The 41,695-nt window shown below is 66.3% G+C and carries 37 protein-coding genes and 1 pseudogene; 9 read left to right on the forward strand and 29 right to left on the reverse strand.

The genetic code is table 11. From position 1 onward, the window contains the following. Window positions 1-566, forward strand: a 566-nt coding sequence (locus VD964_RS08565; protein WP_324867554.1) for a transposase, incomplete at its 5' end; no start/stop codon positions are given. On the opposite strand, the gene VD964_RS08570 is transcribed toward VD964_RS08565, so the two are convergent. From VD964_RS08570 to VD964_RS08625, 12 genes are all read right to left on the reverse strand, one after another. Beyond that, a complete protein-coding gene (locus VD964_RS08570) occupies window positions 556-777 on the reverse strand; it encodes a hypothetical protein (RefSeq protein ID WP_324867556.1) in 222 nt (73 codons plus the stop codon). The genes VD964_RS08565 and VD964_RS08570 overlap by 11 nt on opposite strands. Next, on the reverse strand, window positions 768-2,750 hold the full coding sequence (locus tag VD964_RS08575) for a CHAT domain-containing protein (protein ID WP_324867558.1): 1,983 nt from the start codon (window positions 2,748-2,750) through the stop codon (window positions 768-770). The genes VD964_RS08570 and VD964_RS08575 overlap by 10 nt, the downstream gene beginning before the upstream one ends. A 15-nt stretch (window positions 2,751-2,765) precedes the next feature. Continuing rightward, on the reverse strand, window positions 2,766-4,259 hold the full coding sequence (locus VD964_RS08580; protein WP_324867560.1) for a metallophosphoesterase: 1,494 nt from the start codon (window positions 4,257-4,259) through the stop codon (window positions 2,766-2,768). 108 nt (window positions 4,260-4,367) lie between these two features. Further along, complete coding sequence (locus VD964_RS08585; protein ID WP_324867562.1) at window positions 4,368-6,254, reverse strand: hypothetical protein; 1,887 nt, start codon at window positions 6,252-6,254, stop codon at window positions 4,368-4,370. 99 nt (window positions 6,255-6,353) lie between these two features. Beyond that, window positions 6,354-8,510: a D-Ala-D-Ala carboxypeptidase family metallohydrolase gene (locus tag VD964_RS08590; RefSeq protein ID WP_324867564.1), complete on the reverse strand. Its 2,157-nt coding sequence runs from the start codon at window positions 8,508-8,510 to the stop codon at window positions 6,354-6,356. A 210-nt stretch (window positions 8,511-8,720) separates the two neighbouring features. Next, on the reverse strand, window positions 8,721-10,589 hold the full coding sequence (locus VD964_RS08595; RefSeq protein WP_324867566.1) for a hypothetical protein: 1,869 nt from the start codon (window positions 10,587-10,589) through the stop codon (window positions 8,721-8,723). Window positions 10,590-11,187: 598 nt separating this feature from the next. Next, window positions 11,188-11,568 carry a hypothetical protein gene (locus VD964_RS08600; RefSeq protein ID WP_324867568.1) on the reverse strand — a complete coding sequence of 127 codons (381 nt, stop codon included), beginning with the start codon at window positions 11,566-11,568 and terminating at the stop codon, window positions 11,188-11,190. A gap of 172 nt (window positions 11,569-11,740) precedes the next feature. Continuing rightward, on the reverse strand, window positions 11,741-13,147 hold the full coding sequence (locus tag VD964_RS08605; RefSeq protein ID WP_324867570.1) for a TRAP transporter large permease: 1,407 nt from the start codon (window positions 13,145-13,147) through the stop codon (window positions 11,741-11,743). Between the two features lie 4 nt (window positions 13,148-13,151). Continuing rightward, window positions 13,152-13,778 carry a TRAP transporter small permease gene (locus VD964_RS08610; RefSeq protein WP_324867572.1) on the reverse strand — a complete coding sequence of 209 codons (627 nt, stop codon included), beginning with the start codon at window positions 13,776-13,778 and terminating at the stop codon, window positions 13,152-13,154. A gap of 44 nt (window positions 13,779-13,822) precedes the next feature. Further along, a complete protein-coding gene (locus tag VD964_RS08615) occupies window positions 13,823-14,809 on the reverse strand; it encodes a sialic acid TRAP transporter substrate-binding protein SiaP (RefSeq protein WP_324867573.1) in 987 nt (328 codons plus the stop codon). Between the two features lie 373 nt (window positions 14,810-15,182). Continuing rightward, complete coding sequence (locus VD964_RS08620) at window positions 15,183-15,872, reverse strand: GntR family transcriptional regulator (RefSeq protein WP_324867575.1); 690 nt, start codon at window positions 15,870-15,872, stop codon at window positions 15,183-15,185. Between the two features lie 29 nt (window positions 15,873-15,901). Next, window positions 15,902-16,801, reverse strand: a complete 900-nt coding sequence (locus VD964_RS08625) for a dihydrodipicolinate synthase family protein (RefSeq protein WP_324867577.1) — start codon at window positions 16,799-16,801, stop codon at window positions 15,902-15,904. Between the two features lie 247 nt (window positions 16,802-17,048). Here VD964_RS08625 and VD964_RS08630 point away from each other — a divergent pair, with 247 nt between their 5' ends. Genes VD964_RS08630 through VD964_RS08660 form a run of 7 tightly spaced genes read left to right on the forward strand, consistent with a single transcriptional unit; the run spans window position 17,049 to window position 24,006 of the window. Beyond that, window positions 17,049-18,395: a sugar ABC transporter substrate-binding protein gene (locus VD964_RS08630; protein WP_324867579.1), complete on the forward strand. Its 1,347-nt coding sequence runs from the start codon at window positions 17,049-17,051 to the stop codon at window positions 18,393-18,395. Beyond that, a complete protein-coding gene (locus VD964_RS08635; RefSeq protein ID WP_324867581.1) occupies window positions 18,392-19,324 on the forward strand; it encodes a sugar ABC transporter permease in 933 nt (310 codons plus the stop codon). The genes VD964_RS08630 and VD964_RS08635 overlap by 4 nt, the downstream gene beginning before the upstream one ends. Further along, complete coding sequence (locus VD964_RS08640; protein WP_324867583.1) at window positions 19,321-20,151, forward strand: carbohydrate ABC transporter permease; 831 nt, start codon at window positions 19,321-19,323, stop codon at window positions 20,149-20,151. Before VD964_RS08635 ends, VD964_RS08640 begins: the two co-directional genes overlap by 4 nt. A gap of 25 nt (window positions 20,152-20,176) precedes the next feature. Then, entirely contained in the window at window positions 20,177-21,304 is a 1,128-nt protein-coding gene (locus VD964_RS08645) for a sn-glycerol-3-phosphate ABC transporter ATP-binding protein UgpC (protein WP_324867585.1), read from the forward strand. Beyond that, a complete protein-coding gene (locus tag VD964_RS08650) occupies window positions 21,304-22,317 on the forward strand; it encodes an aldo/keto reductase (protein ID WP_324867587.1) in 1,014 nt (337 codons plus the stop codon). The genes VD964_RS08645 and VD964_RS08650 overlap by 1 nt, the downstream gene beginning before the upstream one ends. Window positions 22,318-22,337: 20 nt before the next feature. Then, window positions 22,338-22,793, forward strand: a complete 456-nt coding sequence (locus VD964_RS08655; protein ID WP_324867589.1) for an RbsD/FucU family protein — start codon at window positions 22,338-22,340, stop codon at window positions 22,791-22,793. A gap of 31 nt (window positions 22,794-22,824) precedes the next feature. Next, window positions 22,825-24,006: a fumarylacetoacetate hydrolase family protein gene (locus VD964_RS08660; protein ID WP_324867591.1), complete on the forward strand. Its 1,182-nt coding sequence runs from the start codon at window positions 22,825-22,827 to the stop codon at window positions 24,004-24,006. A 143-nt stretch (window positions 24,007-24,149) separates the two neighbouring features. On the opposite strand, the gene VD964_RS08665 is transcribed toward VD964_RS08660, so the two are convergent. From VD964_RS08665 to pstS, 15 genes are all read right to left on the reverse strand, one after another. Further along, window positions 24,150-25,676 carry an altronate dehydratase family protein gene (locus tag VD964_RS08665; RefSeq protein WP_324867593.1) on the reverse strand — a complete coding sequence of 509 codons (1,527 nt, stop codon included), beginning with the start codon at window positions 25,674-25,676 and terminating at the stop codon, window positions 24,150-24,152. 43 nt (window positions 25,677-25,719) lie between these two features. After that, a complete protein-coding gene (locus VD964_RS08670) occupies window positions 25,720-26,535 on the reverse strand; it encodes an amidohydrolase family protein (protein WP_324867595.1) in 816 nt (271 codons plus the stop codon). A gap of 3 nt (window positions 26,536-26,538) precedes the next feature. Beyond that, window positions 26,539-27,564 (reverse strand): aldo/keto reductase, encoded by a 1,026-nt coding sequence (locus tag VD964_RS08675; RefSeq protein ID WP_324867597.1) that lies wholly within the window; start codon window positions 27,562-27,564, stop codon window positions 26,539-26,541. Between the two features lie 105 nt (window positions 27,565-27,669). Further along, window positions 27,670-28,614: an ABC transporter substrate-binding protein gene (locus VD964_RS08680; protein WP_324867599.1), complete on the reverse strand. Its 945-nt coding sequence runs from the start codon at window positions 28,612-28,614 to the stop codon at window positions 27,670-27,672. Window positions 28,615-28,656: 42 nt separating this feature from the next. Next, window positions 28,657-29,730, reverse strand: coding sequence for an ABC transporter permease (locus tag VD964_RS08685; RefSeq protein WP_324867601.1), 1,074 nt, complete (start codon window positions 29,728-29,730; stop codon window positions 28,657-28,659). Beyond that, window positions 29,727-31,313: a sugar ABC transporter ATP-binding protein gene (locus VD964_RS08690; RefSeq protein WP_324867603.1), complete on the reverse strand. Its 1,587-nt coding sequence runs from the start codon at window positions 31,311-31,313 to the stop codon at window positions 29,727-29,729. The genes VD964_RS08685 and VD964_RS08690 overlap by 4 nt, the downstream gene beginning before the upstream one ends. A gap of 117 nt (window positions 31,314-31,430) precedes the next feature. After that, window positions 31,431-32,276 (reverse strand): fumarylacetoacetate hydrolase family protein, encoded by an 846-nt coding sequence (locus VD964_RS08695; protein ID WP_324867604.1) that lies wholly within the window; start codon window positions 32,274-32,276, stop codon window positions 31,431-31,433. A 59-nt stretch (window positions 32,277-32,335) separates the two neighbouring features. Next, entirely contained in the window at window positions 32,336-33,079 is a 744-nt protein-coding gene (locus tag VD964_RS08700) for an SDR family oxidoreductase (RefSeq protein ID WP_324867606.1), read from the reverse strand. A gap of 129 nt (window positions 33,080-33,208) precedes the next feature. Continuing rightward, window positions 33,209-34,024, reverse strand: coding sequence for an IclR family transcriptional regulator (locus VD964_RS08705; RefSeq protein ID WP_324867608.1), 816 nt, complete (start codon window positions 34,022-34,024; stop codon window positions 33,209-33,211). A 473-nt stretch (window positions 34,025-34,497) separates the two neighbouring features. Then, window positions 34,498-34,638, reverse strand: coding sequence for a hypothetical protein (locus VD964_RS08710; protein ID WP_324867610.1), 141 nt, complete (start codon window positions 34,636-34,638; stop codon window positions 34,498-34,500). 54 nt (window positions 34,639-34,692) lie between these two features. Continuing rightward, on the reverse strand, window positions 34,693-35,127 hold the full coding sequence (locus tag VD964_RS08715; protein ID WP_324867613.1) for a DUF983 domain-containing protein: 435 nt from the start codon (window positions 35,125-35,127) through the stop codon (window positions 34,693-34,695). Window positions 35,128-35,239: 112 nt separating this feature from the next. Next, window positions 35,240-36,646 carry a PLP-dependent aminotransferase family protein gene (locus tag VD964_RS08720; RefSeq protein ID WP_324867615.1) on the reverse strand — a complete coding sequence of 469 codons (1,407 nt, stop codon included), beginning with the start codon at window positions 36,644-36,646 and terminating at the stop codon, window positions 35,240-35,242. 237 nt (window positions 36,647-36,883) lie between these two features. Continuing rightward, window positions 36,884-37,168 carry a hypothetical protein gene (locus VD964_RS08725; protein WP_324867617.1) on the reverse strand — a complete coding sequence of 95 codons (285 nt, stop codon included), beginning with the start codon at window positions 37,166-37,168 and terminating at the stop codon, window positions 36,884-36,886. A gap of 81 nt (window positions 37,169-37,249) precedes the next feature. Further along, complete coding sequence (locus VD964_RS08730) at window positions 37,250-38,947, reverse strand: Na/Pi symporter (RefSeq protein WP_324867619.1); 1,698 nt, start codon at window positions 38,945-38,947, stop codon at window positions 37,250-37,252. Between the two features lie 69 nt (window positions 38,948-39,016). Beyond that, window positions 39,017-40,030 carry a phosphate ABC transporter substrate-binding protein PstS gene (gene pstS, locus VD964_RS08735; RefSeq protein WP_324867623.1) on the reverse strand — a complete coding sequence of 338 codons (1,014 nt, stop codon included), beginning with the start codon at window positions 40,028-40,030 and terminating at the stop codon, window positions 39,017-39,019. A 196-nt stretch (window positions 40,031-40,226) separates the two neighbouring features. Here pstS and VD964_RS08740 point away from each other — a divergent pair, with 196 nt between their 5' ends. Further along, entirely contained in the window at window positions 40,227-41,267 is a 1,041-nt protein-coding gene (locus tag VD964_RS08740) for a CHAD domain-containing protein (RefSeq protein ID WP_324867621.1), read from the forward strand. A gap of 67 nt (window positions 41,268-41,334) precedes the next feature. Here the strand turns inward: VD964_RS08740 and VD964_RS29885 are convergent. Next, window positions 41,335-41,409: pseudogene (locus tag VD964_RS29885) on the reverse strand (hypothetical protein); the annotation flags it as partial. Window positions 41,410-41,520: 111 nt separating this feature from the next. Next, on the reverse strand, window positions 41,521-41,694 hold the full coding sequence (locus tag VD964_RS29890; RefSeq protein ID WP_414637112.1) for a hypothetical protein: 174 nt from the start codon (window positions 41,692-41,694) through the stop codon (window positions 41,521-41,523). Window position 41,695 lies beyond the last annotated feature (1 nt).

The raw sequence follows: 41,695 nt of genomic DNA on the forward strand, positions 1-41,695 counted from the left end.
GGCGGCGCTTACTCGACCGGCTGTGCCGCACGTGGCGCATGGCATGCGGCGACACGGCCGAGCCGAGCACGGTGGTGATCGACAGCCGCACCTGCCCCTCGGCCCCGAGTTGTTTCGCGCGGGGCGTGGATGGCGGCAAGAAGATCCGCGGCGTGAAGGTCAGCATCGCCGTGGAGAAGTACGGCCTCCCGCTGGCGATCGACGCCATGCCGGCCAACGTGCACGACACCAAGGGCATCGTACCGGTACTGCGCCAACTCGCTGGACGTGGGTTCCAAGGCCCCGCTATCGGCGATGTCGGCTATCGGGGTGAACGCTTGGCCAAAGCCGCGGATGCGCTCGGCATCATCGTCCGGCCGATCGCCCGCGGCCGTGACGGCGTGTTCATCCCTACCGAGATCGCCTGGGTCGTGGAGCGCTCCTTCAGCTGGATCAGCCGCTACCGACGATTGAACACCATCGTCGAGCGGACAAAGGAGCATCTCGTCGCGTTCGTCGAAATCGCCTTCATCTCCATCCTCTCCAGGCGCCTGAAGCGGCTCACGCCCCAGGAGGTCAGCGCATGACGTCTACGAACAGGTTCTGAGCGGCGCCCTCGCAGACCGCCAGCACGCCCGCCAACTCGCCGTGCAGGTCGGCGTCCAACCCCGCTCCGGCAGGGGAGGGCGTCAGGACGACGCGGTCGATCATGACGCGCACCATCTCCATCGCCTCAGCTGAGCGGCCGGTTCGTTTGAGCGCCGCCAGCCGCTTGGGTACGCGGCGGCTTATGGCCACCGCGTACCCAGGCTCGCAGGAAAAAGCTGCAGGATCGTTTGGGCGAGTGCATGAACCTCGGGGGGCAGCGTGGCAATGGCATGGTACCACCCGGTGTACCGGCGCAACTGCCGCAGTGTGGTATAGGCTTCAAACGCGCTGACCCCGGTGTTGGTGATGTTAAGGAGCTCGCCTGCGTACATCATGGCGCGATCACGCACCTCCTGCGCCTGCCCGCGCCCCTCTTCGGTAAAGAGGGTCAGGAGTTCAAGCTCGACCAAGTTGCCGTAGGACCAGAGTCTCTGCTCGGCGCTGCTGTCGGAGGCGTAGATGTCCTCTTTCGACAAGAGCTGGGCCGCCGCCATGAGCTTAGCAGCCTCCGCCTCGTCGACTAGGGCGGCGGCGTCACTACCCTTGAGGCAGGCGAGCACGCGCGTCAGCGACAGGTGCTGGACCAGCGCCCAGCCGCTCGACCGGTTCCGCCGGAAAGCGTCGCGGTAATGATCACGGGCCTGCTGCAGCCGCTCGACCACGGTGCTATCGCAGTGGTCCGCCATCAGATAGAGGATTTCGGCCTGGCGCTTCTTGGTGCTGCCGAGGAGGCCGGAGATCCGGGCACCGTCGATCGGCAACTGATAGAGCAGCGCCGAAAGTGCCTTCGTCGCCTCTTCAATTCGAACGCATGCGCTGGCGAGCGAAGCCTCGCGCGCCTTCGGGTCCAGACCAGCGTGCAGCCGGATCGACTCGTCGGCGACGTTCATGGCGGCGTCGATGCTCATCACCGTGCGGCGGATACGCAGATCGCACAGATGTCGATGGAACTCGGGCGGGAGTGAGGCGTAGGCGGTCAGGCTCGCCCAATCGTGTGTGTCTGAAAAATCCGAATGCATATCGCAGCGGAGCTTTTGCAGAAGTTGGCGCGGATCCTCTGCCCAGAGCAGGCCCTGGTATAGGGTTTCCACGAGTTGCACGGACCCTTTGAACGACAGGGGAAACTGACCGGCCACCACCATGGGGATGCCAGACTCGTGGAGTGCGTGGGCAATGCTGGCGCCGGCGCCGGCCACCGATCCGATGCTGCCGCTGTTGCAGCTGGCGAGCGACACGAGGTGGGGCTGGGTGGAGGTTCGGTCTTTTGCGCCGTACCCCTGCAACGGAGGCGCGGGGTCGCGGCTGGCGGTCAGCGCTGAGGCCAGCCTGGGGCCGTCCACATAGTCGACCTGCGAGAGGTCCCTCGCGTCGTGCAGGGCAAGGCAGAAGCTCCAATCATCACCGATCTGATGCTTAACCCCGTGCGCCAGGATGTGGACGTGTGTGAAGCCACCGTCCGCGCAGGCTTCGCGGATGGCCTCGATCGACGCGTTGGGGAGCACAACCAGATGTTCGGCGACGCGTTGGCGGCGCTCCCGGTCGTCTTTCGGATCGTAGTATTGTATCCACGGGGATACGGCTTTGCGCAACGCCAACAGATGCGATTGCAGGGGCACCGAGCCGACGCCGTCAGGGCTGGCGGCAGCGAAGAGGATCCTGAATTTGTCGGGCGGCGGCAGCATTTCATTGGTCGCGCGCCGAACCTCGCGGGTAAGGCATACCGGCGACTGCGTTTGCAGCAGCAGATGCTGTCCCGCACCCGGGCAGCCGTTTGGCGACAGCGCGAGTTCGAACGGCAGCAGCGCGAGTTCCGACGCCGAGATGATCAGCCGCAGGTGCGTCAGCCCGCCGGATTGGTGATTGACCGCGGCCTTCAGGCCAGGAACTTGGTCGAGGATGTCACCCATCACCCGTGCTGTGTCGCGTAGCTGGAAATGCCGTGATTCGGGTGATTCCTGGTATTCAAGTGCGCTCAACCGGCGCAGCACCTGATTGTGCTCGAAGGGAAGGTGCACGGTGACGGCGCTGTGGTTCTCGCACAGCGCCAGATATGGGGTAAGCGGCGAGACGAGCTGGTTATGGGACGGCCCGTGGCGGAGCAGTTCCAGGGTGATGGTGCGCATCGCGTTCTCCTGCCCTCAATCCTTGGGATACCGGCTATCATTCACCCTGCAGAAGACATCCTTCGTGCCGTCGCCGGAGACGAGCCGCAGTTCGCCGACGGCCCGCCCGTTCTCCACGCCGATCCACACCACGGTTGGCAGGCGGAGCACGAAGCCCTCAATCTTTTCAAGTTCGTCCATGCTCCCGGCCTCAAAGGCGCCGAACGCCTTTGCGAACAGGCCGGCGTCATCCAAGATATCCTTGGTCAGCTGGATCAGCCGCGCCCAGGAGCCGCTGTTGAAGTACCAGCCGCTGGTGAACTTCCGCGGGATTGACCGTTGCAGGTGCGTGTGTCCGGCGATGATGATGTCGACCGTGTCACCGACTTCCTTGTCCAGGTAGTCGAAGGTCTCGTCCGGTCCACGCAGGTCGAAAGACAGATCCTTCTTCAGGTTTTCCAAGACCTCCCGCAACACCTCCGAGGTCGGTCGCCGCCGGATGAGGTTGTAGATCGCCCCGGAGACGCCGAGCTGCCCGTTCAACTCGTCGTCCGCCACCAAATCGATCGGGGCGATGTCTGACCGCAGGCGGGCTTCCGCTTCGTCGAGCATGCTTTCCGCCAGCGCCGCGCTATCGACCGGCGACACCGGCCGATGCCTCGGCGGCTCCTGTGCGGCGGGCCGCTCCTCGGTCGACAGGAAGCCCATGGCGCGTCGGACCTGGTCGCGCTTCATGCGGACATAGGCCGCCGCGACGCCGTCCAGCTTGCCGACCAGCGCCGGATCGAGCGCGGCTAGAGTATGCAGAACCGCCTGCTTTTCTGGTTTGAGGAGATCGACGAACGGATATTTCTTCTTCACGTCGTTCATCACGTCGATGACGAGCTTGGTGCCGGCGTTCGGGACCCAGTCTTCCGTGGGTCGGCCGTGCAGGATATCGCGTCCCTGCCGGCGGACCGTCTCGTGGTCGATGACGTTCCAATCGTCGCCATCGTTCCCGTGGATGCACAGCACCCGCGCATTGCCGACCCGGCAGAGGAACCCGGCTCCGTCGAACGCCAGATGGATTCGGCCGCGCGCGGCGTCGTCGCCGGGCGTCGTGCCGTCTCCGCCCGCCAGCCGTTCGAGCAGATGAGCACGAACCCACGGAAGCGCCAATTCCACATCGTGATTGCCGAGCGTGATGATCAGGCGCCGTCCGGGCGTCGCCACGAAGGCCCGCAGGGCATTCCAGGCTCCCTCGAACGCCGGATCCGCCATGATACGGTCGAGCTTCGCAATCGCGCCCTGCGGATCGAAGTGGCTGGAGCCATCCTCCGCGAGGAAATCGACGAAGTCGCCGTTGATCACGAACGCAATGAGGCCGTTCGCTTCCCTTGCCGTCAGCTCCTTGACCAGCCTCTCCAGTTCCTTGCCCGATGCGAAGATCTGGAAGCCGGTCTTGCCTCCAAGATGCAGGTCGGAAATGGAGAACAGCTCAGCGAACTCCGGAATACAGGAATCCAGAAGGGAAATCCTACGTTGCGCCATCTCAGGAGCCCTCTTTTTGAAGAAACCGCCGCGCCACGCCATTCAACGCAGCAACAACATACGATCCGCCACGCACGCCATCCCAATCAGGCATTGGGGAAAGCATGGTTAGCTGGTAAGGCCCATTTCCTTAACCGCAGACGCCAGGGATGTGGTAAGTCCGGGAATTCGGGCTTCAAGGTCCTTCTGCTCGGCGTTGAGGCGGTTGATTTCCGCCTGTTTACTGGCGATAAGTGCCGGCAGGTCAGCGAGCTGTTGGGCCTTACTTGCGTCGAACGTCGCTCCCGGCGGGAGCGCCGCCTTCTCAGCTCTGAGCGCCTTTTCCTTGTCCTGCAGCGACTTCAGCGCAGCCTCGCCCTCCGCCTTGTCTTTCAGCAGAGTGTCCAGCCGTCCCTTTGCTTTGTCCAACTCGTCCTTCAAGGCCTGCGAACGGGCCAGGGCGCTGGAACCGGTCAGTTTGCTGCCAATGTAGACGCTCTGACTAATGCCGAGCAAAAGCAATGTGTTGGCATCGAGTTGCGGGAAAGCCGCGGTGTCGGCGATCCTCCAAACGACATAGCCACCGATCAGCAGCGTGAAGACGAAAAGTTGAAGCTTGAGCATGTCGAACCGTTTGCCGGAACTCAGGATTTGCCAGAAGCGCAGATCTTCGGTCGGCGCCGGCCCCACTCCGGGCACCGTGGTCTGTGTGGAGCCGCGCGTCGCGGCAATCCAGCGCGCAAGAACGCTGCCTGCGCCGGCGATGCCCAGCAGGCCCATCATCTCCGTGGTCAGGCTAAGCAGACTGCCGGTAACGGCGAAGACGTAAAGGAACCCCCACACGGTGATGACGGTCCAGACGAAGATCTGGAACAGCGATAGACTGGGTTCGCCATCATTCCCAATGAACAACCCGGCGAGCCACCGTGCCCAGTCGTCCTTCGACGCACCGAGGTCGTCATGCCGAATGTTGAACAACCACCAGAACAGACAGATGGTGATCACACCTGCGGCAATGGCGGCCGCCCATTGCGCGATGGCGGTAAAGCCGCCATAAGCGGCGTATCCGCCGCTCGAACTCGCGACGGCGAGTTCGATGGAATTGAACATGTTGCCGGACGCATTCAGAACGCTGCCTGGAACGCTCAGCAGCACCGATGCCCCGCCGCTTTCCGTGGGCCTGATCTCGGTAACGCCGACACGCTGTGGTTCCGCCTGGCCGATGGTCCGTGCGCAGGCGCTTACGCCGACGCCGCGGTCGAAGCGCAGGCCTGGCCGGTATGCCTCAATGGCGAGATCGGCCAGCCCCTTCTTGCCCGATGCCCGCTCCGGCTGCAGCGTCGCGCTGGTTCCCAGGAGCCATTGGGACGCAATGATAGGCTGCAAGACCACCACCGACGCGGCTTGGCCGTTGCCGAGGGGCAGCGTGCCTTTGGTTCCGACGGACAGCGTCAGCCGCATCGGGGCCGTCTCGATCTTGATCGCTTCCGCCTTCACCTCGGCATCGAGCTTCACCGCGTAGCTTCCGGAGGGGGCCGGACCGAAGCGCAGCCGTCCGGAGGGGCCGAGCAGGTACGCGCTGCCGGAATGGTGCATTTCCAGGGTCCTGCCATCGAGGACGAACTCGCCCTTGGAGACGCGTACGATGGTGTCGGCGGGCAGCGTGACGGTGACGGCCTTCGGCGATGCCGCCAGGGCGGCCGCCTCGATGTCCGCGGCCAACTTTGCATCCTCCAGATTGGCCGTCACGGGTTCCGTCGTGATGAAACCGAGGGCTTCACCCACTGGCGGTCTGATGATGTCGAAGTGCCCGGCAGACTCCTGGGCCGAATCCTTCAGGCTGTGCAACGTCACCGAGGTGGTGCTCGGGATCTCGACCGGGGCAAGGCACTCTGCCCAGGTGACGGCGCGCTCCAGGGAGACCGGCTCGAGTGCCGGAGAGCCGATCACCAGGCGGATTCCGCCCAATGACAGGGCCAGGAGGATGGTGATCAGCATACTAAGACGGATCTTCATGGAACCCCCTCCCGCATTCGTGTTTCTGTCGCTCGCGTCCCCGTGGCTTCAGGCGATTTGGTGGAATGCGGGAGCCGCGCCCCGCCTGAAGGCGCGAGGTCAGCCGGTCCAGTCCCGATTATCGCTCTGGGTGTCGAGGTGAACGAAGCCGCTGTACACGCCGATGCCGCCCTGGAAAAGGCCCCGCGCGCGATAGTCCTTCAGCATCCTGGCCCAGTCACCCGGCCTGCCGATCTCGCAAACGAAGTCGATGGCCTTGAAGCTGAGGTGTTGGCTCTGCGGTGCACCTTTGATCGCTTGATTGTACTGTGGCGAGCGGTAGGCGCTGCGGATCCGGACACGTGCCCCGAGTTCGCTGCGCAGCCGCTGCAAGATGGTCATCGTCGGACCGATGTTCTTCCACAGGTGTCGTGGCGGGTGGGTGTTGAGTTTGGCGAAGGGACCCGCCTCGTTCTGGCTGCCCAGGTACAGGACTTCGTTGGCATTGAAGTTCTCGAGTCCTAACGTTCCGAACCACGCGACGAAATCCACATAGTCGGACCAACCCGCATGGGGGCTGCTGCTGCCGGGCGTCGCCAGCGCCACCGCCGGCAACTCCTCGAGACTAGCCTCGGTCGCCTCGGCGATCGGCTCCAGAGTGCTGTCACGCGGATCCGATGCCCCCAAGGCGACCAACTCTGCGATGGTCGAGCCCGCCTCAAGCTCGATCCTCGACACCGGCCGGTCGATGAGACCCCACTTGTCGAGCGCGTACCCGCTCCGATGCACGGTTGCGACGCCACGCTCGAAAGCCAGCTTCCGGTTCAGCACGTCGGCGCGCCACTTTTCCTTGCTGTGCGATGCGATGACCTCGGCGAACGCCGCGCGGAGTTCCGCGCCGCTCCTGCCGGACGCGGCGACGTCCTGGAGGTCTTTCCGTTCGTCAGCCTCCAAGCTGTTCTGGACGGCGACGTCGAACCAGAAGCCGGCATCCAATACGGAGAGCTCGCGGCCTCCCATGAAGGTGTCGATGTGCCGGAGCGCCCCTCCGGTCCAATACCGGTCGAAGGCGGCTTCCATCTGCACCTGCCGCGCTTCGGGAAAGCTGCCCAGGCGGCGGAACGCATCCCGCCAGGGCAACTCGACCTCGTATTTTTTGGCGCCCCTCGACAGGCGGTCTCCCCATTCAACCCGGTCCGTCGGCGACGACATCGCCAGCACCTCGTCCAGTTCTTCCAGCAGCGCCCCGAACGCCTGCCGGAGCGCTCCGGTCCGCCGGCGCTCGATCGCCTTGAGCAGCCTGCCCAGCTCGCCCCCCTTCAGGGTGAAGCCGATGAGCCCGAAGGTCAGGCCCTGCTTGTCGAAATTGCCGACGATGCGGTCGAACCAAGTGCCTTCGAAGGCGGCCGTCAGATTGAGACAGAGATCGAAGACGGACGGCGCCTGCCGCCCGGTCAGCCGGCGCCACAGGTCGGCGTCGATGGCGTCGCTGGCCGGCAGGTTGTTGGCCGCCTGCCAGCGGCGAAGCGCCCCGGCGGTGATCTTGCCGAAGACCCCGTCCGGCTCGACGGACTGTCCGGCACGGCCCAGCGCGACTTGCAGCGCCGTTACCACGGGTCCCTGCACATACGCGAAGTGGGCGCGATCGGTGACCAGGGCGGCGACGGGATAGTTCAGCCCTCCGGGCACTGGTGCGGGCGGAGCGGGCGGCGTCGCGATCGGCGCGGGGCTGGGCGGCACCGGCACCAGCGGCGTCTGGCTGGCCAGCGCGGCCAGATCCACCGCGCGCGCTTCCACGACCGGCTGCGGGCGGAAGCCCAGGGGCGCCGCGAGGCTGTCGAGAACGTTGTCGATGGGGAGATAGGCGCAAACCGCGCCATCGCCCGCGACCAGGAGCCCAACGACATACCCCTCCTGGTCGAGAACGACCGAGCCGCTGAGCCCCGGCTCGACGTCCGGCGAGCACAAGACCGGCTCATCCAGCCGCCAGAAAACCTCCCCCTGACGGCCGTTGTAACGGACAAACTTCGGATCCTTCGCCTTGCCCAGCACTTTCAGCTTCTGCCACCGGCCGTCGGCTCGATGGATCCAGACGGCCGAGGGGGGCGGATCCTGTTGGTTGACGCCGGTCGGCGGGCCGAAATCGCCCAGGGACGCCGCTTCGGGCGGCACCACCCCAACGAGGCGCGCCACCGCGACGTCGAGCCCGGAATCCTCGGTCGAGACGGCCAGCACCTCGCCCAACAGCGTTCCGTCGCCGGCAATCTCGACCAGCATCGGCTGGTGGTCCCATCCGATCAGGCATTCGCCGAGGCCGGGGGACGTCGGGGCCGGTGGTCCCGGCCGTTTGAGGACGTGACCCGCCGTGAGCAGGTAGCGCCGGCCGTCATCCTGATCGGGTTTGCGAAGAAGGCATCCAGCTGTACCGGCCCCTCCCCCGTCGAGGGGGCGTCTCCGGATCGGTACGGTCGCGCATCGGAACATACGTCAGCCCCCCTGGTTGCGGCACCCGGTCTTCAGTATCCGTTCGTTCGTGGCGCGATCGAGATAGCCGTCGAGCGGCAGCCCCCTTTCCCGTTCCTGGAACCTGAAGATCACTTCACGGAGCCTGCTGTCGAAGATCTCTGCCGGGCGCGGGTCGCCTTCCTTGTTCACCCGGCACAGGATCCGGATCTTCAAACGCCAGACATCGTCGGACGCCAGTTGATCCGCGACCCGTTCGCCGGCCGGCAGCTTGCGGATGGCCTCCTCGCGTATCCGGACATAAAGGTCGCGGTTGAGTGCCGTCGGATTGTCCATCGGTGCGAAGGCCTTGAGCGCCTGATCGTCGGCCGTCGTCCACTGTGGGGTCGAGCTGTCGCCCGCGTTGATCGTCTGGCGCACCATCTTCCGTTGTTCGTTGGTCAGCAATTCCCAGAAGCTCATGGGCGGGCGTGACCAATCGGTAGAACCGGAAGCTCCGGAGCGCGCGTCCGGACCGCCCGAAGCGCGGTTGGAGCCGGCGCCCGCCTGTCCGTCGGTGCCCGCCTGCACCTGGATTCTGATCTCCCGCGTCGTGCGGCCGGCGGCATCGCTGATGAACAGGATCGGTTGGTGCGCGCTGTTGGCGTTGCGGGTGGTGAGCACCACGGTGACGACACCGTTTTGCAAAGTCGTGTCAGCCGCGGTGGTCCCGGCGTCGTAGGTGCCGATGATGCTCGCCTGCGGCAGGCCGGTGCCGCCGGACACGGTATACACGCGCCGGTCGGTGGGCTTCATCACAACGGTTGCTTCGTTCGGCACGATCCGCAACTCACCCTCGGCCCTGGGCGGTTGGCAGGCCTTCATCTCCTTCACGATGGCCGCCGCCGCGGACGCGCGCTCGACATGAACGCCTAGTCTCGACGCGGCCTGGGCAACCCTCCGGAGACTGTCCGGCAATCCCGGCGTATTGGCAGAGGACCGCCCTGTGAACCCTCCGCGAAAGACGTCGAAAGCAGTGCCCGGGAATGTTGCTCCGGCCCCCGGAACCAAGCCGGATAGGACGGTCGTTACCGCCGCCGGGTTGGGATCGGTCTTCGCGATCTCCCGGTCGGCGGCCCCGACCACGTCGAGCACGTGCGAGCGCAGCACCACGCCTGCGGTGTCGAGTGCCACTCGCAGTTTGACCGCCTTTTCGAGATTCGCCACCGCCCCTCCGCGAATGCGCTCGATATGCTGGGATGAGGGGTCGTCCTGACCGTAGAGGGGCGTGATGGAGTCGAGTTCGGCAAGGGCAGCGCGCAGGTTCTCGATGCCGTTGTCCAAATCCGCCTTGTCGCTCTGGGTCATCAGCAGGGGGCGTTGCGCCAGAATGAGGCAGCCGATGGCCTCCGCGGCGCTGATGTAGACCATCTGGCGCGGATGGTTGTCGTAATAGGCGGCGCCGGAGAGTGTCGCGACGCTGCCCAGCCCCAAGCCTTGGGCCAGCGTCTTCGAGCCCGTATCGGTCACGCCAAGGAAAAGCGCCGTGGCCCCCAACGCGCCGGCCAGCAACGGAGTGGTATTGCGTAACGCGCTGTACTGCGCCGCGGCGTTGAGGTAGGCGAGTCGCTGCGCATCGGCGGCTTCGATCGCGGCCGGAAGCGTGCCCGTCAGCCTGATCTCCGGATGTGATCCCTGTGCCGCACCCCCATTTTGGTCAGTCGTTTGTCCTTCGAACGTGCTGCCGAACAAGCGACTGTCATGGACCATAGGCTGAAGCGGCGCGCAGGCCACCATAATGCACGTACCGACGGTCGCAGCGATGGGACCGCGGCCGAGCCCTCTCGACACCCGCCCACATATCGGCTTTTGCCGCCCCTCTTCCTGCGAGCGTTCATTGCCTTTCTTATTCATGGGCGATCCACACATAAAGAAATGCGCGTCATGGTAGGCAATGACATTTGGCGCGGCCTGTCAACTGTACATTTGTGCGTCTAGCTAATATGACGGTTGTGTAACGTTGAGCTTAACCCGACGGTGCTGGCAAGCGCGACCGGATTGCGGGAGTAATTGCTGCAGTGTTTGTCACTGGGTAGATGTATGGAAGAACATAGATCCCTTGGGCATTGGCGCGAAGTTGTGATGCGCGGTAGCAATAACCAAGGATCGTTATTTCACGACCAGAATTGATCCTGCGGGTGGTGCGCTGGTGCCCGCAGTTGCGGATAAGCTACCTTGACCTGGAACACATGCTGGTCGGCGGCGACATCGTCGAGGACCACATTAACTTCTGCCACGGGATCTAAGCTGGACTTTGGCCAATTTCCCGGGTTCGGATCAGCCGTGAATCCAGAAGCTCGGCTCGTTGGCGACGTAGTCGAGGGCGTGGTCGAGCGCCATGGTCGCGATCCCGAAAGGGTCTGAGGCTCCCCACCGTTCGCCATTCCACCAGAGCACCTGGACCGTGTCGCCGTCGCCGGTCGGCCGGAACCGTGCGACGGGGGCACCGGGATCATGCGAGGACACCGACGACGGCCGCCGCCAGGGCCGGGTCGACCGGCCCTTCCAGACGCAGGCGTGCCCCGCTGGGCAGGATGATCTCGAGGATCGCCGGGCTCGTGGTCGGACCCGTCGGAGGCGGCAATGGCCCACGGGGCTCCGTGACCGGCGGTTCCGTGACGCTCGGCTCCGGCGTGACGGTCACCGCGACGAAGCTGGGCGGTTCGGCCACGGCGCTCCCGCTGGCCTGCATCAGCCCTCGCCAACGGTACGGCAGGCTTTCGTGCACGCCCGGCCGGCGGAACGCCTCCTCGACCATCCGCACCTTCTCCGCCGACGTGTAGGTCCGCCGTCGCTCCGTCCCTGTCAGAACCTCGAACCGCTGATAAGCCATGATGTTTGCAACTCGTTTGCGTCCGCGCGATGAAGCGCCACGCAAAACTCAGATGCCGGCCCCCACTTTGCCAAAGCGGTTTTCACCGGAGGCGTACCATGTTGTTCCGTCGCCGCGCGTTGTTCCGCAGCCTCTCGAGCCTTGCTCATTGAATCGGCCCGCCTGCCGGCTCCTACTTGCCGAGCCCCATCGCCCTCGGCAGCCACAGCGTTATTTCCGGTACATAGGTGATGGCGATCAAGGCGGCGAAAAGGGGGACCAGCCAGGGCAGGATCGCCATGGTTGTCCGCTCCACCGATAGCTTCGCCACGCGCGCCAGCACGAAAAGCACCATCCCCAGCGGCGGATGCAAGAGCCCGATCATCAGGTTCAGCACCATCACAAGACCGAAATGCAGCGGGTCGATCCCCAGCTTCAACACGATGGGCAGCAGGATCGGCACCAGGATGGTGATCGCCGCGATGGTGTCGATGAAGCAGCCGACAAACAGGATCAGCAGATTCGCCAGCAGCAGGAACACCCACTTGTTGTCGGTGAAGCCGAGGATGGCGTCCGTCATGATCTGCGCTGCCTGACTGGCCGTCAGCAGCCAGGCGAAGATCGAAGCCGCGGTTACGATGAACAGGACCGAGGCCGTCGTCTCCACCGTGTCCAGCGTCGCCTTGGCAAGGGAGCGCAGCCGCATGGTGCGGTAGCGGACGAGCCCGAGGAACAGCGACCACAGCACCGCCGCGACCGCCGCCTCGGTCGGGGTGAACCAGCCCAGCGTCATGCCGCCGATCAGGATCACCGGCGTCATCAGCGCCATGACGGCGGAGAAGTCGAAGTACCAGTCCGCCGCCAGCAGTGCGGCCAGGGCGATGGAGATCGCCCAGTTGACCGAGACGCCGGCCAGCGTCATCAGCCACACCGCCAGCGGGAAGCTCAGCACGACGACGATCTCGACCGACGCGGCGCCCAGCCGGTGCCAGTCGAAGACCATGTCGCCGCCCCACTGGTGCCGCCGCGCATGGATGGCCACGGTCGCCATCATGAAGATCGTCATCAGCACGCCCGGAATGACACCCGCCAGGAACAGCGCGCCGATCGAGACGTTCGCCATCATCCCGTAGATCACGAAGGGCAGCGACGGCGGAATGATCGGCCCCAGCGTGGCCGAGGCGGCCGTCACCCCGACCGCGAACTCCGTCGAATAGCCATGGTCCTTCATGGCCTTGATCTCGATCGTGCCGAGGCCGGCGGCATCGGCGATGGCGGTGCCGGACATGCCCGAGAAGATCACCGAACCGACGATGTTCACCTGCCCCAGACCGCCGCGCATCCAGCCGACCAGGGCGATGGCGAAGTTGTAGATGCGGCCCGTCACCCCGGCGATGTTCATCAGGTTGCCGGCGAGGATGAAGAAGGGAACGGCCAGCAGCGGGAAGCTCTCGGCACCCGCGATCATCCGTTGGGCGAGCACGAGGTCGGGTACCGACCCGCTGACCAGAATGTAGACCAGCGAGGCCGCCGCCATGGCGACCGCAACCGGCAACCCCAGGAGCATCAGGCCGAGGAAGGAACCGATGAGGATCCACATCCGCTTACACTCCCGTTCCGTCGAAGGCTTCCGGTTTCTCCAGCACCGAATAGCCGCGGCGCCAGTTCACGATCGTCACCTGCAGCGACCGCAGGGCCATCAGCGCGCAGCCGGCGAGCACGGCATAATAGAGGAAGCCCTTGGACAGCTGGACGGTGACCATCGTCTCGTCGCCGACCACCTCGATCAGCCGCCATATCAGTTGGGTCAGATAGACGAAGAAGGCGGTGCGGATCACGTCCACCAGGGTAGAGAGGAGTCGCCCCGGCGCGTCCGGCAGGAAACGGTAGAGGATGTCCACTTGGATGTGGCGCGACAGCCGTACGCACATGGCCGAACCGATGAACACCAGCGCCACCAGGCAATAGGAGGCGATCTCCTCGGTCCAATTCAGCGAGTCGTTCAGGACGTAGCGGGTGAAGAACTGAAGGAACACCGCCCCCGCCATCAGCCAGAACAGCGCGACGGTGGCCCAATCCTCGACCGCATAGGGCGACAGGTCGGCCGGGGGAGCCTCGTCCACGAAGGAATGGGCAAGTTCCTCCGGCGTGATCTGGATGTGATGTTCCTCGCCGGGCGGCTGTTGCAAGCCGGCCCCATGCGGAACCGACTGGTTAACGTAGCTCGTCATGCGGACCCCTCTGGCTTGCGGGATGGCAGGCGGCAGGCGGCGCGTCACTGCAGCGCCTGGATCGCCTCCCAGTCGGCCTTGCGATAGCCGGCGCTCTCAGGCGTCACCGCCTTCATCACCACATCCTTGAACTCCGCCTTGTTGACCTCGGTGACGGTCAGGCCCTTCTGGCGGAAGGCCTCCACCAGCTCCTTCTCCTTCGCCTGGATTTCCGCGGTGGAACGGGCCGCCGCCTCCTGCGTCACCTCGGTGAAGGCCTGGCGGTCCTCCGGCGACAGCTTGGCCCACAGGCTCTTGGAAATGATGGTATTCAGGCTGTCGATGATGTGACCGGTGAGGATGATCTGCTTTTGCACCTCGAAGAACTTCTTGGCCTCTATGGTGGTCAGCGGGTTCTCCTGAGCATCCACCGTGCCGTTCTGCAGGGCGAGATAGACCTCGGCGAAGGCGATCGGCGTCGGGTTGGCGCCGCAGGCCTTGGGCATCGCCAGATAAGCCGGCGCATCGGGCACGCGGATCTTCAATCCCTTCATGTCCGCGCAGCTCTGGATCGGCTTGTTGGAGGTGGTATGGCGCATGCCGTAATAGGACAGGGCGACGATGTGGTGGCCGGTCTTCTCCTCGTACCCCTTGGCGAGGGTCTTGAAGACGTCGCTCTTCGCATAGCTCAGCAGATGCTGCGGATCGCGGAAGATGTAGGGGTAGTAGGTGACGCCGATCGGGGGATAGCTGCGCGCGGCGAAGCTGGATCCCGAGATGATCATGTCAACGGTGCCGAGCGACAGGCCCTGGTTGATGTCGGCTTCCTTGCCAAGCTGCGAGGCGGGGAACACGTCGATCTGATAACGGCCGTTGGTACGCTTCGCGATCTCCTGCGCCGCCCAGACCGACTGGGTGTGGAAGGGCTCCGACGTCTCGTAGACATGCGCCCATTTCAGCTTGGTCTGGGCCTGGGCCGCGGACAGGACGGTGAAGGGCAGGGCCATCAGCACGGCGAAGCTCAACGCCGCGCGACGAGTGCGAGTTTCCATTGGCATTCCTTCCGATTGTGAGGCGTCCCCCGGCTGGCTGGGGAACCTGGGAGGGGCGCGCCGCGCGGCGGTCGACCGCCTCGGCTAATATATCAACAGCCGATTGTTCGTGACGCAAGCTATTTTGTCGCGGGTAGGAGCTTATTTTATTGCGGTACCGGGTTAACCCAGTCGTACGGCGCCAAACATCCACACATGCTGCAGGCGCGAAGAGTATTCATAGGAAATACTGCGGAGAAACCGGCCGCCTCGACTTTATTCGGGCGGAGATGAATTTGCCTGGATCGGAACGGGCGCTGTGCCGTCATATGAGCGGACTGCCAAGGACAACCGGAATGCCTGCCGCGTCACCGCAGCCCGTCACCGCAGCCCGTCACCGCAGCCCGATGGCCCGGTCGCGGGCGCTGAGGATATGCACGCTGATCGCGGCCTTGGCCTGCTCGGCGTCCCGCGCAAGGGTCGCCTGGATGATGGCCAGATGCTCGCGCATCGTCGGCAGCAGAACGGTGGTGTTCAGTTTGGTCTTCGACTGCTTGATCAGCCGGATCTTGATCTGGTTGACCCGGTAGGCGTCGGAAATGATGGTGTTGCCGAGCGCGTCGATGATCGTCAGATGAAGCGCCCAATCGATGTCCTGGGCTTCCTTCAGCAAGGCGGGCTGGATCCCGCCGGAGGATTCCGCTTCGGCGCAGGCGGCGATGATGCGTTCGTGGTCATCGAGCAGCGCGCGGATCGTCGCCTCCGGCGCCTCCTCGGCGAAGACCGCCACCGCTTCCCGCTCCAGGAACAGGCGGAACTGGAAGGCATCGCGGATGAGGTTGAGGTCGACATGCGCGACCTGCATGCCGCGCTGCGGGACCGTCTTCACCAGCCCCTCGGCCTCCAGGCGGGGGATCAGCTCGCGGATCGCTCCCAGCGGCAGTTCCGTCAGCTCGACCAGCTCACGCTGCGAGATGAACTGACCGGGGCGGATCTCGTCCGCCAGCAGCCGGCGGGTGAAGCTCTCGTAAGCCCGGCTGCGCAGGTTGACCGTTTCCCGGTCGCGTTTGGCGGAGGTCTTCATCCGTATGCTGTCCTGTCAGGCGGCTCCGTTCAGGCGGCCTTTTCCGCGAAGACCCGGTCGTAGAGGTGGCCGAGAGTCGCGGCGTCCGCCAGCGACATAGGCAGCAAAGGCGCTCTCACCGTCAACCATGCACTCTCGCCGGTGGTGTGCGACACCAGCGCTTTCACCGCCGGGGTGACCGGGTAGCGCAGCACCGCGTCCACCAGCTCGACCAGCGCCGTGTCGTCGCGGCCCTGGTGGACCACGGCCCGCAGCCGGTGCGGCACCAGATTGGCCATGCCGGAGATGGCGCCCTGGCCGCCATCCCGCACCGCCTGGGCCAGCACCCGCTCGTCGCCGATCAGCACGGCGAGGTCGTGACGGTGGGCGGCGAGCAGCTCCTGGCTGTAGCTCCAGTCGCCGGCGGAATCCTTGACCCCGGTGATCGCCTGCGGGAAGGCGGCCTTCAGCCGGCCGATCAGCGCGATGGACAGCGGAACCGCGGTGACAGAGGGGATGTGGTACAGGATGATGTCGCGCGCCCGGTCGCCCAGATCGGTGATGAGGCCGGAGAACCATGCGAACAGCCCGTCATCCGATACGCCCTTGAAGTAGAAGGGCGGGGCGACCAGCAGCGCCCGCACCCCGGCGTCGAGCAGCTGGTTGGCCTGGGTGAGCGCATCGTGCAGCGACGCGGCGATGACCCCGCCGACCACATGGCTGCGGAAATCGATGCCGGCACCCTTCAGCGCGCCGATCATCTGGTCGCGCGCCACCTGACCGAGCAGCGGCCCCTCCCCCGTGGTGCCGAACAGGGTGACCGAGTCGCAGCCGTTGGCGAGGCACCAAGTGGCATGGCGGGTCAGGCGGGCCAGATCCACGCTTCCGTCGGCCAGGAATGGTGTGGTCAGCGCGCAGGACAGGCCGAAGCGGCCAGTGGATTGATTCACTTTGCATTTCTCCAAGAGGCGGCTGAAGGTTCGGCCGGAAGACCGGCGCGCTACCACTAACATGTTACTATGATGTTTTTCGTTTGCAAGGGGTGCACGCAAGAATTATACGTTGACCAAGCAATCAAATCGGTGGCGGTGCGGATTCGTGTCGCTCAAACTATCCGCCATGTGCCGGTCCAATCCGGGTGTCCGCACCGATCGGGGCCCGACGACAAGAGGCTCAGGCGATAACGGGGAGGAGTGCATGTTGACGTCGAACGGAATGTGTTTGTCGCGCCGCCGGCTTTTGGCGTCGGGTGCAGCGGCCGGGGCACTGGGTCTGAGTGGTCTCGGCCTGCCGGCTTTCGCCCAGACCGGCGGGATCAACTGGCGCAAATATGCCGGCAGCAGGATCGAGGTGAACCTGATCAAGAGCCCTCGCGGCGAAACATTGAGCAAGTACCAGAAGGAGTTCGAGGAACTGACCGGCATCACCGTGGTGTCGGAACAGACCCCGGAACAGCAGCAGCGCCAGAAGGCGGTGATCGAGCTGACCTCCGGCCGGCCGAGCTTCGACGTCGTACACATCAGCTATCACGTCCAGAAGCGTCAGTTCGAAAAGGGCAAATGGCTGGCCGACCTGACGCCCTTCATCAAGGATCCGTCGCTGACCGACGCCGGCTTCCTCGATGATTTCTCCGAAGCCGGGATCACCTTCGCCCGCAGCCCGGAGGGCGGGATCGGCGCGCTGCCCTTCTCGGTCGATTACTGGATCGTCTATTGGAACAAGGATCTGTTCGCGAAGAAGAACCTGTCCTTCCCCAAGACCTTCGACGAGATGGTTGCCGCCGCCGCTGCGCTGACCGATCCGGCGAGCCAGACCTACGGCTTCGTCGCCCGCGGCATGAAAAACGCCAACACGCCGGTGTGGACCAGCCTGCTGCTGGGCTATGACCAGTACAGCGTCGATGCCAACCGCAACCTGCTGACCGACACGCCCGAGGCCATCGAGGCGGCCAAGCTCTACCAGACGCTGATGACCAAGTCGGCGCCGCCGGGCGTGACCGGCTTCAACTGGGCGGAATGCCAGTCGGCCTTCCTCCAGGGCCGCATCGGCATGTGGTTCGATGGCGTCGGCTTCGCCCCGCCGCTGGAGGATCCGGAAAAGTCGCGCGTCGTCGGCAAGGTCGGCTACGGCCTGATGCCCAAGGGGCCGAAGGCGCACGCCGCCGCCACCACCGGCGACGGCATCGGCGTTACCGCGGCGTCGAAGAACAAGGAAGCCGCCTACCTCTATTGCCAATGGGCGACCGGCAAGCTGATGGGCGCCCGCCTGCTGCAGGCCGGGGCCGGCGTGCCGTTCCGCAACTCCGTCCTGTCGGATCCGGGAGTGCGCAAGGGCGTGAAGATGCCGACGGCCTGGGTCGATGCCGTGGTGGAATCGGCTAAGATCAGCCGTCTCGCCCTGCCGGTCATCATCCCCGTCACCGAGTTCCGCGACGTGCTGGGCGGGGCGCTGACCAACATGATCTCCGGCAGCGATCCCGCGGCCGAGCTGAAGCGGGCCACCGCCGACTTCAAGCCGATCCTTGAGCGTAGCGAGAAGACGTGAGCATCCTGGCCTCTTCCGACCGTGTGGTCGGCGCCGCTTCCGTCGGCAGGACGAAGCGGCTTCGGCCCTCCTACTGGCCCTTCGTGGTGCCGGCGCTGATCGTCGTCGTCGGGGTCATCATCTTTCCCTGGGTCTTCACCCTGTGGATGAGCGCCATGGAATGGCGCATCGGCGAGGAGCAGCGCTTCGTCGGCCTGCAGAACTATGTCCGGCTGTTCACCGACCTGCGCTTCCTGGAGGCGATGGGGCACACGCTGGTCTACACCGCGCTGTCGGTGGTGGCGCCGCTGGTGCTCGGCACCGCGGCGGCGCTGGCCTTCAACACCAAGCTGCCGGCCCGCGGCCTGCTGCGCGGCATCTTCGTCATGCCGATGATGGCCACCCCGGTCGCCATCGCGCTGGTGTGGACGATGATGTTCCACCCGCAGCTGGGGGTGCTGAACTACCTGCTGTCGCTGATCGGCATCGGGCCGCTGCAATGGGTCTATCACCCCAGCACGGTGATCCTGTCGCTGGTGCTGGTGGAGACCTGGCAATGGACGCCGCTGGTGATGCTGATCGTGTTGGGCGGTCTGGCGGCGTTGCCGACCGAGCCGTATGAGAGCGCGCAGATCGACGGCGCCACCGCCTGGCAGCGTTTCCGCTACCTGACCCTGCCGATGATCAAGCCCTTCCTGATGGTGGCGGTGATCATCCGCACCATCGACGCGCTGAAGAGCTTCGACATCCTCTACACCATCACCCAGGGCGGGCCGGGCACGGCGTCGGAGACGATCAACCTGTATCTCTACAGCGTCGCCTTCACCTACTACGACATCGGCTACGGCTCGGCCATCGCGGTGGTGTTCTTCGTGCTGATCATCATGCTGTCGCTGATCCTGCTGTACCTGCGCCAGCGCAGCGCCTGGAACACGGGAGACGGGCAATGAGCCGGCCGCTGAGAAAGCTACTGGACAAGGCCGGCATGGCCGTCTGCGTCCTGCTGCTGGTGTCGCCGGCGCTGCTGTTCTTCATCTGGATGCTGTCGCTGTCGCTGAAGTTCGAGATCGACAACGGCGCCTATCCGCCGATCCTGATCCCGGAGCGCTTCGCCTGGAAGAACTATACGACGATCTTCGAGGGCAACAGCTTTCTCCTGTATTTCTGGAACAGCCTGATCGTCACCGGGGCGGCCACGCTGTTCGCGCTGCTGGTCGGCGTGCCGGCCGGCTACGGCATCGCCCGGATGCGGGCGCACAAGTCGGCGGTGGTCATCATGATCGCGCGGATGACGCCGGGCCTGTCCTTCCTGATCCCGCTGTTCCTGCTGTTCCAATGGCTGGGGCTGCTCGGCACGCTGTGGCCGCAGATCATCATCCATCTGGTCGTCACCGTGCCCATCGTGATCTGGATCATGATCGGCTATTTCGAAACGACGCCGATGGAGCTGGAAGAGGCCGCGATGGTCGACGGCGCCACGCGCTGGCAGATCTTCGCCAAGGTGGCGCTGCCGATCGCCAAGCCCGGCATCGTCGTCGCCTTCATCCTGTCGGTGATCTTCTCCTGGAACAACTTCGTCTTCGGCATCGTGCTGGCCAGCCGCGAGACGCGGACCCTGCCGGTCGCCGTCTACAACATGCTGTCCTTCGAGCAGGTGAGCTGGGGGCCGCTGGCCGCCGCCGCACTGGTGGTGACGCTGCCGGTGCTGATCCTGACCGTGGCCGCCCAGCGCCAGATCGTGGCCGGCCTGACCGCCGGCGCCGTCAAGGGCGGCTGATCCATCCCAAGAAAGAGACGACCCCATGGCCTCCGTCAGCATCCGGAACGTCCGCAAATCCTACGGCGCGGTCGAGATCATCAAGGGCGTGTCCATCGACATCCAGGACGGCGAGTTCGTCATCCTGGTCGGCCCGTCGGGCTGCGGCAAATCCACCCTGCTGCGCATGATCGCCGGGCTGGAGGAAATCAGCGGCGGCACCATCGCCATCGACGACCGCGTGGTCAACGACATGCCGCCGAAGGACCGGGACATCGCCATGGTGTTCCAGAACTACGCGCTCTACCCGCACATGACCATCGCCGACAACATGAGCTTCGCGCTGCGGCTGAAGAACACGGCCAAGAGCGAGATCGCCGCCAAGGTGGAGCGGGCGGCTAGAATCCTCGGCCTCGGGCCGTTGCTGGGCCGCTTCCCGCGCCAGCTTTCCGGCGGCCAGCGCCAGCGCGTCGCGATGGGCCGCGCCATCGTCCGCGATCCCAAGGTCTTCCTGTTCGATGAGCCGCTGTCCAACCTCGACGCCAAGCTGCGGGTGCAGATGCGCACGGAGATCAAGGAGATGCACCAGCGGCTGAAGACCACCACCGTCTATGTCACCCATGACCAGATCGAAGCCATGACGATGGCCGACAAGATCGTGGTGATGCATGACGGCATCATCGAGCAGATCGGCGCACCGCTCGATCTCTACGACAACCCGGCCAACATGTTCGTCGCCGGCTTCATCGGCTCGCCCGCCATGAACTTCATTCCCGGCAGCATCGGCGGCGACGGCTTCACCACCGAGACCGGCGACCGCCTGCCGCTGAGCGGGCGCGTGCCGGCGGCGTCGGAGGGGCGCCCCGCCGTCTATGGCGTGCGGCCGGAGCATTTCCGCCTTGCCGACGAAGGGCTGGCCGCCGAGGTGGTGGTGGTCGAGCCGACGGGGTCGGAAACCCAGATGGTCCTGCGCCCTCTCGGAACCAAGGCGGGCCAAGTGGGGACAGGCCAAGTGGGGACAGGCCAACTGGGAACAGGCCGCGAGGATCGTCGGCGCGAACTGACCTGGGTCCTGCGCGAGCGCACCGGCGCCCGGCCGGGCGAGGTGGTGCGGATCGCCCCCGACCCGGCGCTGGCCCACCTGTTCAACCCCGACACCGGGATGCGGCTGTGATGGCGCTGCCGACCAGAAGCCTTGGCCGCACCGGCATCGCTGTCTCGGAGATCGGCTTCGGCGCCGCGCCGCTGGGCGACCTGTACGGCCATCTCGACGAGGCCACCGCCGTCGGGGCCGCCGTTACCGCCCTGTCGGCAGGGGTGACGCTGCTCGACACCTCGCCGCTCTATGGTCACGGCCTGGCGGAGGCGCGCTGCGGCGCGGCCCTGCGTCAGGCCGGACGGAACGGCGTCGTGCTCTGCACGAAGGTCGGGCGCTGGATGGACCCAACCCAGGGCAGGGGCGACGGGTCGGGCTATGCCGGCGGCTTTCCGCACCGGGCGGTGATCGACTATTCCTATGACGGCACGCTGCGGTCGGTGGAACAGTCGCTGCTGCGGCTCGGCACCGACCGCATCGACGTGCTGCTGATCCATGACGTCGATGTCTGGACCCATGGTGCCGACCGCATCGAGGCGTGCTTCGCCGAGGCGATGGACGGCGCCTATCGGGCGCTCGACCGGCTGCGCGCCGACGGCACGGTCAAGGCGATCGGCGTCGGGGTCAACGAGGCGGAAATGTGCGTCCGCTTCGCCCAGGCCGGCGATTTCGATGCCATGCTGCTGGCCGGTCGCTACTCCCTGCTGGAGCAGCCGGCGCTGGACGGGTTCCTGCCGCTGGCCCAGGCCAAGGGCATCGGCGTGATGCTGGGCGGCGTGTTCAATTCCGGCATCCTCGCCAGCGGGGCGGTGCCCGGCGCCAAGTACAATTACGGCCCGGCCCCGGACGGCATCATGGAGCGGGTCGGGCGGATCGAGGCGGTCTGCCGTGCCCATGGCGTGCCGCTCGCCACCGCGGCGCTGCGTTTCGCGCTGGGGCATCCTGCGGTGTCGTCGGTGGTGCTGGGAACGGTGACGGCCGACGAGGTGCAGCGCAACCTCGCCGCCATGGCGGCGGTCGTGCCGGGCGCGCTGTGGTCAGATCTGAAAAGCGAAGGGCTGCTGGCGGCGGACGTGCCGGTGCCCGGCTGAACGAACAGGGATAAGATGTCATGCTGAAAGGACTGGACCCGCTTCTGTCTCCCGACCTGCTGTGGGTGCTGGCCGCCATGGGGCACGGCGACGATCTGGCGCTGGTCGACGCCAACCACCCGGCGGCGACCATCGCCCGCGCCACCATTTCCGGCCGGCTGATCGTGTTGCCGGGGGTGACGATGGCGCGGGCCGCCCGCGGCATCCTCAGCGTGTTTCCGCTCGACGGCTTCGTGCCCGATCCGGTGCGGCGGATGCAGGTGGTGGGCGATCCTGCCGCACTGCCTGCCGTGCAGGACGAGGTGCAGGCCGAGATCGACCGCGCCGAGGGCCGCGCGCAGCCTTTGCAGGGGATCGAGCGTTTCGCCTTCTACGACGCCGCCCGCCGTGCCTTCGCTGTCGTGCAGGTCGGTGACCCGCGACCCTATGGCTGCTTCCTGCTGCGCAAGGGCGTCATCGCCGGCGACATGCCGTAACCAGATCCAAACTCAAAATCCGGAACCCGACATGATCCAGTTTCCCGTGGATGTGACCCGCATCCTTCCCAACGACGGCTATGCCGGCGCCCTGGCCGGGCGGGTCTGGCGGCCGGGCATCGGCCCGTCGGTGGTGGCGGTGCGCGCCGACGGTGTGTACGACGTGACCGCGTCCTTCCCCACCATGAGCGAACTGGCCGCCCGGCCCGACCCGGCGGCGGACCTTTCCGCGGCGGCGGGAGAGCGCATCGGCGCGCTGGCCGACATTCTCGCCAACACGCCGCCGGACGGTCGTGACGCCGATGCCCCCTGGCTGCTGGCGCCGACCGACCTTCAGGTGTTGAAGGCTGCCGGCGTCACATTCGCCGTGTCGATGCTGGAGCGGGTGATCGAGGAGCGCGCCCGCGGCAATCCCGACGCCGCCGAGGCGATCCGCGCCGAGGTGCAGCGGCTGGTCGGCGACGATCTGGCGGCGCTGAAGCCCGGCTCCGAAGCGGCGCTGAGCCTGAAGGAGGTGCTGATCGCCCAGGGCGCCTGGAGCCAGTATCTTGAGGTAGGCATCGGCCCCGATGCGGAGGTCTTCACCAAGGCGCCCGTCCTGTCGGCGGTCGGCACGCTGATGGATGCCGGGCTGCACCCGAAATCGACCTGGAACAACCCGGAGCCGGAGGTGGTGCTGATCGTCGCCCCCGATGGGCGCATCACCGGGGCGACGCTGGGCAACGACGTCAACCTGCGCGATTTCGAAGGGCGCTCGGCCCTGCTGCTGTCGAAGGCAAAGGACAACAACGCGTCCTGCGCCATCGGTCCCTTCATCCGCTTCTTCGACAAGACCTTCACGCTCGACGACGTGCGGACGACCGATGTCGCCCTGACGGTGGAGGGGCCGGAGGGCTTCCAGCTGGCGGGCCTGTCCTCCATCTCCCGCATCAGCCGCGATCCGGAGGACCTCGTCGCCCAGACCATCGGCCCGGTCCATCAATATCCCGACGGCTTCGCCCTGTTCCTCGGCACCATGTTCGCGCCCACCCAGGACCGCGACAATCCCGGCGGCGGCTTCACCCACAAGGAGGGCGACATCGTCACCATCGCGGCGCCCAAGCTGGGCGCGCTGGTCAACCGCATGCGGCCGAGCGACGCCTGCGAGCCCTGGAGCACAGGCATCGTCGAGCTGATGCGCTCGCTGGTCCGGCGGGGAGCGCTGAGGGGGTGATGGGGCCTCTCCCTCTCCCCCCCGGGGAGAGGGTCGGGGTGAGGGGGCGGCACAGGGTGGCTATCCCGAGAATCCCCGCCGCGCATCCCCCTCACCCTAACCCTCTCTCCGGGGGGAGAGGGGATTTGACGGATCGTGACCCATCACATCACGGCGCCGATCTGCCAGGGCACGAATTCGTTGTCGCCGATGCCGTTCTCCTCGCTGCGGGTGCGGTGGCCCGACGCGGTGTCCAGCATCAGGCGGAACAGGGCGGCACCGGCCTCCGTCACGCTGGTGCCGCCGTCCAATACGGCGCCGCCGTTGAAATCCATATCCTCGCCCATGCGGGCATACAGCGCGCTGTTGGTGGCGATCTTCAGGGACGGCGTCGGCTTGCAGCCGTAGGTCGATCCGCGGCCGGTGGTGAAGGCGATCAGATTGGCGCCGCCCGCCACCTGACCGGTGGCCGACACCGGGTCGTAGCCGGGCGTGTCCATGAAGACGAGGCCGTGGTCGGTCACCGGCTCGGCATAATCCACCACGGCGTTCAGGCGGGTGCCGCCGCCCTTGGCGACCGCGCCCAGCGATTTCTCCAGGATGGTGGTGATGCCGCCGGCCTTGTTGCCGGGCGACGGGTTGTTGTTCATGTCGCCCTTGTGCATGCGGGTGTAATCCTCCCACCAGCGGATGCGGTCCATCAGCTTGTCGGCGATGGCGGGGGAGGCGGCACGGGCGGTCAGCAGATGCTCGGCGCCATAGATCTCCGGCGTTTCGGACAGGATGGCGGTGCCGCCATGGGCGACCAGCAGATCGACCGCGGCGCCCAGAACCGGGTTGGCGGTGATGCCGGAATAGCCGTCGGAGCCGCCGCATTGCAGCCCGACCGTCAGGTGGCTCGCCGGCACCGGCTCGCGCCGGATGTCGTTGGCGATGGGCAGCATGGCATGGACCAGGGCGACGCCGCGCTCGATCGTCTCGCGGGTGCCGCCTTCCTCCTGAATGGTCAGGGTGGCGATCAGCCCGTCCGGGCGCGGGGCCAGCGTCTGGGCCAAGGGGGCGATCTGGTTCATTTCGCAGCCCAGCCCGATCAGCAGCAGCCCGGCGAAATTGGCGTGGTCGGCATAGCCGCGGAGCGTGCGACGCAGGATCGCCATGCCTTCGCCCGTGCCGTTCATGCCGCAGCCGGTGCCGTGGACGATGGCGACCACCCCGTCGACGTTCGGGTAATCGGCCAGCGCAGTCCCGTTGAAGGCATCGGCGATGCGCTTGCAGACGGTGGCGGAGCAGTTCACGCTGGCGATGACGCCGATGTAGTTGCGGGTGGCGACCTGCCCAGACGGCCGGCGGATGCCGAGAAAGGTCGCCTGCTCCCCACCGCGCTCGGCCTCGACGATGCGGGTGGAGCCATGGTCGAGCCGGGCCTCTCCCATGCCGAGATTGTGGACGTGGACATGCTGGCCGGGATCGATCGGCTGGGTGGCGACGCCGATCACCTGTCCGTATTTGACCACCGGTTCGCCGGGCGCCACCGCGCGGATGGCGATCTTGTGGCCGCTGGGGATGGTGGCGGCGGCGGTGCCGGCGAAGCTGCCGACGCCGACCGGGCTGCCCGCGGGGATCTCGCGTGTGGCGACCGCCACGCTGTCCGACGGGTTCAGCAGGAGAAGTTCTGGAACGGAAGTCGGCATCGGTCAGGTCCTTGGATAAGGAAAGCGAGGATGGCGGATTTCGTCAGTCCAGCCGGTAGAAGGTCGCGGCATTGCCGCCGAACACGGCGGGATGCGCCTCCGCGGGGATCAGTCGGCGGCACATGTCCAGCCAGCCGGGATAGTCGCCGGCGAGCCGCAGGACCGGCCAGTCGCTGCCCCAGATCAGCCGGTCGGTGCCGAAAAGCGCGATCAGCCGCCGGACATAGGGGCGGATGTCGTCGATGCCGGTGCGCTCGCCCGCCTCGGTCAGCAAACCGGACAGCTTGCACCAGACATTGGGCAGGGCGGCGAGGGCGCCCATGTCCTCCGCCCAGCCGGGGGTGCCACCGCTGGCGATCTCCGGCTTGGCGGCATGGTCGATGACGATGGACAATGCCGGGTGGCGCCGGGCGAAGCGCAGCAGCGACGGCAGGTGGCGCGGCAGGACCAGCGCGTCGAAGCTCAGCCCCATCTCGGCCATCGCCGATGCCGCCGGGTCGATGGCGGCATCGTCGAGCCAGTCGGATGCCTCCGCCTGCACCATCGGCCGCAGCCCCTTCAGCTTTGGGCGGGCGGCGAGCCCCCGCACCCGCTGCGGCGCGTCCGGCGCCTTCAGGTCGGTCCAGCCGACCACGCCGCGGATGAAGCTGTGCCGGGCGGCGAGGTCGAGCATGAAGTCGGTATCGGCTTCAGTGCACAGGGTCTGGACCAGGACCGTGCCGTCGACACCGGCCTCCAGCAGCAGCGGCAGCAGGTCGGGCGGCAGGAAGTCGCGGTGGATGGGGCCGAGATCCGGCGGCGGCCATTCGCCCCGGCGGGCGGCCATCAGCCAGAAATGCTGGTGGGCGTCGATGCGCATCGCTTACCCCTCCACCGGAACAGGCGCCGCCTCATCCAGCAGGCCGCGTGACTTCAACGCCTGCCAGAAGGCGGCGGGGATCGGCGCCTGTGCCCAGGCAAGGTTGGTCGCCAGCTGGCCGGCGTTGCGCACCCCGGTGACACAGGAGGCGACTGCCGGATGGGCCAGCGGGAATTGCAATGCCGCGGCGGGAAGCTCCACGTCGAACTCGCGGCAGGCGGCGGCGAGCGCCTCCACCCGCGCCACCGTCTCCGGCGGGGCGTCGGCGTAGTTGAACTTGCCATTGCCGGCGAGGATGCCGGAATTGAACACCCCGGCGGCGACGATCCGGACGCCGGATGCGAGGCAGCGCTCCAGGAAGGGCGACAGGCTGGACTGTTCCAACAGGGTGTAGCGGCCGGCCAGCATGGTGCAGTCGAGATCGACTTCGCTCATGGCATCCAGCGCCGCCTCCCATTCGTTGACGCCGAGGCCGATGGCCGCCACCGCACCGTCGCGCCGCAACTCCTCCAGCGCACGGAATCCGCCGCCGCGGGTCAGCGCGTCCCAGTGATGGGCATGGGCATCGCCATGGGTGACACGGCCGATGTCGTGGACATAGAGGATGTCGATGCGGGCAAGGCCGAGGCGCTGGAGCGAATCCTCGACCGAGCGCAGGATGCCGTCGCGGGAGTAATCATAGACCGGGTGGAAGGGCAGGGGATCGGCCCAGCCGTTGGCATCGACGCCATGGACCCGCGCACCGTCGGCATTGGGGCGGATCAGCCGGCCGGCCTTGGTGGACAGCACGAAGTCGTCGCGCGGCCGGTCGCACAGCGCAGCACCCAGCCGCCGCTCCGACCGGCCATAGCCGTAATAGGGGGCGGTGTCGAAATAGCGGATTCCGGCATCCCAGGCCGCCGCGACGAGCTGATCGGCCTCGGCCGGATCGGTAGGGCGGTAGAGCCCGCCCAACTGCGCGCAGCCGAGCCCCATCACCGGGAGTGACAGGCCGGAGCGCGGCAGGGTGCGGCGGTCGGTCAAATTCATCGGGATCGCCTCGACTGCGGAGAACTCGATAGGGGAGAAAGTGGCGTGCGCGGCGAGGGACCGGGCACCGCGCACGCCCAAGGCCAGGAGAAGAGGGTGCGGGGCTCAGTACAGGATGTTCTGGGCTTCCGGCGTTGCCAGATTGGCCTTGGTCACCAGCACCACGCCGGTGTCGAGCGCCTTTTCGACCTTCTCGCGCTTGGTCAGCTTGACCGCCGTCTGCACCCCCAGATAGCCCATCTGGTAGGAGCCCTGGACGGCGATGGCTTCCAGCGTGCCGTCCTTGACGAAGCCCTGGAGGTCCTGGTTGCCGTCGAAGCCGACGGCGACGATGTGGCCGGCCTTGCCGCTCTGGGCCAGCGCGCGGCCCATGCCGATGGCGGTCGGCTCGTTGGCGCCGAAGATGCCCTTCAGGTCGGGGTTGGCGGCCAGCACGTCGGTGGTCTGGTTCAGCGCCGTCGCCATCTGCGACTGCGAATAGAAGGGACCGACGATCTCCAGCTTGGAATGCTCCTTGATGTATTTGGTGAAGCCGCCGACCCGGCCGATCTCCGACCCGGCGCCGGCGACATAGGACATGATGGCGATCCTGCCGGTGGTGCCGACCTTGTCGATCAGCGCCTTGGCGCACAGCTCGCCCGCCTTGACGTTGTCGGTGGACAGCATGGCCTGGTAATACTGCTTGCCGGCGTCGGAAACGGGGGAGTCGATCAGCACCACCGGAATCTTCGCCTCCCACGCCTTCTTCAGGGCCGGGACCAGCGCGTCGGGATCGGAGGGGGCCAGCACGATGCCGGCGACCTTCCGGTTCACCGCGTTCTCCACCATGTTGACCTGATCGGCGATGGCCGATTCCGCCGCCGGACCCTGGAAGGTCATGGTGTAGCCGTCCGCCTCCTTCTGGGCGGTGGCGGCGCCCTTCTGCACATTCTGCCAGAAGGTGGAGTTCACGGTCTTCACCACCACCGCGATTTCTTTATCCGCAGCCAATGCCGAGCCGGCGGCGAGAGCGATGGCGGACGCCAGACAGGCCGAAACGAAGCGCTTCATGGTTTCACTCCCCGTTGGATCGTTTGCTTTTGAACGAGCCGGTCAGCGCCGGTTGCGGATCTGGTCGATCCAGACGGTCAGCAGGATGACCAGGCCGATGATGATCTGCTGGGTGAAGGACGACACGCCGTTCATGTTCAGCCCGTTGCGCAGGATGCCGATCACGAAGGCGCCGATGGCGGTGCCGGAGATCGTGCCGACCCCGCCGATCAGCGAGGTGCCGCCGATGACCGCGCTGGCGATGGCGTCCAGCTCGTACATCACGCCTTCGTTGGGTTGGGCGGTGACGAGACGGGACATCAGCACGCAGCCGGTCAGGCCGGCCAGCGTGCCGGACAGCACATAGGTGAACAGGGTGACGCCGGCGACGTTGACGCCGGACAGCCGCGCCGCTTCCGCGTTCGACCCCACGGCGTAGATGTGGCGGCCCAGCGTGGTGCGGCTCAGCATCACCGCGACGGCGATGGCGATGACCACCATCAGCACCACCGGATAGGGGATGCCGGGGAAGACCACGTCGGGAAAGCCGTCCTCGCCGATGCGGACGATGCGGAACATGGCGCCGTTGCCAAGCTCGCCGAAGGATTCGCCCAGGCCCGACACGGCGCGGGCGCCGGTGATCTGCAAGGCGACGCCGCGCGCCACCATCATCATGCCCAGCGTGGCGATGAAGGGCGGCAGCTTCAGCCGCGTCACGCACAGCCCGTTCAGCAGGCCGCAGAAGGCACCGACCAGGATGCCAAGCCCCATGCCCAGCGGCACCGGCGCCCCTGCCTTGACCGCCAGCGCCGCCACCACGCCCGCCAGCGCCAGGACGGACCCGACCGACAGGTCGATGCCGCCGGTGATGATGACGCAGGTCGCGGCGATGCCGAGATAGGCGATGGACGTCACCTGCAAGGCGATGGTCATGCCGTTGCCGACGCTGAGGAAGGCGTCGCTGGTCATGGAGAAGACGGCGACCAGAACCAGAAGCCCGGCGAGCGCGGCGAATTTCTGGATGAGATCCTTGCGCCGGTCGTTCATCACCCGGCCATTCATCGCCTGCGGGCCGTCGATTGTAGGCTGGCGCGGGGAAGCGGCTGTCTCAAGAAGCTTGGTGGTCGGATTGCTCATGGCGTTTCGGCTCCCGGCGCCGCCGGGCGGCCATGGCCCGAGGCGAAATGCATGATGTCTTCCTGGCTGGTCTCGCGCGTGTTCAGCACGGCGGTGATCCGCCCTTCGTGGAAGACGGCGACACGGTCGGTCAGGCCGAGGATCTCCGGCAGTTCGGAGCTGATGAGGACCACGCCGATCCCCTCGGCGGCCAGCCGGTCGAGAAGCTGGTAGATGGCGAACTTGGCGCCGACGTCGATGCCGCGCGTCGGCTCGTCGAAGAACAGGATGCGCGACTGGCGGAACAGCCACTTGGCGATGACGATCTTCTGCTGGTTGCCGCCGGACAGCAGCCGGGCCACCTGATGCGGCGACGGCGTGCGGATCGACAGCATCTGGATGTAGCGCCAGGCCGCCTGTTCCTCCGCCTTGCGGTCGATGAAGCCGAGCGCGTTGGACACCGCGCCCATGTTGGCCAGCGTCAGGTTCTGGGTGACCGACATCTTGACCGCCAGCCCATGGCTCTTGCGGTCCTCCGACAGGTAGGCGATGCCGTGGGCGATGGCGTCGCGCGGGGTCTTCACCGTGATCTCGCGGCCGCCCAGCCGGATGGTTCCGGCATCCGGCGGGTCGGCGCCGAAGATCGCCCGCGCCACCTCGGTCCGGCCGGCGCCCATTAGCCCGGCGAAGCCCAGGATCTCGCCGCGCCGCAACTCGAACCCGACATCGTGGAAGACGCCGCGGTGGGTCAGTCCGCGCACCTCCATCAGCACGTCGGATGTCGGAACGGAGGTGCGCTCCGGGAACTTGTCGTCCAGCGAGCGGCCGACCATCAGCGCCACGATCTCGTCGATGCAGGTGTCGGCGAAATTGCGGGTGTCGACGTAGCGGCCGTCGCGCAGCACCGTCACCCGGTCGACGATCAACGCCATCTCGTCCAGCCGGTGGGAGATGTAGACGATCCCCACCCCCTGGTCCTTCAGTTCGCGGATCACCTGGAACAGCAGGGCGGTTTCGGATTCGGTCAGGGACGAGGTCGGCTCGTCCATGATGACGATCTCGGCGTTCAGCGACAGCGCCTTGGCGATCTCCACCATCTGGCACTGGGCGACCGACAGCGATTTGACGGGCGCTTCGGGGCGGATGTCGACGCCCAGCCGGTCGAGGCAGGCCTGGGCCTGCCGGCGCAGCGCGGCGCGATCCACGAAGCATTTGCTGGGCCAGCCGCGTTTCGGCTCGCGCGCCAGGAAGATGTTTTCGGCCACGCTCAGATGCGGGACGAGGTTGAGTTCCTGGTGGATGATGGCGATGCCCGCCCGCTCGGCGTCGAGCGAGGAGGCGAAGCGCCGGACCTCGCCCTTGTAGGTGATGCTGCCCTCGTCGGGCTGGTATTGGCCGCTGATGATCTTCATCAGCGTCGATTTGCCGGCCCCGTTCTCGCCGCAGAGCGCGTGGACCTCGCCCCGGCGCAGGTGGAAGCCGACGCCGTCCAGCGCCAGCACGCCGGGGAACCGCTTGGTGATGTCGTCCAGCCGCAGCAGCTCGGTTCCCGCCGCCGCAGGGGGAAACCGGCCGGGGGCCGTGTCGAGCGACGCTTGCTGCATGGCACCTCCCCATCCGGTGCGTCCGGCTTGTCCGGGCCGCACCGTCTGGCTGCGTTGTCGAGCAAACCGCTTGGTCCGGCCGGCAGTGCCGTTCGTCGGGTCACGGCCGGGACGGCGTCACTCCGCCGCGCGCACCTGCTGGCGCTGACGGCCGAGGCCCTGGATCTCCAGCTCGATCCGGTCGCCCGGCTTCAGGTAGGTCGGCGGCTTCAGCCCCAGCCCGACGCCCGGCGGCGTGCCGGTGGAGATGACGTCGCCGGGATGGAGGCTCATGAACTGCGACAGGTAGGAGACGATGTGGGCGACGCCATAGACCATCGTCCGGGTCGAACCGTTCTGATAGCGGTGGCCGTTGACCTCCAGCCACATGTCCAGCGCCTGCGGGTCGGGAACCTCGTCCTTCGTCACCAGCCAGGGGCCGATGGGCCCGAAGGTGTCGCAGCTCTTGCCCTTGGTCCACTGGCCTTGGCGCTCGATCTGGAACTCACGCTCCGACAGGTCGTTGACGACGCAATAGCCGGCGACATGGTTCAGCGCCTCGGCCTCCGACACGTATTTGGCGGTCTTGCCGATGACGACCCCCAGTTCCACCTCCCAGTCGGTCTTGGTCGAGCCGCGCGGGATCTCCACCGGATCGTCCGGACCCTGGATGGCTGAGGTCGCCTTCATGAAGATTACCGGCTCCGACGGTACGGCCGCCCCGGTTTCCGCCGCATGGTCGGAATAGTTGAGGCCGATGCAGACAAACTTGCCGGTGCCGGCCACGCAAGGACCCAGGCGGGTGGAGGCGTCGACCACCGGCAGGCTGTCCACCGGCAATGCCGCGATCTCCGCCAATCCTTCGGGCAGCAGCCAGCGGCCGGCGATGTCGTCGACATGGGCGGACAGGTCGCGGATGCGGCCCTGGGCGTCGAGCAGTCCAGGCTTCTCGGCCCCCCGCGGGCCATGGCGCAGAAGTTTCATCGAGCGTTTCCCGAGTTTCTTGTCGTGATTGCGGACCGGCCGGGCCGATCGGGTGCCGGTCAGGTATTGGACCAGCCGCCGTCGATGGCGATGGCCTGCCCGGTCATGAAGGAGGAGTCGTCGGACGCGAGATAGACGGCGAGCTTCGCCACTTCCTCCGCCGTGCCCAGCCGGCCCATCGGCTGGCGGGCGATGAAGGCGGCGCGCGCGGTGTCGTAATCGCCCAGCGCCCGCATGCGGTCATGCAGCGACGGGCTGTCCACCGTGCCGGGGCAGATGGCGTTCACACGGATGCCGCGGGTGACGTAATCGGCGGCGACCGACTTGGTCAGGCCGATCACCGCCGCCTTGGTGGTGCCGTAGATGAAGCGGTTCGGCGCCCCGATGATGGAGGAGGCGACCGACGACATGTTGACGATCGATCCGCCGCCCGCCTCCAGCATTCCCGGAAGGAAGGCGCGGATCATCCGGTACATCGAGCGGACGTTCAGCGTGACGGCGAAGTCGAAGGCATCCTCGTCGCAGTCCAGCACCGTGCCGGCATGGACATAGCCGGCGCAGTTGAACAGCACCGACGGCGCCGGCACATCCGCCGCGAAGGCGAGGATCGCCGCCGGATCGCAGACGTCGAGGCGGCGGGTGGTGATGCCGGGCATCCCGGCCAGTTCCGACAGCAGGCCGTCGTTGATGTCGGTCGCCACCACGCTGGCGCCCTCCTCGGCGAAGGCCAGCGCGGCGGCGCGCCCCATGCCCTGCGCCGCGGCGGTAACGACGGCGGTCTTTCCCTGCAATCTGGCGGTCATGGCCGTGTGTTCCCCCCATTCGATGTCCGGCTGGCCGGGCCGCCGCCGCATGCATCGTTGTCAATACAATCCGTTTTGCGGATCGTATGTTTTATATACACAGCGGCGTTGCGCCTGTAAATCGATCCGTCAGTCGAAGGAGAAGTTTTCCGATATACGCCGACTGGCCTCGTCCAGGGCTGCGACGATCTCTTCCGGCTCCTTCGGAACCTGCCGGGTGCGCAGGTATGGGCAGGTGAGGGCGGCGATGGCGCCGCCTTCGCGCCGGTCGATCACCGGACAGGACAGGTCGACCACGGCCTCGGTGATCCCGCTGGGGCGGGCGACATGGCCGGCGGCGCGGATGGCGTCCAGCGTCCGGCCCAGCGCATCCAGGTCAATCCAGGGATCCTCGCGCCGCAGTTCCTCATAAAGGATATGGCGGCGGCGGGCGCTCATGAACGCCATCAGGCAATGGCCGGAACCGGTCAGGATCAGGGGCTGGCGGTAGCCGATGCGGACGGTGAAGCCGATGTGGCTCGTGCTCTCAACACGCGCCACCACTGCGATCTGCGTGCCGGACTTGACGGCAAGATGGCAGGAATAGCCGGTCGTTTCGGCGAAGGCGTTCATGAAGGGCAGGGCGATTTCGATCAGCGATCGGTTGACCGGCCGGTTCATGCCCAACCGGAACAGCCGGTCGGTGACCTGGAAGCGATCATCGCCTTCCAGCCGCTCTATGTAGCCGCGCTGTGCCAGCACGGAGACCATGCGGAAGATCTCGCCCTTAGTCCGCCCCACGCCGTCGCCGATCTGTTGCAACGACTGGGGGGCGCGGCATTCGGACAGGAACTCCAGGATGTCCAGCCCCTTTTCCAGCGCCGGGGCGGAATATCGCCGCTCTCGATCGGGGGCATTGGGCAACTCGTCAGGCGTATCCGTCGGATCGATGTCGGTCCCGCTCACGCTGGCGTCCTCTCCTGTGCGGATGTCGGTGCGTTTTACCTATGTTTCTCCCGTTTCATCAGAAATACAATGCCGGACTGGCCAGCCCCATCGGCGGCCAACGCCGACCTGACAACGCCATACCGAGGCAGGAACTGGCTGTGAACGCACGGCGATCCGATGGAAGCTTTGATCGATGTGATCCAGGACCTGAAGATTGGGCAGAAAGCCGATCAATGACAGAGAGATGTTCAGGGGCGCGACCATGATGAAGAAGAGTTCCCTTCATATGGCGGTCCTGGCCCGTGAAGGACATTGCGCTACTGCCGGCTGTTCAGCGCCACCCGCTCAACTTCTGTTTGGTCACACAAAACTTGGAAGAGCCCCTTGTTCCATGCCGCTTCAAAGCCTCGCCTAGGCCCAGTCCATTCATGGCGACAAGGCTTCGATATCCGAGGTCTCGACCGTGGCTCGAGGGTGTGTTCGGCCGGCGCTTACGGCCTGCCGGTTTCGTTATTCTTCTTCGCCCGCTCCTTCTTCGCTTGATCGTGATGCCACTTGATGGCGAAGAACATGCCCGTGCCTAACACAATAATCTTGAACGGAAAGAAGACTAAAGGGAACCAATCATACATTTTGAATATCTCCAGGCTATGACACCATCTATCGTCAGGAGAACGTGACGGCAGTCAGGTCGAGTGCGAGTCTTTGCCTGCGGGCGGGGCCACAGGAGGCCGGGTTGGTGCGGCTGTACCGAAACGGGCTTCCTCGGCCTTGTAGAAGTACTGGCTGGCCACCAGCCAACCCTTCAACGGCCGCAAGGGCGGAATACAGGTCAGCAACAGGAACGGCAGGGTCGTGACGAGGTGCACCCAGTAAGGGGCCTCGAACTCAGCCTCGATCCAGAACGCCAGGATGACCGTGGGAATGCAGGCGAAGCAGATGACGAAGAAGGCGGGGCCGTCGGCCGGATCGGCGTAGGAGTAGTCCAGGCCACAGACCTCGCAGTGGGGGCGCAGCGTCAGGAAGCCGCTGAACAGATGACCCTGGCCGCAGCGTGGACAGCGACCACGCAGGCCGGTGCTGAAAGGCGGAAGAGGCGGCCACTCCTGTTCGGATGACATCGCGTGTTCCTTCGGGAGGCAATGGCAGACAACATCTGCATGCAATGGGAAATCGTATGCTCCACGGCACCGTACAATGTCAACCCAAATGCATGCAATGTGCCGGCGGGATTCATACAACCATGGAAGACATGGCAGGTGCCTCGGCAAGAAGGTCGGCCACTTGCCGCAATGCCTCGCGCACACCCTGGCGGTCCTTCGGGGTGCCGAGCGCGACACGGACAGCCTCCGGCGGCGTCGACACGGCAAAGGCATCGCTGCCGACGATACCAATCCCCGTTCCACGCAGGCGCATGATGAACTCACCGCGGGTCCACTCGTCAGGCAGCCTTAGCCATAGGTGGAATGCACAAGGGCTGGCCACGATGGCCCCTGGCGGCAGCGTCTCCCTCGCGATCGCGTGCCGCGCCGCCGTCTCCTGCCTGATGCCCGCGACGATACTCGCCGCTTTGCCATTGTCGATCCAGCGTGTCGCCAGCGCCGTGGTCAGCGGCGACGCCATGCCCGTCGTAGCCCGCACAGCCGCGGCCAGCCGGGAAACCTGGCGGGGCTCGGCAGCGGCGAGGTAGGCGATGCGGAGTGCCGGTGAGACAGATTTGGCCAAGCCGGAGACGTGGAAGACGGACTCGGGCGCCAGCGCCGCCAGAGGAGGTGGCGCATCGGGTGCCAGGGCGCCGTAAGCGTCATCCTCGATGATGCGCACGTCATGCTGGCGCGCAATGGCCACCAACGCCTTGCGTCGGTCCAGCGGCTGTGTCGCCGTGGTGGGATTGTGCAAGGTCGGGGTGCAATACAGCGCCTTGGGGCGATGGGTCCGGCAGGCCTCCTCGAAGGCCTCGGGCAGCAGGCCGTCGCCGTCCATGGCCAGTGGCGCGAGCCGCAGCCGCAGATGCGCCGCCAAGCTGCGGAAGCCCGGATAGGTCAGTGCCTCGCAGCACACCACGTCGCCCGGCTCGCACAGGACGCTGAGCGAGGCCAGCAAGGCGCCCTGTGCGCCCGCGCAGACCAGCACCCGCTCCGCGGGGACGGCTAAGCGGCCTTCCAGCCAACGCGCTCCGGCCTGACGGTCGGCCTGGCTGCCGCCGACCTGCTGGTAGCGAAGCAGCAGATCCAGGTCCAACTCAGCTGCGAAGGCGCCCATGTCTTGCCGCAGGTCGTCCTGCAAGCCCGGCCCCATGGGTAGAGGCGGCGCGTTCATCTGGAGATCGGCGGGATGCGCCGCCTGCCGGGGGTCGGGCGGCATCGGCGGTGCGGTTCGGCTTGCGCACACGAAAGTGCCCCGGCCGACGTGCCCTTCCACCAGACCGCGTCGTGCCGCCTCGGCATAGGCGCGCGTAACGGTGGTAAAATCGACGCCCAGCTTCCTGGCAAGGAGACGCTGCGGCGGTAGGCGAGTCCCCTGTGTGACGTGCCCTGCCCGAATGCCCTCTTCCAGGGCATCGGCGATGGAGTGGTACACCGGGCCTGCCGAGCGATCGATTGTCGGCACCCAAACCAGATCGTCAGCGGAGCGCGACACGCATCACCCTCATCTACATACAATGCGGCATCGTAGTCCTAAATTGTATGCAGCTAAAGGAAATTCATGCTCTCACTCACCAGCTCGCGACGCCGGCAGGACGTGGAAAAAGGGTTGATGCAGCGCCCTCCGCAGTTTCTCCGGCGGATCGGCGGTCGCCCGATCTTGACCGGCCAGCCGGGAACAGCCTTCTTCCGCGTCCTGTTCGACGGTAGCTGTCGGCGGGTCGCGCGGGCTCTACCCAGGCTGACCCGGTGCGATCAGGCTCAGTCCCAGGCGGCCGCGGGCGAAATTCAGGTAGGACACAGCGCTTCTCCAGTCGCCCTTGCTCCAGGCTCCCTCCGCGGTGGACAGGGTGGTGTTTATGGTGCCTGCCTCCGAGGGGGAGGGGACTTTCTTGCGGGCCTCCGCAAGCAGGTCAGGAAATTGCCGGGCGAGGTCCGGCGCGGGCGGAGTCTGTGCCGAGGCAGGGATGCTGAGGGCGATGCCGCCGATGATGGCCGCAACATGGAGCATTTTCATGGAGCATTCCTGGACAGTGAAGCCATTTTTCCGGATATGGCGGCGGGCAGGACCTTCGCAATCCCTCCAATTTCGGGGTCGTCACGCGAGAGCGGGACGCGGGTCCATGTCGGGGGCGGTGTCGCCGACCGACATCTGCGACAGCACGCTGCTGCGGTCGACCGACCGCCGCTCCCCATCCAACCGTTCGATCAGCAGAAAGGCACGTTCGGCGCTGCCGAGCAGGCCGAGCAGCGTTCCGCGCTCGCGCGGGCTCAGCCCCTCATGGCTCAGGCAGGTGCGGCGCAGCGCGGCGAGCGCCTCGACACGGCGTGACGCCTCGACCGGCTGAGAGGCGCCCGGCTGAAGCGCCTTCATCGCCTCGTCCAGCCGGCCGACCAGCCCGGACACCAGGTCCCGGCCCTGCGGGGAGAAATCCTCCTCCTTCACGCGCAGGGCCACCTGATGAAGCGTTTCGCCGAGGCTTTCAGCGAAATCCGCCTCCTCGATCAGGCTGGCGACGAGGTCCGCCTGCGGGTAGGGCTGGTCCGGCTTCAGCAGGGTGGCGGCGAAGGTGCCGATATTCCGGCTGAGGATGCCGATCGCCATGCGGTGCGCGCCGGGGTCCTTCGGTGCGTGGGGCGCGGCACTCGCCATGGCAAGGAACAGGGTGCTCGCCTCCAGATGGCGGGCGATCTCCTTCTGCAGGGCGGGGATGCCGGCGGCGAGATCGCCGCGCCGGTCCGCCGTGAGATACCGCGGCATCGAATAATCCTCGATATCCTCCGAGGAGTCGTGGCCGATGTGGCGCAGCACCCGTTCGAACACCCCGATGAAGGGGAACAGCAGCAGCACGTTGAAGATGTTGAAGACGGTCGAATAGAGGCCGATGGCGATCGGCACCAGCGGGTAGGTCTCCTTCCCGTTCACCACCACCGGAACCGACGGGTCGCCGCCGAACCACTGCATGGCGAAGCGCAGCACCTCCATCGAGATGAAGAACAGGGGGATCGTCACGCAGACGCCGATGATGTTGAAGGCGATATGGGCGTAGGCCGCGCGCTTGGCGTTCTTCGACAGGTTCAGGGAGGCGAGCCAGGAGGTGATGGTCGTCCCGAGATCGGCGCCGAGCGAGAAGGCGACCGCGGTCTGCCAATCGAGGATGCCGGCCGAGCCCAGCCCCATGACGATGCCGATGGTGGCCGACGAGGAGTGGATCATCGCCGTGACCAGGGCAGCGGTGGCGACGCAGACCAGCAGCCCGCCGAAATCCTCCGCCTGCAGGGACGAGATCGCCGACATCACCTCCGGCATCCCGCGCAGCGGGCGCAGTCCCCCGGTCATCAGGTTGAGACCGTAGAAGATCAGGGCGAAGCCCATGCAGGCGAGCGCAATGTTCTTCGTCTTCTCCGACTTCGCGAAGATATGGACGAGCGCGAAGACGCCGGCCAGCAGCAGGCCGAGCGGACCGAGCGGCAGCGCGATCAATCCGTTGCCGAGCGTCGTTCCGATGTTGGCGCCCATGATGACGCTGATCGCCGGGCGCAGCCCGACCACGCCGGCGTTGACCAGCCCGACGGTCATCACCGTCATCGCGGTGGAGGACTGGATGATGCCGGTGATGAAGGTGCCGGCCAGCACGCCCTTGACCGGGGTTCCGGCAAAGGTCGCGAGCAGGGCGCGCATCCGGTTGACGGCGACCGCCTGGATGCCGTTCGACATGAACTCCAGCCCCAGCATGAAGATGCCGAGCCCGCCGAGGACCGGCACGATGATTTGGGTGAAGACATCAACCTGCATGATGGATTCCTTGCCGTGCTCGGATTGCGGGAGCGGACGGTCGCGGGTGGTTCCGGTCGGGATCCTGTGTCATCGGCTGGAAGCGGCGGAAACCCAGGACGCCTGGACGAGTGCCACCAGGGGAGCCGGAAGCGGCACGTAGCCGAGGTCGGCGGCGTCCTGCTGCCACAGCGTCAATGCCGCGTCGAACAATCTCAGGGTGCGCCGTCCCTGCCCACTGTCGATCCGGTCCCGCGGCATCAGTGCGAAGACGGTGGCGGCGATCGGGTAGGCGTCGGTGGCGGTGGCCTCGGCCAGCAGAAGGGTGAAATGGGGGGCCCGGCTCCAGTCGGCGCTCGCCGCGGCGGCCTCGACCGTCTGGCGGGAGGGGGCGACGAACCGGCCGGCCCGGTTGCCCATCTCCGCAACCGGCAATCCCGCCCGCGCCGCCTGTCCGGCCTCGACATAGCCGATGGCGCCGGGGATCGCCTTGACCGTCTCGACGATGCCCTGGCTGCCACGTACCCCGGTGCCGGTCGGCCAGCGGAGTTCGGTGTCGACACCGACGCGCTCGCGCCAGGGTGCGCTTGCCTGCGCGAGGTAGGCGGCGAAATTATAGGTGGTTCCCGATCCCTCGGCGCGGTGGACGACGGTGATCGGCTGGTCGGGCAGGGGAAGCCCCGGATTGAGCGCCGTGAGTGCTGGATGCGACCAGGAGGTGACGGTTCCCAGATAGATGTCGGCCAGAACCGCGCCCGAGAGGCGCAGCTTGGCGACGCCGGAACCCGGAGGGGCGGCGGGCAGGTTGGCGACGACCGCGATGCCGCCCATCGCGATGGGGAACTGCATGAGCCGGTGGCGATCAAGATCTTCGCCGTTGAGCGGCACATCGGAAGCGGCGAAATCCACCGCGCCGGCGATCACCCGCATCGTGCCGGCCAGGGACCCGACCGGCTCATAATCCAGCCCGCCGTCCGGGGACGGGAAATCGCCGCCGTCGGCCTCGGCCGTCCGGAAACGCTCGCCCCACTGATGCAGCAGGGGGAAGGCAAAGGTCGACCCAGCCCCGGCGACGGGTTCGGCCTGTGCCGGGACAACTGTCATCACGCTTAAGCATGCGAGTACAGCCAGCAGGAACCGTGGCATTCCGCACCCATCACTTAGAACAAAGGAGCCGGTTTTCCGGGTTTTATTTCTGCTGGGATCGTATTTGTTTACGGTGACGAACAGATGACAGCGCGATGCGGGATCGCCAAAGAGCGGAATACCTATCCGAATTCCCAATGCGTGCCGGAACGACATGCCGGTCAACGGCAAATCTCCGCCGGAGCCGGCAACCGCCGCAACCGTTCGCGCCCTCCTCTGTTATGTCCGGGCGACGGGAGGGGAGCGGCCCGGTCATCTCCTCCTGACCATGGGCCGAGCGGCCCGTTGCAATGAAAGGACGAGCACCGGCATGGGGTATGAACTGGTTCGGGACGAAACCACCGATGCAGCCGTGCGCCGGATCATCAGCGAGCAGCTCGGCGCAGCCGCCGAGGCTCTTCAGGATGCCGGCTCTTCCCGGCACAAGGCCGTGCACGACGCCCGCAAGGCGTGCAAGAAGGCCCGCGCCGCCCTGCGGCTCGCTCGGGGAGCCGTGGGCGGCAAGGCCTTCCGGCGGCTCAACACCGCGATCCGTGACGCCCAGGGCGGGCTTGCCGGCGCCCGCGACAGCGCGGTCATCATCCAATCCCTGGACAAGCTGCGCTCGCATTCGCAAGAGGAGCTGGAAACCGCGGGTGTCGCTGCGTTCCGCGAACATCTTGTCGAGCGCTGCCGCAGGATCGAGGCCGAGCAGCTGAACAGTGCCGAAGGCTTCGAACCGGTCGTTGCCATGCTGCGCTCCGCCCACGCGGAGGCGGGAAACCTGTCGATTTCGGAACGGGGGTTCGACGTCTTCCGTCCCGGCCTCCGCCGGATCTACAAGACCGGGCGCTCCATGCGGAACGATGCCTTTCAGACCTCCGAAACCGCTCATGAATGGCGCAAGCAGGTCAAGAATCTTTGGTACTCGGTTCGCCTGATCGAGCCGGTCTGGCCGGGGCCGCTTGGCTGTCTCGGAGGGGAACTGGAGGACCTCAGCGAACGGCTGGGCGACCATCATGACCTCGCCGTCCTGCTGCACGCGGCAACCGAGGCGGAACTGAACGACGACACGGTCGCGGCTCTGAAGGCGGCGGTCGAACGGCGTCACGCCGCACTCGAACGGAAAAGCGTTCCGCTGGGAGGAAAGATCTTCGCCGAACGGACGGACTGCTTCCTTGACCGCATCGAGACCTACTGGGCGATCTGGGTGTGAAGCGGCACGGGCGCGCGACGACCACCAGACGATCGCTGAGGAAGGCGCGGCCGACCAGGCTCTCGTCTGGATCGGGATTGACCCGGATCACGAGGTCGAACCCTTCCTCGATCATGTCGACCGCGCGATCCTCGGTCGTCACTTCGAACCGGACTTCGGGGTACCGAAGCGCGACGTCGGCGGCAAGCCAAGGACGTCGCCATCGCGGCGCGATTCAAGCCGAATGGCTTCCGACAAACCCGGAGCGGTTCACTCACAGCACCAGGGCTGCGGCGGCCCAGACGGCCAGGGCGCCGACCGTCCCCTGGATCAGGGTTCCCAGGGTCTGCAGCCGATAGCCGTCGCGCGTGGTCATGTTCGAGAACTGCGTGACCACCCAGAAGAAGCTGTCGTTGGCGTGGGAGACCACCATCGCCCCGGCGCCGATG

Source organism: Azospirillum sp. (genome assembly GCF_035628975.1).
Classification (GTDB): domain Bacteria; phylum Pseudomonadota; class Alphaproteobacteria; order Azospirillales; family Azospirillaceae; genus Azospirillum.

What these genes read in the sequence shown, in the direction of transcription:
- VD964_RS08575 (WP_324867558.1), bottom strand. Translation starts at nt 2,750, where the DNA reads ATGCGCACCATCACCCTGGAACTGCTCCGCCACGGGCCGTCCCATAAC.
- VD964_RS08580 (WP_324867560.1), bottom strand. Translation starts at nt 4,259, where the DNA reads ATGGCGCAACGTAGGATTTCCCTTCTGGATTCCTGTATTCCGGAGTTC.
- VD964_RS08585 (WP_324867562.1), bottom strand. Translation starts at nt 6,254, where the DNA reads ATGAAGATCCGTCTTAGTATGCTGATCACCATCCTCCTGGCCCTGTCA.
- VD964_RS08590 (WP_324867564.1), bottom strand. Translation starts at nt 8,510, where the DNA reads ATGCTGGTCGAGATTGCCGGCGACGGAACGCTGTTGGGCGAGGTGCTG.
- VD964_RS08595 (WP_324867566.1), bottom strand. Translation starts at nt 10,589, where the DNA reads ATGAATAAGAAAGGCAATGAACGCTCGCAGGAAGAGGGGCGGCAAAAG.
- VD964_RS08600 (WP_324867568.1), bottom strand. Translation starts at nt 11,568, where the DNA reads ATGGCTTATCAGCGGTTCGAGGTTCTGACAGGGACGGAGCGACGGCGG.
- VD964_RS08605 (WP_324867570.1), bottom strand. Translation starts at nt 13,147, where the DNA reads ATGTGGATCCTCATCGGTTCCTTCCTCGGCCTGATGCTCCTGGGGTTG.
- VD964_RS08610 (WP_324867572.1), bottom strand. Translation starts at nt 13,778, where the DNA reads ATGACGAGCTACGTTAACCAGTCGGTTCCGCATGGGGCCGGCTTGCAA.
- VD964_RS08615 (WP_324867573.1), bottom strand. Translation starts at nt 14,809, where the DNA reads ATGGAAACTCGCACTCGTCGCGCGGCGTTGAGCTTCGCCGTGCTGATG.
- VD964_RS08620 (WP_324867575.1), bottom strand. Translation starts at nt 15,872, where the DNA reads ATGAAGACCTCCGCCAAACGCGACCGGGAAACGGTCAACCTGCGCAGC.
- VD964_RS08630 (WP_324867579.1), top strand. Translation starts at nt 17,049, where the DNA reads ATGTTGACGTCGAACGGAATGTGTTTGTCGCGCCGCCGGCTTTTGGCG.
- VD964_RS08640 (WP_324867583.1), top strand. Translation starts at nt 19,321, where the DNA reads ATGAGCCGGCCGCTGAGAAAGCTACTGGACAAGGCCGGCATGGCCGTC.
- VD964_RS08645 (WP_324867585.1), top strand. Translation starts at nt 20,177, where the DNA reads ATGGCCTCCGTCAGCATCCGGAACGTCCGCAAATCCTACGGCGCGGTC.
- VD964_RS08650 (WP_324867587.1), top strand. Translation starts at nt 21,304, where the DNA reads ATGGCGCTGCCGACCAGAAGCCTTGGCCGCACCGGCATCGCTGTCTCG.
- VD964_RS08655 (WP_324867589.1), top strand. Translation starts at nt 22,338, where the DNA reads ATGCTGAAAGGACTGGACCCGCTTCTGTCTCCCGACCTGCTGTGGGTG.
- VD964_RS08660 (WP_324867591.1), top strand. Translation starts at nt 22,825, where the DNA reads ATGATCCAGTTTCCCGTGGATGTGACCCGCATCCTTCCCAACGACGGC.
- VD964_RS08665 (WP_324867593.1), bottom strand. Translation starts at nt 25,676, where the DNA reads ATGCCGACTTCCGTTCCAGAACTTCTCCTGCTGAACCCGTCGGACAGC.
- VD964_RS08670 (WP_324867595.1), bottom strand. Translation starts at nt 26,535, where the DNA reads ATGCGCATCGACGCCCACCAGCATTTCTGGCTGATGGCCGCCCGCCGG.
- VD964_RS08675 (WP_324867597.1), bottom strand. Translation starts at nt 27,564, where the DNA reads ATGAATTTGACCGACCGCCGCACCCTGCCGCGCTCCGGCCTGTCACTC.
- VD964_RS08680 (WP_324867599.1), bottom strand. Translation starts at nt 28,614, where the DNA reads ATGAAGCGCTTCGTTTCGGCCTGTCTGGCGTCCGCCATCGCTCTCGCC.
- VD964_RS08685 (WP_324867601.1), bottom strand. Translation starts at nt 29,730, where the DNA reads ATGAGCAATCCGACCACCAAGCTTCTTGAGACAGCCGCTTCCCCGCGC.
- VD964_RS08690 (WP_324867603.1), bottom strand. Translation starts at nt 31,313, where the DNA reads ATGCAGCAAGCGTCGCTCGACACGGCCCCCGGCCGGTTTCCCCCTGCG.
- VD964_RS08695 (WP_324867604.1), bottom strand. Translation starts at nt 32,276, where the DNA reads ATGAAACTTCTGCGCCATGGCCCGCGGGGGGCCGAGAAGCCTGGACTG.
- VD964_RS08700 (WP_324867606.1), bottom strand. Translation starts at nt 33,079, where the DNA reads ATGACCGCCAGATTGCAGGGAAAGACCGCCGTCGTTACCGCCGCGGCG.
- VD964_RS08710 (WP_324867610.1), bottom strand. Translation starts at nt 34,638, where the DNA reads ATGTATGATTGGTTCCCTTTAGTCTTCTTTCCGTTCAAGATTATTGTG.
- VD964_RS08715 (WP_324867613.1), bottom strand. Translation starts at nt 35,127, where the DNA reads ATGTCATCCGAACAGGAGTGGCCGCCTCTTCCGCCTTTCAGCACCGGC.
- VD964_RS08725 (WP_324867617.1), bottom strand. Translation starts at nt 37,168, where the DNA reads ATGAAAATGCTCCATGTTGCGGCCATCATCGGCGGCATCGCCCTCAGC.
- VD964_RS08730 (WP_324867619.1), bottom strand. Translation starts at nt 38,947, where the DNA reads ATGCAGGTTGATGTCTTCACCCAAATCATCGTGCCGGTCCTCGGCGGG.
- pstS (WP_324867623.1), bottom strand. Translation starts at nt 40,030, where the DNA reads ATGACAGTTGTCCCGGCACAGGCCGAACCCGTCGCCGGGGCTGGGTCG.
- VD964_RS08740 (WP_324867621.1), top strand. Translation starts at nt 40,227, where the DNA reads ATGCCGGTCAACGGCAAATCTCCGCCGGAGCCGGCAACCGCCGCAACC.